The 57136-nt window shown below is 74.1% G+C and carries 49 protein-coding genes, 1 pseudogene and 2 riboswitches (2 of these 52 running past the window's edge); of the genes and pseudogenes, 28 read left to right on the top strand and 22 right to left on the bottom strand.

Annotation, left to right across the window (positions count from 1 at the left end; genetic code table 11):
• From CLV28_RS01840 to CLV28_RS01815, 6 genes are all read left to right on the top strand, one after another.
• Nucleotides 1–1265: the 3' portion of a glycoside hydrolase family 20 zincin-like fold domain-containing protein gene (locus CLV28_RS01840; protein ID WP_100421587.1), read on the top strand. The gene continues 556 nt to the left of window position 1, outside the view; the window shows 1265 of its 1821 coding nt (coding positions 557–1821); its start codon lies off the left edge, out of view; it ends in the stop codon at nucleotides 1263–1265.
• 79 nt (nucleotides 1266–1344) lie between these two features.
• Nucleotides 1345–2655, top strand: coding sequence for a cell division protein PerM (locus CLV28_RS01835; protein WP_100421586.1), 1311 nt, complete (start codon nucleotides 1345–1347; stop codon nucleotides 2653–2655).
• A gap of 66 nt (nucleotides 2656–2721) precedes the next feature.
• Entirely contained in the window at nucleotides 2722–5466 is a 2745-nt protein-coding gene (locus tag CLV28_RS16170) for a LuxR family transcriptional regulator (protein WP_170062609.1), read from the top strand.
• Between the two features lie 138 nt (nucleotides 5467–5604).
• Entirely contained in the window at nucleotides 5605–6429 is an 825-nt protein-coding gene (locus tag CLV28_RS01825) for an alpha/beta fold hydrolase (RefSeq protein WP_100422332.1), read from the top strand.
• A gap of 62 nt (nucleotides 6430–6491) precedes the next feature.
• Nucleotides 6492–7319 (top strand): alpha/beta hydrolase, encoded by an 828-nt coding sequence (locus CLV28_RS01820; RefSeq protein WP_100421584.1) that lies wholly within the window; start codon nucleotides 6492–6494, stop codon nucleotides 7317–7319.
• 111 nt (nucleotides 7320–7430) lie between these two features.
• Nucleotides 7431–8303: an alpha/beta hydrolase gene (locus CLV28_RS01815; RefSeq protein ID WP_239073141.1), complete on the top strand. Its 873-nt coding sequence runs from the start codon at nucleotides 7431–7433 to the stop codon at nucleotides 8301–8303.
• 36 nt (nucleotides 8304–8339) lie between these two features.
• Here the strand turns inward: CLV28_RS01815 and CLV28_RS15925 are convergent, their stop codons facing one another.
• A complete protein-coding gene (locus CLV28_RS15925) occupies nucleotides 8340–9167 on the bottom strand; it encodes a putative protein N(5)-glutamine methyltransferase (RefSeq protein WP_100421583.1) in 828 nt (275 codons plus the stop codon).
• Entirely contained in the window at nucleotides 9164–9688 is a 525-nt protein-coding gene (locus tag CLV28_RS15920) for a hypothetical protein (RefSeq protein ID WP_100421582.1), read from the bottom strand. Before CLV28_RS15920 ends, CLV28_RS15925 begins: the two co-directional genes overlap by 4 nt.
• 68 nt (nucleotides 9689–9756) lie before the next feature.
• Between CLV28_RS15920 and purN the strand changes: the two genes are divergently transcribed.
• The 3 genes from purN to purH all read left to right on the top strand — a co-directional run bounded on the left by purN (nucleotide 9757) and on the right by purH (nucleotide 12614).
• Entirely contained in the window at nucleotides 9757–10425 is a 669-nt protein-coding gene (gene purN, locus CLV28_RS01800) for a phosphoribosylglycinamide formyltransferase (protein WP_100421581.1), read from the top strand.
• A 21-nt stretch (nucleotides 10426–10446) separates the two neighbouring features.
• Nucleotides 10447–10851, top strand: coding sequence for a hypothetical protein (locus CLV28_RS01795; RefSeq protein ID WP_100421580.1), 405 nt, complete (start codon nucleotides 10447–10449; stop codon nucleotides 10849–10851).
• Nucleotides 10852–10855: 4 nt separating this feature from the next.
• A riboswitch (ZMP/ZTP riboswitch) is annotated at nucleotides 10856–10943 on the top strand.
• 36 nt (nucleotides 10944–10979) lie between these two features.
• Nucleotides 10980–12614, top strand: a complete 1635-nt coding sequence (purH, locus tag CLV28_RS01790) for a bifunctional phosphoribosylaminoimidazolecarboxamide formyltransferase/IMP cyclohydrolase (RefSeq protein ID WP_100421579.1) — start codon at nucleotides 10980–10982, stop codon at nucleotides 12612–12614.
• 90 nt (nucleotides 12615–12704) lie between these two features.
• On the opposite strand, the gene CLV28_RS01785 is transcribed toward purH, so the two are convergent.
• Entirely contained in the window at nucleotides 12705–14159 is a 1455-nt protein-coding gene (locus CLV28_RS01785) for an NAD(P)/FAD-dependent oxidoreductase (RefSeq protein WP_100422330.1), read from the bottom strand.
• A 44-nt stretch (nucleotides 14160–14203) separates the two neighbouring features.
• Here CLV28_RS01785 and CLV28_RS01780 point away from each other — a divergent pair, with 44 nt between their 5' ends.
• Nucleotides 14204–14638 carry a DUF3017 domain-containing protein gene (locus CLV28_RS01780; protein WP_100421578.1) on the top strand — a complete coding sequence of 145 codons (435 nt, stop codon included), beginning with the start codon at nucleotides 14204–14206 and terminating at the stop codon, nucleotides 14636–14638.
• Between the two features lie 105 nt (nucleotides 14639–14743).
• Here the strand turns inward: CLV28_RS01780 and CLV28_RS01775 are convergent, their stop codons facing one another.
• Nucleotides 14744–15889, bottom strand: a complete 1146-nt coding sequence (locus tag CLV28_RS01775) for an aquaporin (RefSeq protein ID WP_157802447.1) — start codon at nucleotides 15887–15889, stop codon at nucleotides 14744–14746.
• A 246-nt stretch (nucleotides 15890–16135) separates the two neighbouring features.
• On the opposite strand from CLV28_RS01775, the gene CLV28_RS01770 reads away from it, so the two are divergent.
• From CLV28_RS01770 to CLV28_RS01755, 4 genes are all read left to right on the top strand, one after another.
• The gene (locus CLV28_RS01770) at nucleotides 16136–17356 is read left to right on the top strand and encodes an NADP-dependent isocitrate dehydrogenase (protein WP_100421576.1); all 1221 of its coding nucleotides are present in this window, start codon (nucleotides 16136–16138) and stop codon (nucleotides 17354–17356) included.
• 106 nt (nucleotides 17357–17462) lie between these two features.
• The gene (locus tag CLV28_RS01765) at nucleotides 17463–21017 is read left to right on the top strand and encodes an ATP-binding cassette domain-containing protein (RefSeq protein WP_100421575.1); all 3555 of its coding nucleotides are present in this window, start codon (nucleotides 17463–17465) and stop codon (nucleotides 21015–21017) included.
• 55 nt (nucleotides 21018–21072) lie between these two features.
• A complete protein-coding gene (locus tag CLV28_RS01760; protein WP_100421574.1) occupies nucleotides 21073–22077 on the top strand; it encodes a malate dehydrogenase in 1005 nt (334 codons plus the stop codon).
• Between the two features lie 11 nt (nucleotides 22078–22088).
• Nucleotides 22089–22652 carry a dihydrofolate reductase family protein gene (locus CLV28_RS01755; RefSeq protein WP_100421573.1) on the top strand — a complete coding sequence of 188 codons (564 nt, stop codon included), beginning with the start codon at nucleotides 22089–22091 and terminating at the stop codon, nucleotides 22650–22652.
• A gap of 15 nt (nucleotides 22653–22667) precedes the next feature.
• On the opposite strand, the gene purU is transcribed toward CLV28_RS01755, so the two are convergent.
• A complete protein-coding gene (purU, locus tag CLV28_RS01750) occupies nucleotides 22668–23534 on the bottom strand; it encodes a formyltetrahydrofolate deformylase (protein WP_100421572.1) in 867 nt (288 codons plus the stop codon).
• Nucleotides 23535–23644: 110 nt separating this feature from the next.
• Between purU and CLV28_RS01745 the strand changes: the two genes are divergently transcribed.
• On the top strand, nucleotides 23645–24175 hold the full coding sequence (locus CLV28_RS01745) for a GNAT family N-acetyltransferase (protein WP_100421571.1): 531 nt from the start codon (nucleotides 23645–23647) through the stop codon (nucleotides 24173–24175).
• A 3-nt stretch (nucleotides 24176–24178) separates the two neighbouring features.
• Here CLV28_RS01745 and CLV28_RS01740 read toward each other — a convergent pair whose 3' ends face one another.
• Both CLV28_RS01740 and CLV28_RS01735 read right to left on the bottom strand, forming a co-directional pair.
• The gene (locus CLV28_RS01740) at nucleotides 24179–24964 is read right to left on the bottom strand and encodes an ATP-binding cassette domain-containing protein (protein WP_100421570.1); all 786 of its coding nucleotides are present in this window, start codon (nucleotides 24962–24964) and stop codon (nucleotides 24179–24181) included.
• Nucleotides 24961–26157 (bottom strand): ROK family transcriptional regulator, encoded by a 1197-nt coding sequence (locus tag CLV28_RS01735; RefSeq protein WP_239073140.1) that lies wholly within the window; start codon nucleotides 26155–26157, stop codon nucleotides 24961–24963. The genes CLV28_RS01740 and CLV28_RS01735 overlap by 4 nt, the downstream gene beginning before the upstream one ends.
• A 240-nt stretch (nucleotides 26158–26397) precedes the next feature.
• On the opposite strand from CLV28_RS01735, the gene chvE reads away from it, so the two are divergent.
• The 4 genes from chvE to CLV28_RS01715 all read left to right on the top strand — a co-directional run bounded on the left by chvE (nucleotide 26398) and on the right by CLV28_RS01715 (nucleotide 31430).
• Nucleotides 26398–27519, top strand: a complete 1122-nt coding sequence (gene chvE, locus CLV28_RS01730; RefSeq protein ID WP_239073160.1) for a multiple monosaccharide ABC transporter substrate-binding protein — start codon at nucleotides 26398–26400, stop codon at nucleotides 27517–27519.
• Nucleotides 27520–27648: 129 nt separating this feature from the next.
• Nucleotides 27649–29199: a multiple monosaccharide ABC transporter ATP-binding protein gene (mmsA, locus tag CLV28_RS01725; protein WP_100421567.1), complete on the top strand. Its 1551-nt coding sequence runs from the start codon at nucleotides 27649–27651 to the stop codon at nucleotides 29197–29199.
• Nucleotides 29196–30368 (top strand): multiple monosaccharide ABC transporter permease, encoded by a 1173-nt coding sequence (gene mmsB / locus CLV28_RS01720; RefSeq protein WP_100421566.1) that lies wholly within the window; start codon nucleotides 29196–29198, stop codon nucleotides 30366–30368. Before mmsA ends, mmsB begins: the two co-directional genes overlap by 4 nt.
• A gap of 132 nt (nucleotides 30369–30500) precedes the next feature.
• Nucleotides 30501–31430: a glycoside hydrolase family 16 protein gene (locus CLV28_RS01715; RefSeq protein WP_100421565.1), complete on the top strand. Its 930-nt coding sequence runs from the start codon at nucleotides 30501–30503 to the stop codon at nucleotides 31428–31430.
• Here CLV28_RS01715 and CLV28_RS01710 read toward each other — a convergent pair.
• Nucleotides 31417–32661, bottom strand: a complete 1245-nt coding sequence (locus CLV28_RS01710; RefSeq protein WP_203968120.1) for a glycoside hydrolase family 26 protein — start codon at nucleotides 32659–32661, stop codon at nucleotides 31417–31419. The two genes, CLV28_RS01715 and CLV28_RS01710, sit on opposite strands and share 14 nt — an antisense overlap.
• A gap of 56 nt (nucleotides 32662–32717) precedes the next feature.
• On the opposite strand from CLV28_RS01710, the gene CLV28_RS01705 reads away from it, so the two are divergent.
• Nucleotides 32718–33701, top strand: a complete 984-nt coding sequence (locus CLV28_RS01705; RefSeq protein WP_100421564.1) for a glycoside hydrolase family 26 protein — start codon at nucleotides 32718–32720, stop codon at nucleotides 33699–33701.
• Nucleotides 33702–33708: 7 nt separating this feature from the next.
• Here CLV28_RS01705 and CLV28_RS01700 read toward each other — a convergent pair whose 3' ends face one another.
• The 3 genes from CLV28_RS01700 to CLV28_RS01690 all read right to left on the bottom strand — a co-directional run bounded on the left by CLV28_RS01700 (nucleotide 33709) and on the right by CLV28_RS01690 (nucleotide 36369).
• Nucleotides 33709–34179, bottom strand: a complete 471-nt coding sequence (locus tag CLV28_RS01700) for an STAS domain-containing protein (protein WP_157802446.1) — start codon at nucleotides 34177–34179, stop codon at nucleotides 33709–33711.
• 145 nt (nucleotides 34180–34324) lie between these two features.
• Nucleotides 34325–36235 (bottom strand): glycosyltransferase, encoded by a 1911-nt coding sequence (locus tag CLV28_RS01695; protein WP_100421562.1) that lies wholly within the window; start codon nucleotides 36233–36235, stop codon nucleotides 34325–34327.
• The gene (locus CLV28_RS01690) at nucleotides 36232–36369 is read right to left on the bottom strand and encodes a hypothetical protein (RefSeq protein ID WP_157802445.1); all 138 of its coding nucleotides are present in this window, start codon (nucleotides 36367–36369) and stop codon (nucleotides 36232–36234) included. Before CLV28_RS01690 ends, CLV28_RS01695 begins: the two co-directional genes overlap by 4 nt.
• A 317-nt stretch (nucleotides 36370–36686) precedes the next feature.
• A riboswitch (ZMP/ZTP riboswitch) is annotated at nucleotides 36687–36774 on the top strand.
• 130 nt (nucleotides 36775–36904) lie between these two features.
• Here CLV28_RS01690 and glyA point away from each other — a divergent pair.
• From glyA to CLV28_RS01670, 4 genes are all read left to right on the top strand, one after another.
• Entirely contained in the window at nucleotides 36905–38200 is a 1296-nt protein-coding gene (gene glyA, locus CLV28_RS01685; RefSeq protein ID WP_100421560.1) for a serine hydroxymethyltransferase, read from the top strand.
• Between the two features lie 187 nt (nucleotides 38201–38387).
• Nucleotides 38388–39269 (top strand): bifunctional methylenetetrahydrofolate dehydrogenase/methenyltetrahydrofolate cyclohydrolase, encoded by an 882-nt coding sequence (locus CLV28_RS01680; RefSeq protein WP_100421559.1) that lies wholly within the window; start codon nucleotides 38388–38390, stop codon nucleotides 39267–39269.
• A 69-nt stretch (nucleotides 39270–39338) separates the two neighbouring features.
• Complete coding sequence (locus tag CLV28_RS01675) at nucleotides 39339–40877, top strand: MFS transporter (protein WP_100421558.1); 1539 nt, start codon at nucleotides 39339–39341, stop codon at nucleotides 40875–40877.
• Nucleotides 40878–40890: 13 nt separating this feature from the next.
• Complete coding sequence (locus CLV28_RS01670; RefSeq protein WP_100422328.1) at nucleotides 40891–41685, top strand: exodeoxyribonuclease III; 795 nt, start codon at nucleotides 40891–40893, stop codon at nucleotides 41683–41685.
• 22 nt (nucleotides 41686–41707) lie between these two features.
• Here CLV28_RS01670 and CLV28_RS01665 read toward each other — a convergent pair whose 3' ends face one another.
• From CLV28_RS01665 to CLV28_RS01635, 8 genes and pseudogenes are all read right to left on the bottom strand, one after another.
• Entirely contained in the window at nucleotides 41708–42097 is a 390-nt protein-coding gene (locus tag CLV28_RS01665) for a VOC family protein (protein ID WP_100421557.1), read from the bottom strand.
• Nucleotides 42097–43335, bottom strand: coding sequence for a galactokinase (gene galK / locus CLV28_RS01660; protein WP_239073389.1), 1239 nt, complete (start codon nucleotides 43333–43335; stop codon nucleotides 42097–42099). The genes CLV28_RS01665 and galK overlap by 1 nt, the downstream gene beginning before the upstream one ends.
• A gap of 6 nt (nucleotides 43336–43341) precedes the next feature.
• Nucleotides 43342–44385 (bottom strand): annotated as a pseudogene (gene galT, locus CLV28_RS15915) (galactose-1-phosphate uridylyltransferase); the annotation flags it as partial.
• 203 nt (nucleotides 44386–44588) lie between these two features.
• Nucleotides 44589–45392, bottom strand: a complete 804-nt coding sequence (locus CLV28_RS01655; RefSeq protein WP_203968323.1) for a DeoR/GlpR family DNA-binding transcription regulator — start codon at nucleotides 45390–45392, stop codon at nucleotides 44589–44591.
• A gap of 82 nt (nucleotides 45393–45474) precedes the next feature.
• Nucleotides 45475–45963, bottom strand: a complete 489-nt coding sequence (locus CLV28_RS01650) for a DUF1269 domain-containing protein (protein ID WP_100422326.1) — start codon at nucleotides 45961–45963, stop codon at nucleotides 45475–45477.
• Between the two features lie 185 nt (nucleotides 45964–46148).
• Nucleotides 46149–47312 (bottom strand): Mrp/NBP35 family ATP-binding protein, encoded by a 1164-nt coding sequence (locus CLV28_RS01645; RefSeq protein WP_170062607.1) that lies wholly within the window; start codon nucleotides 47310–47312, stop codon nucleotides 46149–46151.
• Between the two features lie 48 nt (nucleotides 47313–47360).
• A complete protein-coding gene (locus CLV28_RS01640) occupies nucleotides 47361–48071 on the bottom strand; it encodes a DUF1003 domain-containing protein (protein ID WP_100421554.1) in 711 nt (236 codons plus the stop codon).
• Nucleotides 48064–49341: a magnesium transporter MgtE N-terminal domain-containing protein gene (locus CLV28_RS01635; protein ID WP_342352778.1), complete on the bottom strand. Its 1278-nt coding sequence runs from the start codon at nucleotides 49339–49341 to the stop codon at nucleotides 48064–48066. Before CLV28_RS01635 ends, CLV28_RS01640 begins: the two co-directional genes overlap by 8 nt.
• A gap of 122 nt (nucleotides 49342–49463) precedes the next feature.
• Here CLV28_RS01635 and CLV28_RS01630 point away from each other — a divergent pair, with 122 nt between their 5' ends.
• A complete protein-coding gene (locus CLV28_RS01630) occupies nucleotides 49464–50447 on the top strand; it encodes a YflT domain-containing protein (protein ID WP_157802444.1) in 984 nt (327 codons plus the stop codon).
• A 64-nt stretch (nucleotides 50448–50511) separates the two neighbouring features.
• Here CLV28_RS01630 and CLV28_RS01625 read toward each other — a convergent pair whose 3' ends face one another.
• Both CLV28_RS01625 and CLV28_RS01620 read right to left on the bottom strand, forming a co-directional pair.
• On the bottom strand, nucleotides 50512–52050 hold the full coding sequence (locus tag CLV28_RS01625; protein ID WP_100421551.1) for an aminopeptidase P family protein: 1539 nt from the start codon (nucleotides 52048–52050) through the stop codon (nucleotides 50512–50514).
• Nucleotides 52047–52826, bottom strand: a complete 780-nt coding sequence (locus CLV28_RS01620; RefSeq protein WP_100421550.1) for an alpha/beta fold hydrolase — start codon at nucleotides 52824–52826, stop codon at nucleotides 52047–52049. Before CLV28_RS01620 ends, CLV28_RS01625 begins: the two co-directional genes overlap by 4 nt.
• A 47-nt stretch (nucleotides 52827–52873) precedes the next feature.
• On the opposite strand from CLV28_RS01620, the gene CLV28_RS01615 reads away from it, so the two are divergent.
• The 3 genes from CLV28_RS01615 (at nucleotide 52874) to CLV28_RS01605 (ending at nucleotide 56308) form a co-directional block, all read left to right on the top strand.
• Nucleotides 52874–53713, top strand: coding sequence for a PHP domain-containing protein (locus CLV28_RS01615; protein ID WP_170062606.1), 840 nt, complete (start codon nucleotides 52874–52876; stop codon nucleotides 53711–53713).
• A complete protein-coding gene (locus CLV28_RS01610; RefSeq protein ID WP_275405093.1) occupies nucleotides 53710–54351 on the top strand; it encodes a MarC family protein in 642 nt (213 codons plus the stop codon). The genes CLV28_RS01615 and CLV28_RS01610 overlap by 4 nt, the downstream gene beginning before the upstream one ends.
• A gap of 70 nt (nucleotides 54352–54421) precedes the next feature.
• Nucleotides 54422–56308, top strand: coding sequence for a beta-N-acetylhexosaminidase (locus tag CLV28_RS01605; protein ID WP_157802443.1), 1887 nt, complete (start codon nucleotides 54422–54424; stop codon nucleotides 56306–56308).
• A 104-nt stretch (nucleotides 56309–56412) separates the two neighbouring features.
• Here CLV28_RS01605 and CLV28_RS01600 read toward each other — a convergent pair whose 3' ends face one another.
• Nucleotides 56413–57136: the final stretch of a DEAD/DEAH box helicase gene (locus CLV28_RS01600; protein ID WP_100421547.1), read on the bottom strand. The gene runs 1169 nt beyond the window's last position; the window shows 724 of its 1893 coding nt (coding positions 1170–1893); its start codon lies off the right edge, out of view; its stop codon occupies nucleotides 56413–56415.

The following is a 57136-nucleotide window of genomic DNA, read 5'->3' as shown; positions in this document are numbered from 1 at the left end:
ACATGGAGCGTTGGCTCGTGCACCCGGCGTACCAGGACCGGGCCGAGGCGCCCGGCGGGTTCACCATGGCCGGCATCCCCATGCCGTCCGCGGTGCTCGAGCCCACGCCCGACAACGCGGACTTCGCGCACGCGCTGATCGCGGAGATCACCGGCACGGTGCGCAGCCGGACCGTCAACATCGGCGCCGACGAGACGTTCGAGCTCGGCATGGGGCGCAGCGCGGCGCGGGTCGAGGCCGAGGGGCGCGGCGCGGTCTACGCCGAGCACCTGCACCGGCTCGTCGACCCGCTCGTCGCGCAGGGCTTCACGGTCCAGTACTGGGCCGACATCCTGGGCCGTCACCCCGAGTACGCGGCCACGATGCCCGAGGGCTCCGTGCCGATCGTGTGGCTCTACGACTCGCCCGCGACGTTCGACCGGGCGCGCGCCCTGCCCGCCGAGCTCAAGGCGATCCTCGAGGCGTTCGACATGGTGCCCGAGACGATGCTCAAGGGGTTCGCCGACCGTGCCGGCGCCCTCATCGAGCACGGCATCGGGTTCTGGGTCGCGCCCGGAACGAGCACCTGGCTGTCGTTCGTCGGGCGCATCGACAACGCGGTCGAGAACATGGTCGACGCCGCCCGCACCGCACGTCGGCACGGCTCGGGCGGGTACCTGAACACCCAGTGGGGCGACCACGGCATGATCGAGCCGCCCGTGTTCGGGTTCGTGCCCATGGTGCTCGGTGGCGCGTACGCGTGGTGCGTCGACGCCAACGAACCCCTCGACGTCGCGGACGTCGCCTCGCGCGTCGTCCTCGACGACCCGAGCGGGCGCGTCGGGGCCGCGGTCGACCGTCTCGGCCGGCTCTGGGCCGAGCTCGGCGTCCCGACGCTCAACGCGTCGCCGCTGTGGAACCGCGTGTTCCCGGACCGACCCACCATGGGGATGGACGCGCTCGACCCGGCGCGCGTGCAGGCCGTGATCGACGTGATCGACGCCGAGCTCGCGAGCCTCGCCCGCGTCGAGCCGCGCAGCGACGAGGCCGCGCTGTGCGTCGAGGAGGTCGCGCACGGCGCCCGGTTCGCCCGGCTCGGCGCGCAGCTCCTGCTCGACGACACGACCCGGGCGCAGGGCGTCGCGGCCGAGCGGCTCGCGACGCTCGACGCGCTCGTCGCGGCGCAGCGCACGCTGTGGGCGCGGCGCTCGCGGCCCGGCGGGCTCGAGGACAGCCTCGCGAAGCTCGAGCCGCTGCGCCGGTCGCTGCGCGACGCGGCGTCGTAGCGTGTCGGCTGCATAGCGTGTCGGGGGCGCGCCGGGCCGGGTCTCCCGCCCGCGCGTCCCCGTCGGCGACGATGGGCGGGTGAGCGCACCCACCCGACCCACCACGACCGCACGGCGGACGCCGCCGCGCACCGTCCCGGGCGAGCCCCTGGCCCGCCCCGAGGGTCGCCTCGCCGAGCTGCGGTCGGCCGCCGCGGGCGCGTTCGCCGCGCTCCAGGCGCTCGGGCTCTCGCTCGCGATCGTCGTGCTCCCCGCGATCGTCGCCGGCCTCGCGGTCGCGGACTCGGGCGAGGACAGCTGGGGCGGTGCCGTGCACGTCGCGCTCGGCATCTGGCTGCTCGGCCATGGCGTCCCGTGGGCCGCCGGGCCGGTCGTCGTGACGCTCGCACCCCTCGGTATCACCCTCCTCGCGCTGTTCTGCTGCTACGTCGCGGCCAAGCGCACCGCGCACGCGACCCTCGGGTCGTGGGGCGCGGCGACGGGCGTCTACGCGGTCGCGGCCTTCCTCCTGGCGATGCTGGCGCGCGAGGCCCCGGGCTGGTGGGTCCTCGTCGCGCTGGTCGGCGGGGGAGCGGTCGGGGGCCTCGGGTTCGCGCTCGGGATCCTTGCCCGGCCCACGTCCCCGCGGCTCGCGGACGTCGCCCCGTGGTGGCTCGTGCGCGCGACCGACCACGGTGTCGGCGTCGGCCTGCGCGGGGCGGCGCTCGCGACGTCCTCGCTCGTCGCCCTCGCCGGGGTCCTGGTCGTGTGCTGGGCGGTCGCGGGGCGTGCGACGTCCGCGGACGTCGCGGACGCGCTCTCGCCCGGTGTCGTCGGCGGGATCGTGCTCGCGATCTCGCAGCTCGCGCTCGTGCCGAACCTCGTGGTGTGGGGCGTCGCGTGGCTTGCGGGGCCGGGGTTCGCGGTCGGTTCCGGCACGACGTTCGCGCCGACCGAGCAGGTGCTCGGACCGGTGCCCGCGCTCCCGCTGCTCGGCGCGCTGCCGGGCGACGGCTGGGTGGGCGGGCCATGGGCCGCGGCCCCGCTCGCCGTCGTCCTCTGCGGCGCACTGGCCGGCGTCCTGGTCTGGCGCCGCGCGTCGGACGTCGCGGGCGAGGTCCCTCCGTGGCGCGACCTCGCGACCGGGGTCGGCACGGCCGCGCTCGGGAGCGGTCTCGTGCTCGCCGTGCTGCTGCTCCTCGGCTCGGGCGCGGTCGGGCCCGGCACGATGGCGCAGGTCGGCGCCGCCCCGCTGCTCGTCGGTGGCGTCGTCGCGGGCGAGGTCGCGCTCGGCGCCGCGCTCGTGGTCGGGACGCTCGGAGCGCGGGCCGCGTGGCGCACCCGGGGCGAGCGCGCCGACCGCCGCTGGCACGCGGTCGACGAGGACTCGTCCCACGCATCGACCTCCTGAGCGCCGCCCCGCTCCGGCACGGAGGTGTCGCTGGACCGGTCGCGCACCGATCGAGGCTTCGCTAGCGTGACGCTCATCAGCGACACCCCGCCACCCGTGCTGGGGCGTGCCGACGAGCTGCGAGCCGTCCGCACGCTCGTCGCCGACGCGCGGAACGGTTCGAGCGGCTCCCTGCTCGTGCGGGGCGACCCGGGGATGGGCAAGACGACCCTGCTCGAGGCCGCGGTCTCGGAAGCCGTCGGCGTGCGGGTCCTGCGCGTCGCGGGCTACGAGGTGGAGTCGGCGATCGCCTACGGGGCGCTGCTCCGACTCGGCCGGCCGCTCGAGGCGTACCTCGCGTCCCTGCCCGCCGAGCAGCGGGAGGCGCTCACCGTCGCGGCGGGCTCGGTCCGCGGGCACGCCCCGGCTCTCGCGCTCGTCGGACTGTCCATGCTGACGTTGCTCGCGCTGGCAGGGGACGACGAACCGCTCGTCTGCGTCGTCGACGACGCCCACCACCTCGACGTCGAGTCGCTCGAGGTGCTCGGATTCGTCGCGCGCCGGTTCTCGGCGGAGTCCGTCGTCCTGCTCGTCGCCGCACGCCCGGACGCACGCGTCGACCGGGCGCTCGCGGGGGTGCCGACGCTCGCGCTCGAGGGCCTCGACGCCGAGTCCGCCTCCGAGCTCCTGCGCAGGACGGTGGGCTCGCCGATCGACAGCGGCGTGGTCGCGGACGTCCTCGACTACACGCAGGGAAATCCCCTCGCGCTCCGGGACCTCGGGAGCGAGCTGACGGCGCGCCAGCTCACGGCGGCGTCGGTCGCAGGGGCACCCATGCCGATCGGACGCCACCTCGAGGACCACTACTTGCGGCGTCTGCGCGAGCTTCCTCCCGACGCGCGGACCTGGCTCCTCATCGCCGCGGCCGAGTCCACGGGCGACGCCGAGGTGGTGCGCGCCGCCGCGAGCGCCGCCGGCCTCCCGGAGTCGGCCTCGGACGGCGTCGAGGAGGATCTCGTCGTCCAGGTCCGTGAGGCTGTCACGTTCCGTCACCCGCTCGTGCGGTCGGCGGTCTACAACGGCTCCCCGGACGCGCACAGGAGGCGTGCTCACGCGTTGCTCCGGGACCAGGCGGTCGCACGTGGACGCCCCGAGGTCGCGGCGTGGCACGCGGCCGCGGCATGTCCCGGCAGGGATGCGCGTGTCGCGGAAGGCCTCGTCGAGGCTGCCCGCGCGGCGGCGTCGCGGGGCGGGCTCCGGACCAGTGCCCATCTCCTCGCGCGTGCCGTCGAGCTCGAGCCCGTGCCGTCGCGGCGCGCGGAGCGGCAGATCGAGGCGGCCGAGGCGGCGATCGGTGCGGGGGCCGCGCTCCTGTCGCGACAGCTTCTCGCCGAGGTCGACGAGGCGGTCCTCGACGCGTCACTCCGAGCGCGCCGCCTGCTCGTGCGTGCGCTGTGCGGGCTCTTCCTGTCGGATCCGGCGGAGCTCGTCCACGGCGCGGAGATGCTCCTCGCAGCGGCGGCTGAGGCGCACGGCGTCGACGCCGAGCTCGAGCAGCGGGCGACGCTCCTGGCGTTCTCCTTCGCCCCGACGACCGAGGGCCGAGCGGCGCAGCCGTGCCTCGCCGACCTCGGCGTCCGGATGCGGGACGCGGCGGAGGTGGCCCACACGCCGACCGCCGTGGTGCTGCGTGCCCTCGCCGCGTTCGTCCTCGAGCCGTACGCCCGGGCGGTCCCGCTCCTGCGTACCGCGGTGGCGATGCTCGACGGGCTCCCCGACGACGAGTTCCTCACGGTCAGCTACGTGTCGTTCTACGCGCCGGTCGCGCTGTGGGACCTCGAGACCGGAGCGCGGTTCCTGAACCGCGCGGTGCGGCTCGCGCGTGCCCGGGGAGCGGTCCGCGACGTCGACGCCGCGCTCTGGACCCTCAGCTCGATCGAGCTCTCCCGCGTGAACCCGAGGCTCTCGGGCGAGTACCTGGCCCAGGCGGCCGAGCTCCGCAGAGCGGTCGGGTACGTCGACGAGCAAGTGGTCAACGCCGCGCAGCTCGCATGGGTGGGGGCTCCGACGGCGGACGTCGAACGGCTCTCCGCCGCGATGGGGGCGATCGGGTTCGGTGGCCCGGTGCGCATGGCGGAGGGGGCGCTCGCGATCGTGGACATCGCTCGCGGGGAGTACGAGCGCGCGTACGGGAGGCTCGCCCACCTCGTGGGTGACCCGTTCCTGCAGGCGAGCTTCCATCACGTCCCCGAGCTGGTCGAGGCCGCTGCGCGTGCGGGCCGGACCGCGGCGGCGCACCAGGCGGCCGAGCTCGTGCACCGGTACGCGGCCTCGACAGGGTCGCCGTGGGCGCTCGGCATGTCCGAGCGCGCGAGTGCACTTCTCGCGCGCGGAGCGGACGCCGAGGCGCACCATCTGGCGTCGATCGAGCATCTCGGGTGCCCGGGGCACGAGGGCGACCAGGCGCGGGGCCGGCTCCTGTACGGGGAGTGGCTTCGCAGGGTGCGGCGACGCGGCGACGCCCGGAGCCAGCTCGCGATCGCGATCGAGGCGCTCGACCGCGCCGGCGCCGCCGAGTTCGCGGCGCGCGCACGCCGGGAGATGACCGCGACCGGGGAGTACGACGAGGTGGGGCCTTCGCGCGCGAGCGCACTGACCCCGCAGGAGATCCAGGTCGCGCGGCTCGCCGCGGCGGGAGCTACCAACGCGGAGATCGGCGCCTCGCTCTACATCAGCCCGAACACGGTCGACTACCACCTCCGCAAGGTGTTCCGAAAGCTCGGGGTGAGCTCGCGCCGTCAGCTCGCCCCGGCGCTCGGCGTCACTCGCTGACGAGTCCGCGCCGCGCGGTCCGCGGGCCCGCCCGCCGCGACGGACTACGAGGAACGCGTGGTCCGTCGCGACGGCGCGTCCGTGATGCTGGTGCGACAGGGCCGGCCGGTCCTGGGCGCATCGCACGGGGAGGCCCGCATGCCCTACATCACGGTGGACGACGGGACGCAGATCTTCTACAAGGACTGGGACGGCGGCGGCAGCCCTGTGCTCCTCAGCCACGGCTGGCCCTTGAACGCCGATGCCTGGGAGGCGGCCGCGTTGTTCCTCGCGGAGCGCGGGCATCGCGCGGTGGCCCACGACCGCCGGGGCCACGGACGGTCGACGCAGTCCTGGGCGGGCAACGAGATGGACACGTACGCCGACGATCTCGCCTGCCTGCTCGACACGCTCGGGCTCGAGGACGTCACGCTGGTCGGGCACTCGACGGGTGGCGGGGAGATCGTCCGCTACGTCGGCCGGTACGGCACCGCCCGTGTCGGCAAGGTGATCCTGGTGTCGGCGGTTCCGCCGATGATGGTCGCGACGGACGACGATCCGGACGGGCTGCCGATCGAGACGTTCGACGCCATCCGTGCCGGCGAGGTGCACAACCGGTCCCAGCTCTACCGTGAGCTCGCGGACGGGCCGTTCTTCGGGCACAACCGTGCCGGCGGGGTACCGCAGGGGACGCGCGACGCGTTCTGGCTCCAAGGGCTCGCGTCGGGGACCCGCAACGCCTACGAGTGCATCGAGGCCTTCTCGGCGACGGACTTCCGGCAGGACCTCGCCGCGATCGACGTCCCCACGCTCGTGATCCACGGTGACGACGACCAGATCGTCCCGTTCGACATCAGCGGCCGGCGCTCGGCCGAGCTCGTGACCGGCGCCCGACTCCTCGTCTACGAGGGCGGCGCGCACGGGCTGCCCGACACGGCCCGCGAGCGGCTCCACGCGGACCTGCTCGCATTCATCGACGAATGACGACCGGGGCCGGCCGGCACGCGGCCGACCCGACCAGGTGACGACGACAGCAGGAGGAACCGATGAGCGACACGACGCCGGACACGATCGTCCTCGTCCACGGGCTGTGGGTCACGCCCCGCAGCTGGGAGGGATGGAGGGAGCACTACGAGGGGCGGGGATTCCAGGTCCTGACGCCTGCCTACCCCGGCTTCGAGATCGAGGTCGAGGCCCTGCGCGAGGATCCCGAGGTGATCGCGCGCCTCACGGTTCCCGAGACGGTGGACCATCTTGCGGCGGTCGTCGAGGCGCTGCCCAGGCCTCCCATCATCATGGGCCACTCGTTCGGGGGGACCCTGACCCAACTGCTCCTCGCCCGAGGGCTCGGCGCGTCGGGGGCCGCGATCAACTCGGCCCCGACGGAGGGGGTGCGGGTGACGCCCCTCTCCCAGGCGCGCTCGCTTTTCCCCGCGCTGAAGAACCCGGCGAACTACCACCGCGCGGTCGGCTTCACGCGCGACGAGTGGCACTACGCGTTCGCCAACACCGTCCCGCGAGCTGACTCCGACGAGGCGTACGACCGCTACGCGATCCCTGCGCCGGGGAACTGGATCTGGGCGTACGGCCTTCTCGCGAACTTCCGTCCCGGCCACCAGGAGACCTGGGTCGACTACTCGGCGGACCGCGCCCCGCTGCTCTTCATCGGCGGAGGGGCCGACCACATCATGCCGCCGTCGGTGAACCGGTCGAACGCCAAGCACTGGTCGAGGTCTCCCGCGCTCACCGAGTACGAGGAGTTCCCGGGAAGGTCCCACTGGACCTGTGCGGAGCCAGGGTGGGAGGCGGTCGCGGACCGCGCACTCGAGTGGACGCTCGCCCACGCGCGGCCCGCAGCACGACCCGTCGCCTGATCTCAGGGTCCGGGCCACCGTCGGTCCGGACCCCACCACACGTGTCCACCCGCACGTCAGCGCTCGCGGCGTGCCTGCGTGAGTACTCGCCCTCAACGATCGGAGCAGGTCATGTCCACGTTCATCCCGCCCTTCGTCCCACGGATCGTCTCGGCCCTCAGGTCGAGGCGCCGCGCTGCCGTCGCCTCCGCCGCGGCCTTCGCGGTCGGCCTCGCCATGCTGGGCGTCGCGGGGCCCGCTGCCAACGCCGGGACCACGGTCGAGGCAGGCCGAGGCCAGGCGCCCCGGCCGACCGTCGTGCTCGTGCACGGAGCCTTCGCCGACTCGAGCGGTTGGTCTCTCGTGAGCACCGCGCTCCAGGGCGCGGGGTACCCGGTGCTCGCGTTCTCCAACCCTCTGCGCGGCATCCCCTACGACAGCGACTACCTGCGCGACTACCTCAGCACCATCGACGGACCCGTCGTGCTTGTCGGTCACTCCTACGGGGGTGCGGTCATCTCGAACGCGGCGACGGGCAACCCGAACGTCAAGTCCCTCGTCTACGTCGCGGCGTACGCGCTCGACGAGGGGGAGTCCGTGGCTGCGGCGAACACCCTCGGGGGCGGGCACACCGACGTGACCGACCATCTCGTCGTCAGGCCGTTCCCCGGGGCCGCGGCGGACGACGGCGACGCGTACATCGACCCGGCGTTCTTCCCGCAGCTCTTCGCGCAGGACCTTCCGAAGCCCGTCGCGACGGCCATGGCCGGGAGCCAGCGCCCCGGCGCGATCGGCTCGCTGTTCGCGGCGTCGGGCGTCCCCGCCTGGAAGACCATCCCGAGCTGGTACATGGTGGCCTCGAACGACAGGATCATCCCGCCCGAGGCGGAGCGCGCCATGGCGGCACGGGCCGGCGCGACGACCGTCGAGGTCCGGAGCTCGCACGTGCCGATGATCAGCCAGCCACTCGCCGTGGTCGCGCTGATCAAGGCCGCAGCACGGTAGCGCCCCGGAGCGCCGCACGGCGCACGGGTCGCTCCGTCACGGAGTGCCCGTGCGCCGTGCGACGAGGACCGTCGCCCCGCGCTCGTCGTCGGTGACCACGCGGGTCGTCAGCCCGTGGTGCTCGAACGCGGCCACGGCGTCGGGCACCTGGCCGGTGCTCGCCTCGACGAGCACGTGCCCGCCCGGGGCGAGCCAGCGCGGTGCGGCCGCGGCCACGCGCCGCAGCACGTCGAGCCCGTCCGCGCCTCCGTCGAGCGTCACGGCCGGTTCGTGGTCGCGCGCCTCGGGCGGCATGAGGGCGATCGCGTCGGTCGGCACGTAGGGCACGTTGGCGAGCAGCAGGTCGACGCGTCGTGCGAGGTGGTCGGGCAGGGAGGCGTCGAGGTCTCCCTCGACGACGTGGCCGCCGAGCGGCTCGACGTTGCGCCGCGCGCACGCGACGGCCGCGGGCTCGACGTCGCTCGCCCAGAGCGTGAGGTCCGGGCGCCGGGACGACGTCGGCGCCGTCCCCAGCAGGTGCGCGAGCGCGACGCCGAGCGCTCCCGACCCGCAGCACAGGTCGACCACGACGGGGGAGCGGGGCGCGAGCCGCGCGGCCTCCTCGACGAGCAGCGCGGTGCGGGCCCGGGGCACGAACACGCCCGGGTCGACCGCGACGCGCACGCCGCAGAGCTCGGCCCAGCCCAGGATCGGCTCGAGCGGGAACCCGGCCACGCGACGTCCGACCATGTCCTCGAGGTCGGACGACGTCGCCGCGGCCGCGAGCAGGAGCGCGGCCTCGTCCTCGGCGAACACGCACCCCGCGGCGCGCAGCCGCGCCACGACGACGTCGAGCGCCGGGAGGTCGTCGCGCGGCGAGGTCACGGCCGGGCGTCGCCGAGGTCGGTCAGGAACCCTTCGAGCGAGCTCTCGTACGCGGACTGGCACGCGTCCGCGGCCTGGACGGTGATCGCCCCGGCCTGGCACTCCTGGAGCGTGGTCTGGATCTCCCACGTCAGCAGGCGCCCCGCGGACTCCATGCCGAGGAACCCGGTCAGGCCGAGGCCCACCGCGAGGGCGACGCCGAGGCCGCCGCGCAGTCGCGCGCGCCGGTGCGCGACCAGCGCACGCACGCCCATGACGGCCGCGACCACGGTCGTCACGACCGCGAGCGCGCCCCACGGCAGCGGGGCCCCCACGAGCAGGACGGTCAGGACCATCCACAGGCCGAACCGGAACACCGCGCGCAGGGAGGCGCGCACGACCTCGGGGTCGGGCTCCGCGTCGGGCTCGGGCGTGGGCGGGCCCGCGGGGCGCTCGACGACCGGTGCGCGGTGCGGCGTCGGCCGTGCGGGCGGCGTCGCCCCGGGCGGCGGCGGGCGGTACGGGTCCTGCGGGTCGGTCATGACGGCCTTCCGTGCGGCGCGTGTGGGATTCTGGTGCCGGCCCCATTCTCCCCGACCCTGGAGCGCCCGTGCACACGCCGTCCGGCCACCTCGTCCCCACGACCGGTGACGGCGCACGCGTCGTCGTCCTCGTCTCGGGCGGGGGCAGCAACCTCGCCGCGCTGCTCGCCGCGCACGACGACCCGGCCTACGGCGCACGCGTCGTCGGCGTGATCACCGACAAGCCCGGCGCCGGGGCCCTGACCCTCGCGCAGGAGGCCGGGGTGCCCAGCGCCGTCGTCGCGCCCGCCGACTTCGCGGACCGCGACGCGTGGAACCGCGGGGTCGCCGAGGCGATCGCGGTGTTCCGGCCCGACCACGTCGTGCTCGCCGGGTTCATGCGCATCCTGTCGCCCACGGTCGTGGACCGGTTCGCGGGGCGCATCATCAACACGCACCCCGCGCTGCTGCCGTCCTTCCCGGGCGCGCACGGCGTGCGCGACGCGCTCGCGCACGGGGTCAAGGTCACCGGCTGCACCGTGCACCTCGTCGACGCGGGCGTCGACACGGGCGTGATCCTCGCGCAGGCGACCGTGCCGGTCGAGGACGCCGACGACGAGGCGACGCTGCACGAGCGCATCAAGGTGGCCGAGCGTGCGCTGCTCGTCGAGACCGTCGGTCGCGTCGCCCGGGAGGGCCTGAGCGTCGACGGCCGGCACGCGCGGATCGGCCGGGCCGCGACGTCCGCCGACCGATAGCCTGGGTCCAGGGGGGATTCCATGAGGCGCATCACGTTCTGGCTCTGGATGGTCGCGACGGCGCTGCTCGTCGTGTTCTTCGTGGCGCCCGCCGTCGGGTGGTCCGTGCCGTGGGGGGAGTCGGTCGACCTCGCGCTGGCGTACTTCCTCGGCCCCGTCTGGCTGCTGTGCGCGCTGCTGCACCGCTGGGCACGCGACCGGGGTGCCCAGGTGCCGCCCGTGGCGGCCGTCCGCGAGGGGCTCCAGGGGATGGGAGAGATCCAGGACCTGGCGATCGGCCGCAGCTACGGACCGCTCGTCTACGGCTCGGACGACCTGGCCGCCACGACCCAGACCTTCGCCTACCGCGACCCGCTCGACGGCAGCGGCGTCGTGCCGCCGGCCGCGACCGGCCCTGGCCCGCACCCCCGCGACACCACGCGGTAGACTCGGCAGCGGCCGCGACTGGCGAGGGTGGGAACGACCACCGGGGAGCGGCTGATCGACCTGTGAGCGCGTCGTCCGCCTGGGCGCCTGGGATTCCGGTACCGCCCGCGACCCAGAGGAGCCCCTCGATGTCCGCCGCCCCCACCCTTCCCGGCGTCCAGATCGCCGACGACGCGCAGCGCCCCGTGCGCCGTGCCCTGCTCTCCGTCTACGACAAGACGGGCCTCGTCGAGCTCGCCACGGCGCTGCACGCCGCGGGCGTCGAGCTCGTCTCGACCGGCTCGACCGCCTCGACCGTCGCCGCCGCGGGCGTGCCCGTGACGCCCGTCGAGGAGCTCACCGGGTTCCCCGAGTGCCTCGAGGGCCGCGTCAAGACGCTGCACCCGCGCGTGCACGCCGGGATCCTCGCCGACACGCGCAAGCCCGACCACCTCGCGCAGCTCGCCGAGCTCGACATCGCGACGTTCGAGCTCGTCGTGGTGAACCTGTACCCGTTCGCCGCGACGGTCGCCTCGGGTGCCGGGCCGGACGAGGTCGTCGAGCAGATCGACATCGGCGGGCCGTCGATGGTGCGCGCCGCCGCGAAGAACCACCCGAGCGTCGCGGTGGTCGTCGACCCCGCCGCGTACGGCGAGGTCGTCGCGGCCGTCCAGGGCGGCGGCTTCACGTTCGCCGCGCGCAAGGGCCTCGCGGCGCAGGCGTTCGCGCACACCGCGGCGTACGACGTCGCGGTCGCGTCCTGGTTCGCGTCGGTCTACGCGCCGGACGGCGCCGGGTTCCCTGCGTTCGCGGGCTCGACCTGGGAGCGCTCGGACGTGCTGCGCTACGGCGAGAACCCGCACCAGCAGGCCGCGCTCTACACCGACGGCCGTGGCGGTCTCGCGTCGGCGACGCAGCTGCAGGGCAAGGCCATGAGCTACAACAACTACGTCGACGCGGACGCCGCCCGTCGTGCCGCGTTCGACCACGACGGCCCCGCGGTCGCCGTCGTCAAGCACAACAACCCGTGCGGCGTCGCCGTGGGCGACGACATCGCCGCGGCGTACCGCAAGGCGCACGCGACCGACCCGGTCTCGGCGTACGGCGGCGTCGTCGCGGCGAACCGGGTCGTGACGGCCGAGATGGCGCTCGCTCTCAAGCCCGTGTTCACCGAGGTCGTCGTGGCGCCGGGCTACGAGCCCGAGGCGCTCGAGGTCTTCGCGGCCAAGAAGAACCTGCGCGTGCTCGTGCTCCCGGAGTCGGCCCCCGCCGACGTCGAGCTGCGCCCGGTCTCGGGCGGCCTGCTCGTGCAGGACGTCGACCGCATCGACGGCGTCGTCACGGACGAGGACGGCACCGTCACGGGCGGCGACGACCCGCAGCACTGGACGCTCGTGACGGGCGAGCCGGCCGACGACGCGACGCTCGCGGACCTGTCGTTCGCGTGGCGCGCGGTCCGCGCGGCGAAGTCGAACGCGATCCTGCTCGCCGCCGACGGCGCGGCCGTGGGCATCGGCATGGGCCAGGTCAACCGCGTCGACTCGTGCCGCCTCGCGGTCGAGCGGGCCAACACGCTCGCCGACGGCCAGGAGCGGGCCCGTGGCGCGGTCGCGGCGTCCGACGCGTTCTTCCCGTTCGCGGACGGTCTGCAGATCCTGCTCGACGCGGGCGTGCGCGCCGTCGTCCAGCCCGGCGGGTCGATCCGCGACGACGAGGTCGTCGCGGCCGCGCAGGCCGCGGGCGTCTCGCTCTACCTCACGGGCACGCGGCACTTCGCGCACTGACGAGGCACGTCCCCTCGCAGGCCCGGCGTCACGACGCCGGGCCTGCGGCGTTCCCGGCCGGGACCGGGGAACGCCGTGACGCCCCGACGCTCAGACGACGTCGCGCCAGCGCACGCCCGGGTCCGTGGCGCGCGCGACGTCGACGAGCGGGCGTGCGTCGCGCGCGAACAGCCGTCGCGCCGCCCCGACGTCGCGCGGCGCGTCGACGAGCAGCACGGCCCGCAGACGACGCACGGCCGGGTCGGGGGACGCGTCGGGGGTGGGGGACGCAGCGGGGTCGGGGGACACAGCGGGTTCGGGGGACGTGGCCGGGTCGGCGGACACAGCCGGGTCGAGGTAGAGCGCGGCCCAGGGGCCCGCGCCCGGCTCGCCGCGGTAGTGGACCTCGCACGCGGGGTCGGGCAGGCCGAGCAGCGCGAGGTCGTGCCCGAGCTGGCGCGAGAACACGTAGGGCGCGTGGGTGCCGCCCTCGGGGGCGAGTCCGAGCAGGGCGCGCGCGGTCGGCTCGGGGTCGTGCAGCGCGGCCGACCAGTGCCCGCCCGGCACGGACCCGAGCACGGGGTGCTCGCGCCGTGCGCAGTCGCCCACGGCCCAGACCCGCGCCGCCGCTGCACCGGGGATCCCGTGGGCCGCGGCGGCCGCGGTCGCGAGGCGTCCGTCCGCGTCGACCGGCACCGCGCCCGCGGCGTCCAGCGGCAGGGAGCCGGCGAGCCAGGCGGTCGCCGGACGTGCTCCGACCGCGACGAGCACCGCGTCGGCGTCGACCGTCGAGCCGTCCGCGAGGTCGAGCCCGCCCGCGTGGACGGCCGTCACGGTCGTTCCCGTGCGCAGCGCGACGCCGGCCTGCGCGTACCAGCCGGCGAGGTGCGCACCGACCTCGCTGCCGAGCTGGCGCGCGAGCGGCGCGTCGAGCGCCTCGACGACCGTGACCTGCGCCCCGGCTCCCGCGGCCACCCCGGCGACCTCGGCACCGACCCAGCCGGCGCCGACCACGGCCAGGCGCGCGCCCGGGGTCAGATGCGGGCGCAGGCGGGCCGCGTCGTCCGCGGTGTGCAGCACGAAGGCCGCGTCCCAGCCCCGGGGACGCACGGGGAGGGACCCGCACGCGAGGACCACCGCGTCCGCCTCGACGAGCCCGCCGGGCGTCGTCACGCGCACCCCGGTCGCGCCGACCTCGAGCCGGGTCGCCGGCGCGGCGAGGCGGACGTCGGCGAGGGCGGCCACGTCGAGGCCCATCTCGGCGTCGAGCCACACGGGCGAGGGCCGGCTCAGGAGCTCCTTCGACAGCGGCGGGCGGTCGTAGGGCGCCACGCCCTCCGCCCCGAGCAGCGTGACCGTGCCCGTGAACCCGTGCGCGCGCAGGGCCGCGACGGTCTGCGCGCCCGCGAGACCGGCGCCGACCACGACGACCGACCGGACGTCGACGCCCGGTCCGACGCCGGTCGCGTCGGACGCGTCCCCGTCGGACTGCGCAGGGGTCGCCGCGGGGCGCGGCGCGGTGCGTGTGTCGGGGGCGGACGGCGCGTGCTGGTGCTGGTCGGGCATGGTCACACGGTAGCCGCGGCCCTGGTCGGCGGTAGGCTCGCCCCGTGAACGACCCTGCCCGCCCTCGCCCCGCGATCGACCCCACGGCGGTCCCGTGGAGCCGCGCGGGCGCCGCGGGTGCGCCCGCTGGTCCGCGCACGCCGTCGGGCGGGACCGCGCAGGATCAGACGGCGCCCGCAGGGGGTGCCGGCGCTGCCGGGACGCACCCGGCCGCCGCGCAGAGCCGGCGCCCCGCACCGGCGCTCTGGTGGGTCGTCGCGGGCGTCGTCCTCGCGACGGTGGTCGCGCTCACGGTCGACACGAAGCTCGGCATCGCGGTGCTCGCCACGACGTGCCTCGCGGCGGGCGTCGCGCGCGCCGTCGTCGCGGGCCCCGGCCCGGAGGGGATCACGAACCGGAGCCGGTCGGTCGACGTCACCCTGTTCCTCGGCGCCGCGGCCGTGCTCGTGTTCCTCGCGGCCATCGCGCCGGCGGCCTGACGCCCGCACCCCGGACGCGACGAGCCCCGCGCACGACGAGGCCCCGCGCACCAAGGGTGCGCGGGGCCTCGTGGCTCGACCGTCGGGCGGGTGCCCGTTCGGTGGTCAGGCCTTGGGCTGCTCGGGCGTCTCGTCGCCGTCCTCGGCGCTGCGCGCCTCGGCGGAGCCGTCCGCGGCCGGGGCGCGCGTCACGGTCGTGTCGTCGACGACGGAGTCGTCCGCGGCGGCGACCGGCTCAGCGGGGGCCGGAGCCGGTGCGGCAGGCTCGGCCACGGCAGGCTCAGCGACGACCGGCTCAGCGGCGACCGGCGCGGTCGGCGCGACGACGGCCTCGCTCGCGCCGAACGGCGCGTTGTTGACGGCAGCGGCCTCGTACTCGGTCGCGAGCGCGTCGGTCTCGCCGGCCGCGACCACGTCGTTCTTGAGCGGGGCGAACGACAGCGCGAACAGACCCGCGATCGCACCACCCACGAGCGGGGCGACCCAGAACAGCCAGAGCTGGCTCAGCGCCCAGTCGCCGGCGAACACGGCGGCCGCGGTCGAGCGGGCGGGGTTGAGCGAGGCGTTGGTGAACGGCGCGGTGACCATGATGAGCGACGCGAGCGCGAGGCCGATCGCGATCGGGGCGAGCTTGGTGTTGGCACGCTTGGACGTCACGCCCAGGATCACGCCGACGAACACGGCGGTCGCGAGGACCTCGATGAGCAGGGCCGAGGTGAGGTCGAAGCTGAATGCCCCGCTGGTCGCGGCGGCGAGCGGCGAGTTGTCGCCGTAGCCGTTCGCGACGCCCGCGAAGAACTTCGCCTTGGTCGTGTCCGGGTCCACCGCGCCGAGCTGCGCGAGGATCGGCAGCGCGCCCGAGGGCAGGGTCGCCCACAGCACGAACGCGGCGGCGATGCCGCCGACGAGCTGCGAGACCCAGTAGAGCGGGACGTTGATCCACTCGGTGCGGCCGGCGATCGCGGCACCCAGCGTCACGGCGGGGTTGAAGTGACCGCCCGAGATGTGACCGACGGCCGCGATCGCGGCGAGCACCGCGATGCCGCCCGCGAGGGCGACCGCGAGCGTGAGGCTCGAGTTGGTGAAGCGGCCGTACAGCGCGACGCCGCAGATGGCGAGCACGAGGAAGAAGGTGCCGAACGCCTCGACGAGCATGCGCGTGCCGACGTGCGGCGTCGCGGTCTCGGCGTCCGTGACGGCAGGGGCGGGCGCCGGGGCCGTGGCGGCCGGCGCGGCGAAGTCCTGGGACATGGTGTTCCTGTCTGAGCTGGCGGTGGTCGTGGGACGCACTGCCTGCCCACGCGTCAGCGTCGGACGTCGCGCCCACCTGTCGTCCCGCATCTTGCCACCGTTCGGGGCTCAGATGCGCGATCTGACCGGGAACGTCGCGGATCTCCAGGACCTTCACAGGTTCGGCGGAAGTATCTTGACGTCAAGAAGATCAGTTAGTCTGGTCGACGGAAACCCACACCTCATCCCGCAGGGAGTTCATCGCGCATGGGCAAGATCAAGGTAGTCGGACCGGTCGTCGAGCTCGACGGCGACGAGATGACGCGCATCATCTGGCAGTTCATCAAGGACCGCCTCATCCACCCGTACCTCGACGTGGACCTGCGCTACTACGACCTGTCGATCCAGAACCGTGACGCCACGGACGACCAGGTGACCATCGACGCGGCGAACGCGATCAAGGAGCACCACGTCGGCGTCAAGTGCGCCACGATCACGCCCGACGAGGCGCGCGTCGAGGAGTTCGGCCTGAAGAAGATGTGGGTCTCGCCCAACGGCACGATCCGCAACATCCTCGGTGGCGTCGTCTTCCGCGAGCCGATCATCATCTCCAACATCCCGCGCCTCGTGCCGGGCTGGAACAAGCCGATCATCATCGGCCGCCACGCGCACGGCGACCAGTACAAGTCGACGAACTTCAAGGTCCCCGGCGCCGGCAAGATCACGATGACCTTCGAGCCGGCCGACGGCTCCGAGGCGCAGAAGTTCGAGGTCGTGACCATGCCCGAGGAGGGCGGCGTCGCGATGGGCATGTACAACTTCAACGAGTCCATCAAGGACTTCGCGCGCGCCTCGTTCGCGTACGGCCTGCAGCGCCAGTACCCGGTGTACCTGTCGACCAAGAACACGATCCTCAAGGCCTACGACGGCCAGTTCAAGGACCTGTTCCAGGAGGTCTTCGACGCCGAGTTCGCCGAGCAGTTCGAGGCCGCGGGCCTCACCTACGAGCACCGCCTCATCGACGACATGGTCGCCTCGGCCATGAAGTGGGAGGGCGGCTACGTCTGGGCGTGCAAGAACTACGACGGCGACGTGCAGTCCGACACCGTGGCCCAGGGCTTCGGCTCGCTCGGCCTCATGACGTCGGTCCTCATGACCCCGGACGGCCAGACCGTCGAGGCCGAGGCCGCGCACGGCACCGTGACCCGTCACTACCGCCAGCACCAGCAGGGCAAGCCGACGTCGACCAACCCGATCGCGTCGATCTTCGCCTGGACGCGCGGCCTCATGCACCGCGGCAAGATCGACAACACCCCCGAGGTCGTCGAGTTCGCCGAGACGCTCGAGAACGTCGTCATCACGACGGTCGAGTCGGGCAAGATGACCAAGGACCTCGCGCTCCTGGTCGGCCCGGAGCAGGAGTGGCTCACGACCGAGGACTTCCTCGCGGCCCTCGACGAGAACCTCGCGGCGCGCCTCGCCGCCTGATCCCTCGCACGTCCGACGCCGGCCGTCCCTCCGGGGCGGTCGGCGTCGTCGTCCCCGGGGAAAATACCGGGCGCGGCCCGGCACGCGTCCTTACGATCGCAGGACCATGACCTCGCCCTCCGCACCCGCCGTGACCCGGGCGGACGCCGCCCCCGCGCGCCGTCCGTCGTCCGACCCTGCGCGGCGGCTCGGGCCGCGTCGCCTGCGCGGGCCCGTCACGGTCGTCGCGCTCGCGGCGCTCGTGGTGGGGACGGTCGGGGCAGCGCTGGGCACCGTCGTCGCGGGCGAGCTCGCCGAGGCCGCGACCCTGGCCGGCGTCCTCCTGCTCGCGCTGTGCGTCGTGGGCGCGGCGGTGGTCGACGCCGCGGGCCAGGTCGTGTGGGCGGGTGTCGTCGACCGTGCCGAGGGCCAGCTGCGCGAGGACCTGCTGAGCGCCGCGCTGCACCAGCCGCTCGCGACGCTCGGCGAGCAGGCCGTGGGCGAGGTGCTCGACCGTGTCGACGACGACACGCACGCGGTCGGCGCGCTCGTGCGCCGCCAGCTCTGGTCGGCCGGCCGCGCCGTGGTCGGCAGCCTCCCGCTGTGGGTCGTCGCGGGGCTCACCTGGTGGCCCGCGTGGGCGCTGTTCCCGCTGCTGGGGATCGCCACGTTCGTGGTCGTGCGCCCGCTGCTCGGCGAGATCGCACGCCGCAAGGTCGTCGAGGAGGTCGCCTGGACCGACGACGCCGCAGCGCTCGAGGAGGGCGTCGCCGCGCGCGACGACCTGCGCACGAGCCTCGGGCAGGCGTTCGCGCTGCGCCGCCTCGCGGAGGCGTCCGCCGCGGTGCACCGTACGATCCTGCGGGTCGTGCGCGTCGAGGCGCTGCTCTCGTGGCGCGCGGGCACGCTGCTGCACGCACTGCTCGCCGGCACGGCGATCGCGGGCGTCGTGCTCGTGGTCACCGACGAGCTCGACGTCGCGAGCCTCGTCACGCTGTTCCTCGTGACCGCGAGCTTCGTCGGGCAGATCGACATGCTGGCCCGGCACATGCCCGACATCCAGGAGGGCGTCGGCGCGATCGTGCGGATCCGGCAGATGCTCGACGCCGAGCCGGAGCCCACGGGCGGCCTGCCGATGCCCTCGGGCACCCTCGACCTCGAGCTGCGCGACCTGCGGTTCGCGTACTCCGAGGGCACGTTCGCGCTGCAGGACGTCTCGCTGGTGCTGCCCGCCGGCCGCACGGTCGCGCTCGTGGGACGCACCGGGTCAGGCAAGTCGACCCTCGCGTCGCTGCTCTCGCGCGCGGTCGAGCCCGAGCGCGGCACCGTGCTGCTCGGAGGCGTCGACGTGCTCGACCTCGACCTGCAGGAGCTGCGCTCCGCGGTGGGCGTCGTGACCCAGCGCACCGAGATCTTCGCGGGCACGCTCGCGCAGAACGTCGCGCTGTTCGCCGACGTGCCCCGCGAGCAGGTCGAGCGTGCGGTCGCCGACCTCGGGCTCACCGACTGGGTCGCGACGCTCCCCGACGGTCTCGACACCCCGCTCGGCCCCGGCGGCACGTCGTTGTCCGCGGGCGAGGAGCAGCTCGTCGCGTTCGCGCGCCTGCTCGTGCGTGACGTGCGCGTCGTGGTGCTCGACGAGGCGACCGCGCGCATGGACCCGCTGACCGAGGCGCGCGTCGTGCGGGCCTCCGAGCGACTGCTCGGCGGACGCACCGGCGTGCTCGTCGCACACCGCCTCGGCACGGTCGAGCGCGCCGACCACGTCATGGTGCTCGACCACGGGCGCGTCGTGCAGCAGGGTCCGCGCGCGCAGGTCGCCGCTGCAGGACCGTTCCGCGCGCTGCTCGAGGCGAGCCGCGAGGCGGACGGCTCGCACCTCGACGACTCAGCAGGCGACGACTCTGCAGGTGGTGACGTGGCAGGAGACGACCCGCCGGAGGTGTCCGCCGTCGGCCGGCGCCGCACGGGCACGCCGCCGCCCGCCCCGGAGCCCGGCCACGGGCCGAGCCTCGCGCGCGGGATCGCGCACGCCCTCGTCGTCCGACCCTGGTGGGGCGTGATCGGCGGGCTGCTGTACCTCGCGATGAGCGTGATCGCGGCGCAGGGCGTGCTCACGGGGTTCCTGTGGGGTCGCGCGGTCGAGACGCTCCAGGACGGCGGCACGCCCGGCGTGCTGGTCGGGGTGCTCGCGGTGCTCCTGCTGCTCGTGCCGGTGTGCGGGTACGGGGCGTTCATCCTGTACCCGCGCTGGTGGATCGAGGTGCTGCTGCGCGTGCGGGTCGCGGTGCTGCACGGGCAGACCGCGCAGTACCGGCTGCCGCGCACTCCGCCCGGGGAGGTCGTCGCGCGCGCCCTCGACGCCGACAGGTTCGTGCAGTACGCCGACCGGTGGGTCGACCTGATCAACGGTGTCGTGATCGTGGTGCTCACGGTCGCGCTCAGCGGGTCGTGGCTCGCGGGCGTGGTGCTGCTCGCGGTGCTCGTGCTCACGGCGCTCGTGGCGGTCGCCGGCCGGCCCGCGGCCGGACGCTCGGCGACCCGCGCGTCGTCCGCCCGGGCACGGTTCGGTCGGTCGCTCGTGTCGGTGCTCGACGGCGCGCGCACGGTCAAGCTCGCGGGTCGCACCGACGCCGCGCACGCGCACCTGCGGCAGGTCGACGCGGGGCGCGTCGACGCGGCCGTGCGCGAGCACCGCGTGCAGGCCGTGCTCCAGACCGTCCCGAACGTGCTCGTGCAGGTCGGGTTCGTGGCGGCCTGGGGGCTGCTCCTGGCCGGCACGTGGGACCTCGCGACGACGCTGCTCGTCTCGGGCGCGGTCAGCGGGTTCGCCTGGTTCGGCGTGGTCGCGGGTGCGGTCGTGACCGACGCGCCGGGCACGCGCGCGTGGCAGCGCGCGACGGCCGAGCTCGCGGGCGGGGCCGACCTGGTCGCGCTGCCCGCGGGGGTCGACCTCCTCACGGGGGCCGCGCCCGCGCCCGTTCCGCAGCCCGCGGAGAGGCTCGAACGGCTCGAGCTGCGCGACGTGCGCGCGGTGCACCCCGACGGGACGATCGGCGTCGAGGGCGTCGACCTCACGGTCGCGCGCGGCGAGCTCGTGCTGCTGCTGGGCCGGGTCGGGTCGGGCAAGTCGAGCCTGCTCGGGGCGCTCGCCGGGCTCGTCGACCACACGGGCACGATCGCGTGGAACGGGCGGACCGTCACGGACCCGCAGGCCACCCTGCGCCCCGGTCGCGTCGCGTACGTCGCGCAGGTGCCGCGCGTGCTCTCGGGCACGTTCGCCGACAACGTGCGCCTCGACCACCCGCGCGAGGTCGACGGGCCGCTCGCCGCCGCGCGCATGGAGCAGGACGTGCGCGAGGCGGGCGGGACCGACGCGCTCGTCGGCCACCGCGGGGTGCGTCTCTCTGGCGGTCAGGTGCAGCGGCTCGCGCTCGCCCGCGCGCTCGCGACGCGCGCCGAGGTCGTGCTCGCGGACGACGTCTCGAGCGCGCTCGACGCCGCGACCGAGGTCGAGCTCTGGGAGTCGTTGCGCGCCCAGGGCGCGACGGTCGTGGGCGCCACGTCCAAGCGGGCCGCGCTCGCCCGCGCCGACCGCGTCGTGGTGCTCGCCGACGGCATGGTCGCGGCGTCGGGCCCGTGGTCCGAGCTGGCGCCGCGCTGGGGCGCGCTCGCGGGCTGACGACGCCCGGCCGGTCCGCCGGGAACGTCGCGGCCCGCTGTGCCAGAGTGGGGCCATGACGACCCCCGGTGCTGCGAAGACCCCTGTCAACGTGACCGTGACCGGCGCGGCGGGCCAGATCGGCTACGCCCTGCTGTTCCGCATCGCGTCCGGCGCGATGCTCGGCCCCGACACCCCCGTGCGCCTGCGCCTGCTCGAGATCCCGCAGGGCGTCAAGGCCGCCGAGGGCACCGCGATGGAGCTCGCGGACTGCGCGTTCCCGCTGCTGGCCGGCATCGACATCCACGACGACCCGCGCGCCGGCTTCGACGGCGCGAACGTCGCGCTGCTCGTCGGCGCCCGCCCGCGCGGGCCGGGCATGGAGCGTGCCGACCTGCTCGAGGCCAACGGCGGGATCTTCAAGCCCCAGGGCGAGGCGATCAACGCGGTTGCGGCCGACGACGTCAAGGTGCTCGTGGTCGGCAACCCGGCCAACACGAACGCGCTCATCGCCGCGTCGAACGCGCCCGACGTGCCCAAGGACCGCTTCACCGCGATGACGCGCCTCGACCACAACCGCGCGCTGTCGCAGCTCTCGGCGCGCGCCGACGTCCCGGTCTCCGCGATCCGCCGCGTCACGATCTGGGGCAACCACTCCGCGAGCCAGTACCCCGACATCTTCCACGCCGACGTCGCGGGCCGCCCCGGCGCCGAGCTCGCCGCCGACGAGTCTTGGCTGCTCGAGGACTTCGTGCCCACGGTCGCCAAGCGCGGGGCCGCGATCATCGCGGCCCGGGGGGCGTCGTCCGCGGCCTCGGCGGCGAGCGGCGCGATCGACCACGTGCGCGACTGGGTGCTCGGGACCCCTGCGGGCGACTGGACGAGCGCCGGGATCTGGTCGGACGGCTCGTACGGCGTCCCCGAGGGGCTCGTGTCGTCGTTCCCGGTGACGTCCGCGGGCGACGGCTGGCAGATCGTCCAGGGGCTCGAGCACGGCGAGCTGTCGCGCGCCCGGATCGACGCGTCCGTGGCCGAGCTCGTCGAGGAGCGCGACGCGGTGCGCGCGCTCGGACTGATCTGAGGAGGAGCACGATGGCACGGCTCAGCGCGACCCTGTTCATGTCCCTCGACGGCGTCGTCGAGGTCGAGGCGCAGGACCCGACGCAGTGGCACTTCCCGTTCTTCGACGAGCCGATGGGCGCGGCGGTCGCGGCGACGCACGCGCCCGGCACCATGCTGTTCGGGCGCGTGACCTACGACAGCTTCGCGGGCGCGTGGCCCGCCCGTGAGGCCGCGGGGGAGGAGGACGCGGAGTTCGCGGCCGAGCTCGGCGACAAGCGCAAGATCGTCGTCTCGCGCTCGCCGCTGACCTTCACCTGGCGCAACTCGGAGCAGGCCGAGGGCGACCTGCTCGACGTCGCGGACGCGCTGCGCGCGGGCGACGACGACGCGTTCCTCACCGGGTCGCCGTCCGTCGTGCGGCAGCTGATCGTCGCCGGACGGCTCGACGAGCTGCACGTGTTCGTGCACCCCGCCCTGCTCGGGCGCGGCACGCGGCTGTTCCCCGACGACGGCGAGCTCAGGCTCCTGCGGCTCGTGTCGTCCGAGACGTTCCCGCGGGGCGTGGTGCACCTGGTCTACGCGCCCGCCACCTGACCGGGCGCCCCGGCGTCAGCGGAACACGACCGTGCGGTGCCCGTCGAGCAGCACCCGGTGCTCGGCGTGCCAGCGCACCGCGCGCGCGAGCACGCGACGCTCGACGTCCTGCCCGAGCGACACGAGCTGAGGCTCGTCGTTCGAGTGGTCGACGCGCTCGACGTCCTGCTCGATGATCGGCCCCTCGTCGAGGTCGCCCGTGACGTAGTGCGACGTCGCACCGATGAGCTTGACGCCCCGGTCGAGGGCCTGCGCGTACGGGCGCGCACCCTTGAAGCTCGGCAGGAACGAGTGGTGGATGTTGATGACCTGGCCCGACAGGTCGCGGCACAGGTCGTCCGAGAGGATCTGCATGTACCGCGCGAGCACCACGAGCTCGACGTCGAGCGCGTCCACGAGCCCCCGCAGGGTCGCCTCGGCGTCGGCCTTGGTGTCCTTGGTGACGGGCACGTGGTGGAACGGCTTGTCGTAGAACGCCGCGATCCCCGCGAGGTCGGGGTGGTTGCCGACGACGCCCACGACGTCGACCGGCAGGCCCTGGTGGCGCTCGCGGTAGAGCAGGTCGGCCAGGCAGTGCGGTGCCTTGGAGACCATGAGCAGGGTGCGCACGCGGCGTCCGACGACGTCGAGCGTCCAGGTCATCCCGAACTCGGCGACGACGGGCGCGAGCGCCGCCTCGATCGCGTCGCGCGACGCCGCGGACTCGACCTGCACGCGCATGAAGAACAGCCCCGAGGCGGGGTCGCCGAACTGCTGCGACTCGGTGATGTTGCCGCCGTGCGCGGCGAGCGTGCCGGCGACCTGGTGGACGATGCCGGGGCGGTCGGGGCACGAGAGGGTCAGCACCCAGTGCGTCGGGGCGGCCGTGGTCGAGGAGGTCACGGGGCCAGCGTACCGAGGGGACGTCGTCGGGCACGCCCGCCGGGGCGACGGCCGCACGACACCCCGCGGACGGCCGGACGGCGTGGCTGCCCGTCTGGAAGGATGGGGCCATGACGGACACCCAGCTCAGGATCGACGTGGTTCCCGACGAGACTGCGGGCGAGCTCCTCACCCTGCGTCGCGCCGCCTTCGTCACGGAGGCCCAGATCCACGACGACCCGAACATCCCGCCGCTGACGCAGACGCTGCACGAGCTGCGCGACGACATGGCCGCGGACGGCGTCGTGACCCTCGGTGCGTGGGACGGCCACCGGCTCGTCGGGTCCGTGCGCGTCGAGATCGAGGGGCAGAAGGCCACGCTCGGTCGGCTCGCCGTGGCTCCCGACCAGCAGGGCCGCGGGATCGGCACGCAGCTGATGTTCGCCGTGCTGCCCTACCTGCCCGAGGAGACCACCGAGGTGTGGGTCTTCACGGGCAAGGACTCGGCGCGCAACCTCGCGCTCTACCAGCAGCAGGGGTACGAGGAGCAGTTCGACCAGACGGCGGGCGACCTCACCTACACGTACCTGCGGCGCATCCTCGGCGAGGCCGACGTGCGCAACGCGGACGGCACGCCGCAGCGCGACGCCGACGCGGGCTGAGCCTCACGCGCTGCGGGGACCGTCCCGCAGCGCGTCGTGCCGCGGGGGAGCGCTCGCGCCGGTGATCGCGGCGATGATCTCCTCGTAGCCGACGTCGGCGCCCGAGAACGAGCCGTTGTTGCGGCCGTGCCGCAGCACCTCGATGCGGTCGGCCACGGCGCGCACGTCGGTCATGTTGTGGCTGATGAGGATCACCGCGTGGCCGAGCTCGCGCAGGCGCTCGACGTGCATGAGCACCTCGGCGGTCTGCGAGACCGAGAGCGAGGCGGTGGGTTCGTCGAGCACGACGACGCGGGGCTCGCCGAGCAGCGTGCGGGCGATCGCGACGCTCTGGCGCTGGCCCGCGGAGAGACCTGCGAGCGGGGTGCGCACCGACGGGATGCGGGACGTGAGCGAGCGCAGGATGCGCCGCGCCTCGTCCTCCATGGCCTCGTCGTCGAGCCGCAGCCCGCGCCGCAGCTCGCGGCCGAGGTAGAGGTTCTGGACGACGTCGAGGTTGTCGCACAATGCGAGGTCCTGGAACACGCTCGCGATGCCGAGCGCGTGCGCGGCGGCCGGGTTCGCGATGGTCACGGGGACGCCGTCGGACTCGATGATTCCCGCGTCGGGCTGGAGCACGCCCGCGATGATCTTCGCGAGGGTCGACTTGCCCGCGGCGTTGTCGCCTACGAGCGCGACGACCTCGTGCGCGCGCACCTCGAGCGAGACCTCGGACAACGCCTGGACGTGTCCGAAGCTCTTGTCGATACCGGCCAGCGACAGCGCCGGCGCGGCCTGGGCGCGCTTCACGGTGCGAAGCCTTGCACAGCGGAGCCGTCGGACGCCACGTCGGTCGAGCGGAGCGCGAGCGCGACGGCCCCCATGACCTCGGCGCGGGTGCCGAGCTCGCCGACGACGACCTCGAGCGGGGCGAGCGTGTTGGGCACGACGTGGCGCAGCACGGCCTCGCGCAGCGGGCCGACGAGCACCTCGCCCGTCTCGGCGAGCTCGCCGCCGACGACGACGCACTGCGGGTTGATCCCGGTCGCGAGGGTCGCCACGGCGGCGCCGATGCGCGCGCCCGCGTCGGCGACTACGCGGCGGCAGCCCGGGTCCCCCTCGATGGCCTGCGCGATCACATCGCGCAGCGTCAGGGGGCCGTGGCTCGTGCGCAGCATCTCGAGCAGCGCGGTCGCGCCGACCACGGTCTCGAGGCAGCCGCGGTTGCCGCAGCGGCAGATCGGGCCGTCCGGGGTGATCTGGACGTGGCCGATCTCGCCCGCGGTGCCCGCGTAGCCGCGGTGCAGGTGGTCGCCGAGGACGAGGCCCGCTCCCGTGCCGTACGAGGCGCGCACGAAGATCGAGTCGCGTGCGCCGCGCGCCGCCCCGAAGTCGTGCTCGGCGAGCGCCCCGAGGTTGGCGTCGTTCTCGACGAACACGGGCGTCGCGAGGCGCTTGGACAGCACCTGGCCGATGTGCGTGTCGTCCCACCCGCGCAGGACGCCGCGCACCGAGATCATCCCGGTGGCGGAGTCGACGGGGGCGGGCAGGGCGAGGCCGACGGCGAGCAGCTCGTCGGTCTGCGCGCCGACCCGCTCGAGCAGGTCGACGATGAGCAGGGCGACGCGGTCGAGGCCGGTGTCGAGGCGGTGCTCGGCCGGCAGGGGCATCTGCTGCTCGGCGACGACGGTGCGGGAGAAGTCGGCGAGGGTGACCTGCAGGTGCCGGTGGCCGACCTGCACGCCCGCGACGAGGCCGACGCGGCGCGCGATGGTGACCTTCTGGGCGCGTCGGCCGGAGCGGGAGGTGGTGTGCGTCTCGACCACGCCGGCGGCGATGAGCTCCTTGACGATGGTCGACACCGTGGCGGTCGACAGCCCTGTCGCGGCGGCGAGCTCGACCTGCGTGAGCCCACCGAAACGCTTGACGGCGTCGACGAGCCGGAGCCGGTTCGCCTCGCGCAGTGAGGTCTGCGACCCGGGCGTGGACCGGTCGGTGTTCACACGCGAAGGGTACACGCCGGGCCTCCTTCCCTCGCTGACCCACGGTCTCATGAGTTTGAGCCTCGAACACAATATGGTTACGACGCGCGATCTGGCCTTGACCATCAAACGCATCATGCGTAGTTTTCTCGACGTGCCCCACGGTGGTGGCCTGACCTGCATCGATGCAGGCCTCCGTCGCCGCGGGACGTCGGACGTCGTCGCACGTCCGCCCCTGATTCGATGACGAGAGGTATGACGATGACGTCACTGCGCAGAACGATCGCCGCCTTCGCCGGCGCCACCCTGCTGTTCGGATCCCTGGCTGCGTGCAGCTCGGAGCGTTCGGACGACGCGAGCGATGGTGGGAGCGCTGCCGCCGGCGACACCACGATCGGCATCGCGATGCCGACCAAGAGCCTCGAGCGCTGGAACAACGACGGCACGCACCTGCAGGAGCTGCTCCAGGACGAGGGCTACAAGACCTCGCTGCAGTACGCCGACAACAAGGTCGACCAGCAGATCACTCAGATCCAGAACATGATCAACGACGGCGCCGACGTGCTCGTCATCGCCTCGATCGACGGCACCGCCCTCGGCCCGGTCCTGCAGACCGCCGCCGACGCCGACATCCCCGTCATCGCGTACGACCGCCTCATCAACGACACCGAGAACGTCGACTACTACGCGACGTTCGACAACGAGCTCGTCGGCACGCTCCAGGGCCAGTTCATCGAGGAGCAGCTCGGCCTCAAGGACGGCGAGGGCCCGTTCAACCTCGAGCCGTTCGCCGGGTCGCCCGACGACAACAACGCCAAGTTCTTCTTCAAGGGCGCCTGGGACGTGCTGAGCCCCTACGTCGAGAGCGGTCAGCTCGTCGTTCCCTCGGGCAAGGCCCCCGCGACGGTCGACGACTGGACGACGATCGGCATCCAGGGCTGGGAGTCCGCCAAGGCCCAGTCCGAGATGGAGAACCGCCTCAACTCGTTCTACGCCGACAAGAAGGTCGACGTCGTGCTCTCGCCCAACGACTCGCTCGCCCTCGGCATCGAGCAGGCGCTCGACGGCGCCGGCTACACCGAGGCCGACTGGCCGCTCATCACGGGCCAGGACGCCGACCAGGCGAACACCAAGAACATGCTCGCCGGCAAGCAGTCGATGACGGTCTGGAAGGACACCCGCACGCTGGGTGACCAGGTCGCGAAGATGGTCACCGACATCGTCAACGGCGACACGCCCGAGACCAACGACGACGAGACGTACGACAACGGGGTCAAGGTCGTCCCGTCGTACCTCCTGCCCCCGCAGGTCGTCACGGCCGACACGGTCCAGGAGATGCTCGTCGACTCGGGCTTCTACAGCGCGGCCGACCTCGGTCTCTGACGCAGCAGCATCCCACGGCTCGCGCCCGGGACCCCAGGTCCCGGGCGCGACGCCCTGCGCGGCCACCCGCCGCGCGCGAACGACCGGACGTCGCCCTGCGGCGTCCGCCAGAGTCGAAGGAGCCGGTCGATGGCTGACGGCAGCAACATCCTGGAGATGCGCGGCATCACCAAGGAGTTCCCCGGGGTCAAGGCCCTGGAGGACGTGACCCTCGAGGTCAGGCGGGGCGAGGTCCACGCCATCTGCGGCGAGAACGGCGCAGGCAAGTCGACGCTCATGAAGGTCCTCTCGGGCGTCTACCCGCACGGCACGTACGACGGCGACATCCTGCTCGACGGCGGCACGGTCGAGTTCCGCGGGATCAAGGACAGCGAGGCGCGCGGCGTCGTCATCATCCACCAGGAGCTCGCGCTAGTCCCGCACCTGTCGATCGCCGAGAACATCTTCCTCGGCAACGAGCGCTCGACGGGCGGGGTCGTCGACTGGAACCGCACGTCGAGCGAGGCCGCCGCGCTGCTGCGCAAGGTCGGGCTCTCGGACAGCCCCGAGACCCGCGCCATGGACCTCGGCGTCGGGCGTCAGCAGCTCGTCGAGATCGCCAAGGCGCTCTCGAAGAAGGTCGACGTGCTGATCCTCGACGAGCCCACCGCGGCGCTCAACGACGAGGACTCGGCACACCTGCTCGACCTGATCCGGCAGTTCCGCGCCGAGGGCATGACCTGCATCATCATCAGCCACAAGCTCAACGAGATCGAGGCCATCGCGGACCGCGTGACCGTGATCCGCGACGGCCGCACGATCGAGACCCTCGACCTGCACGGCGCGGAGAAGGTCGACGAGGACCGCATCATCCGGGGCATGGTCGGCCGGTCGCTCGACAGCCGGTTCCCCGACCACACGCCCACCATCGGCGAGGAGGTGCTGCGCGTCGAGGACTGGACCGTGCACCACCCGATCGACACCGAGCGCGTCGTCGTGGACCACGTCGACCTGCACGTGCGCGCGGGCGAGATCATCGGCATGGCCGGCCTCATGGGCGCGGGCCGCACCGAGTTCGCGATGAGCGTGTTCGGGCAGTCGTACGGCTCGCGGATCTCCGGCCGGGTCTTCAAGAACGGCACCGAGATCCGCACGCGCACGGTCTCGGAGGCGATCGGGCACGGCCTCGCCTACGCGACCGAGGACCGCAAGCGGTACGGGCTGAACCTGATCCAGACCATCCGCGAGAACATCTCCGCCTCCGCGCTCGGCAAGGTCGCCCGGTGGGGCGTCGTCGACGACAACGTCGAGATCGGCGTCGCCGAGAAGTACCGCAAGGACTTCCGGATCAAGGCGCCCACGATCGAGTCGGTCGTCGGCAAGCTCTCGGGCGGCAACCAGCAGAAGGTCGTGCTCAGCAAGTGGGTCTACTCGGACCCGGACGTGCTGATCCTCGACGAGCCGACCCGAGGGATCGACGTCGGCGCCAAGTACGAGATCTACGGAATCATCAACGCGCTCGCCGACGCCGGGAAGGCCGTCGTCGTCATCTCGTCGGAGCTGCCCGAGCTGATCGGGCTCTGCGACCGGATCTACGCGATGAACCAGGGCCGGATCGCCGGCGAGGTCGACCGCGAGCACGCGACACAGGAAGAGCTCATGCGACACATGACGATGGACAAGGAAGTGAGCGCCCGATGAACGCCGTCCGGGAGTACGTCGGCCGCAACATGCGGCAGTACGGGATCGTCGCGGCGCTGCTCGTGATCGTGCTGCTGTTCCAGGTGCTGACGGGGGGCAAGCTGCTCTTCCCCAACAACATCGCGAGCCTGATCCAGCAGAACGCGTACGTCATGATCCTCGCGATCGGCATGGTCATGGTCATCGTGGCCGGCCACATCGACCTGTCCGTGGGGTCGGTGGTCGCGTTCGTCGGCGGCCTGTGCGCGATCATGATGACGCAGTGGGGCCTGCCGTGGTTCGTCGCGGTCGTGCTCTCGCTCGTGGTCGGCGCGCTCGTGGGCTGCTGGCAGGGGTTCTGGATCGCGTACGTCGGGATCCCGGCGTTCATCGTGACCCTCGCGGGCATGCTGATCTTCCGCGGCCTCGCGATCGTGCTCGTCGGCACGACCGTCGCGGGCCTGCCCGGCGGGTTCAACAAGATCTCGAACGGCTCGGTGCCGAACTGGCTCGGGTTCGTGGGCGACGTCGACGTCGTGACCGTGTGCATCGGTGCGATCGCGGCCATCGCGTTCGTCTGGTCGCAGTGGCGTTCGCGCCGCTCGCTCGCCAAGCACGAGCTCACGGTCGAGCCCATGGCGGCGTTCGTCGCCAAGAACGTGGTCGCTGTCGCCCTCATCGGGATCGTCACCTACTGGCTCTCGCTCAGCGCGGGCGGCACGCCCATCGTGCTCCTGATCGTCGGCGTGCTCGTGATCGGCTACTCGTTCGTGCTCAACCGCACGGTGTTCGGGCGCCACGTGTACGCGGTGGGCGGCAACCGCCACGCCGCGGTGCTCTCGGGCGTGAACTCGCGCCGCGTCGACTTCGGGATCTTCGTCAACATGGGCGTCCTCGCCGCGGTCGCGGCGATCGTCACGACGTCGCGCGCCGGTGCCGGCGTGGCCGCGGCCGGCATGAACTACGAGCTCGACGCGATCGCCGCGTGCTTCATCGGCGGCACCGCGGTCACGGGCGGCGTCGGCCGGATCTCGGGCGCCATGATCGGTGCGCTCATCATGGGCGTGCTCAACATGGGACTGTCGATCATGGCCGTGGACGCCGCGTGGCAGCAGGCGATCAAGGGCCTCGTGCTCCTGCTCGCGGTCGCGTTCGACATCCTCAGCAAGCGGCGCTCGCGCCTGGCCTGAGGGTCGCACGACGGTTCGCCGCGAGGGGTCCGGGCACGACGCCCGGGCCCCTCGCCGTGCGTGACACGACGGTCACGCGATGGCAACCTCCCGGGCCTTGACCCGCGCGGGCGCGCGCCCGAACCATGGAGCATGACCCGTCGAGCGCGCGCCCGGACGGCCCCCGTCGTCACGACGTCACTCGTCGCTCTCGTGACCGTCCCGCTCGTCGTCGCGCTCGCGACCGCCGCCCTGGTCGCGCCGGGCGCCGTCCCGGCCGCGGACGCCGTCCGCCCGGCCTGGTCCCCGGCCGGACCACCCGCGTGGTCCGACGAGTTCGACGGGCCCGCGGGCAGCGCGCCCGACCCGTCGCGCTGGCGGGCCGAGACGGGCGGCAGCGGCTGGGGCAACGACGAGCTGCAGTACTACACGGACTCGCGCGCCAACGCCGCCCTCGACGGCGACGGCCATCTCGTGATCACGGCCCGCGCCGAGACCCCGCCGGGCGCGACGTGCTGGTACGGCACGTGCGCGTACACGTCCGCACGGCTCATCACGGCGGGCCTCGTCGAGACGACGTACGGGCACGTCGAGGCGCGCCTGCGGATCCCCGGCGGCCAGGGCACGTGGCCCGCGTTCTGGATGCTCGGCACCGACGTCTTCACCACGGCCCCGTGGCCCGCGAGCGGCGAGATCGACGTCATGGAGAACGTCGGCCACGAGCCGGGCCTGGTGTGGGGGAGCCTGCACCTGCCCGGGCGCTCGGGCGCCGACGCGGTGCACGCCTCGACCGGTCTGCCCGGGGGCGAGGCGTTCGCCGACGACTTCCACGTGTACGCGGTCGACTGGGCTCCCGGGTCGATCGCCTGGTCGGTCGACGGCGTCGTCTACCAGCGGCGCACGCCCGCCGACACGGGCGGCACGTGGCCGTTCGAGCACCCGTTCTTCCTGATCCTCAACCTCGCGGTCGGCGGTGGCTGGCCCGGCAGCCCGGACGCGACGACACCCTGGCCGCGGCGCATGGTCGTCGACCACGTCCGGGTGTACGCCGGGCCGCCGGGCGGGACGCTCACGGCGCCCTGACCGCCTCGCCGCAGACCGGCACGTCGGGCGCGTCGAGCGTCCACGACGGGAGGTCGGCAACGAACGCGTCCCGCACCGCGGGCGACCCCGCGGCCCGCCAGTCCACGGTGTCGTTGATCTCGATCTCGTACTTGTCCCACTCGAACCAGTTGATCATCTTCAGCTGCGGGAACCGCTCGTGCGTGTCGTCCGAGAACACCTGCCGCCACCACGCGCGCTTGACGTCGAGCTCCGACTCGCCCGCGCGCGAGGGCGTGTAGATCGCGGACGTCTCCGGGATCGCGACGGGCTTGTCGTGCTCGACCCCGTACACCTCGTAGAAGTCCGGGATCGCGTCGTCGTCGCCCGCCGTGCCGTCGTACGTGCCCGTGAGCATGGCCGCGAACTTGCCGTCCTCCGTGATCTCGTTGTTGCCCCACGGGCGCTGGTTGCCCCAGTGGTAGAGCGAGATGCCGACCCAGTCCACCGCGTCGTCGCCCGGGTAGTACGGCAGGTACGTGTCGTCGGCCATCGTGAGCTCGCCGTCGTCGTCCGTGTCGAGCGCCGCGTAGTCGTCGGTGCCCTTGCGCGCCGCGAACTGCCCGCCCGTGAACGGGTACCCGCCGCCGTAGTTGGGCGCCCACATCATCGACGTGCCCGGCGCCTGCGCGTGCACCGCGGCCGCGACACGGCGGAACACCTCGACGTAGTGCGCGGGCTGCTGCCCCCACGCGTACCAGGACCCGTTCATCTCGTGCGCGAACCGCAGCACGACGGGCACGCCCTGCTCGTTGAGCGCCCGCAGGTCCTTCGCCAGCCGGTCCACCACCTCGTCGCTCATCGCGTCGAGGCCCGCGTGCGGCTCGAGCGTGAGCAGCAGGACGCCGCCGTTCGCCTTGACCTGCGTGACCGCGCTCGTGGTGTGCGCCCACGTCTTGTCGTCGTACGGGATGTCCGAGAACTGCACCGCGACCGCCGGGGCGTGCCCCATGTTCGTGCGGTGCTCCGCGAGGGTCTCGGACGCCCAGTCGAGGTTGACCCCCAGCAGCACGCCCTCGTCGGGCACCACGACCGAGGCGTCCTCGACCACGCACGCCGGCACGACCGCCGGGGCGGGGTCGACGACTGAGAACCCCCAGCCGACCGCGCCGACCGCGGCCCCCATGATCCCGAGCGGCACGAGCAGGTTCGCACGCCGTGCGCGGCGCACCGGGTGGCCCCAGCCGCCCTCGTGGTCGGTCGAGCGGTTCATCGTCCGTCCTCCTGATCGTGACGTGCCGAACACATGACGGCGGTAGCCTGCGAGCCATGTCGTGGACACCGCCGCCGACGAGGCCGGTCGCCGCGGCCCTCGTCCTGGCCCTCTCGCTGCTGACCGGCTGCGCCGCGCAGGGCGCACCCGACCCCGCGCCGTCCGCCACGGGTGAGCCCGAAGGCTCCCGCGGCCGGCTCGCGTGGGGCGCCTACGTCGCCGACGACGGCGAGGAGTCCTCCGACCTCGACGTCGTGACCGAGATGACGGGACGCCCGCTCGACTACGTGCACCTGTTCGCCGCGACCGGGGACGACGTGCCCCTGGCCGCGCTCGACGACGCCCGCGCGCGCGGTGCGACGCCCCTGGTCACGCTCGAGCCCTGGGAACCGGGCCAGGGCGTCGACCAGCCCGGGTACGCCCTCGCGCGGGTCGCGGACGGCGACCACGACGCTGACCTCGAACGCTGGGCCGCGGCGCTCGCGGACCAGGACGGGCCCGTGCTGCTGCGGTTCGCGCACGAGATGAACGGCGACTGGTACCCGTGGGCGGTCGGCGTCAACGGCAACACCGCGGACGACTACCTCGCCGCCTGGGCGCACCTGCGCGACGTCCTCGACGCCGCGGGGGCGTCCCGGGTGCAGCTCGTGTGGGCACCGAACGTCCCGCTCGACGGGGCGTCGGACGACGTCGCCGCGGCCTTCCCCGGACCCGACGCGGTCGACGTGCTGGGCCTGGACGGCTACAACTGGGGCGACGGCGACGGCCACGCCTGGGAGGACCCGGACGAGCTCTTCGGTCCGGGGCTCGCGATGCTCGACGCGCTCGACGGCGACCGGCCCGTGCTCGTGACCGAGGTCGCGAGCGTCGAGGGCCCGGGCCCCGAGGACAAGGCGCGCTGGGTCGGTGACCTCGTCGACCTGCTCGCGACCACGCCCGGCGTGGTCGGGCTCGTGTGGTTCCAGACCGTCAAGGAGCGCGACTGGCGCCTCAACTCGACCCAGGCCTCCCAGGAGGCGCTGCGCACCGCGCTCGGCTGAGCCGGACTCACGCGCGGGCGACACCGAGCGCCTCCTCGCGACCCGCGTAGGTGCGCACCACGGCGTCGAGCCGCACGGTGCGGTGCGCGTGCTCGATCGCCGCCGAGCGGCCGTGCAGGCGCAGGTCGCCGCCGCGCGAGCGCGCGAGGCGCACGAGGTCGAGCATCCCGGCGACGCCCGAGGGCGCGATGCGGTCGACCGCGCTCACGTCGACCAGCACGACGGCCGGGCCGTCCTGCAGAGCGTCGAGCACGGGCAGGCGCAGCCGAAGCACGGCCGTGGCGTCGAGGTGCCCGTCGACCGCGAGGTCGTGCAGGCGGGTGCCCTGCGGCACGGCGGTGCGCGCGCCCGGGTCGAGGTGCAGCGCGTGCACGCGGCGGCGCGGCCAGACCGTGCGGGTCCGGCTCTCGTTCCTGGCCTGGGTGCGGGTCTGGGTCGGGGCTTGGGTCTGGGGCTGGGTCTGGGCCTTCGCGGTCACGGTGCGCTCCTGGGCTTGTGGGCTGTGGGGGTGCTGACTGTGGGGTCGTGCTGTCCGGGCCGGTGGCCCGGGTTCTGTGGTCACGGGTTCTGTGGTCACGGGTTGTGTGGTCACTGGGGCCGTGGTCGCCGGTCTGCGGCGCAGGTCAGGGCAGCGGCCGCGAGGCCGCGGGACCGTCGTCCGCGGTCGCGAGCACGAGGGCGGCGTCGAGCTCGGACGACGCGGGGGCGGTCGGGTCAGGGCCGGTGAAGCCGCGGTAGCGGGCGGCGCCGACCACGACCCAGAGCATCGCCAGGTCGACCGCGATCCACACGAGCGTCACCGCGGTCGCGGTCACGGACGCGTCGCCCGCCGCCGCGCGGACCACGCCGATCACGGCCGCGAGGCCGAGCAGGACCATGAGCACGACCTGCGTGCGCACGTGCCGCCAGCCGTCGGCGCCGTCGGTCCCGGTCTTGGACGTCACGGCGAACGAGACGTGCCGGCCGAGGAACACGGCCGCGGCGCCCGAGAGCGTCGCGGCGATCCACGTGGGGAACAGCGCGAACGACATCTGCTGCCCGCGCCACAGGCCGCGCGACCCGGCCCCCGCGACGAGGAACATCGCCTGGCAGCACACGAAGAACGGCACGAACCGCAGCGCGAACGCGACCGGGTCCGCGACGAGCGGGAACACCCCGGTCAGCAGGAACACGACCGGCGCGGCGAGGTAGACGAGCGCCGAGAACCCGGCGAGGTAGCTCGTCATCGTGCCCAGGTACATGAGGCGCTGCGCGAGCGTGAGCCCCTTGACGGCGAGCGGGTTGTCGCTGAAGAAGACCTGCATCGAGCCGGTCGCCCAGCGGTGGCGCTGCGACAGCATGGTGCCCACGTCGTCGGGCGCGAGGCCGAGCACGAGCACCTCGTGGTGGTAGGCGCTCGACCAGCCCATCGCGTGCAGGTGCATGGCCGTGGCCATGTCCTCGGTGATGGTCGAGGTCTCCATGGGCTGGATCGCGAGCGCCTGGTCGGTGCGCACGACCTCGACGTGCTCGACCACGTCGTCGAGCTCGGCCGTGACGTCCTCGGGCAGGTCGATGTCGGGGTGCGCGAGCGTCGCGGCGTGGATCTCCTGGCGCAGCGCGTACGTGACCTCGCCGAGGACGTCGCCGTGCCGCACCCGACCCTCGGCGCGGCGGATCGCGGCGAGGGCTTCCTCCGCGACGGGCAGCGCCGAGGGGGCGCGCACCGCGAGCCTGCCCTCGAGGTCCTGCACGCGTGAGCGCGCCCCGCGCAGGGCGGTGCGCAGCCGGCCGGTGGCCTCCTGCGAGAACCGCGTGAGGCCGAGCGCCATGAGGGCCTCGCGCCGCAGCACGGCGTTCGACCCGCAGAAGAACGCGGCGCCCCAGCCGTCCTTGCCCTGCTGGATCGGGCCGTAGAACAGCTCGGCGCGGCTGCCGAGCGGGTCGTCGTCGGGCACGTTCCAGAACTGCTGCGGCGTCTGGACGAACGCGATCGTCTCGTCCTCGAAGTAGCCGAGCACCCGGTCGAGGAACCTCGGTTCGGGCACCTGGTCGGCGTCGAGGATCGCGATGAAGTCGCCCGTGGTGCGGAACAGCGCGTTGTTGACGTTGCCCGCCTTGGCGAACCGCGCGCGGCCGTCCCACTCGGGACCGCGCGTGACGTACCCGACCCCGAGCGCGGCCGCCATGCGGGCGAACTCGGGCCGGTCGCCGTCGTCCAGCACGTACGTCTCGTGCGGGTACGTCATGTCGCGGGCCGCGAGCGCGGTGCGCGCGACGAGCTCGAGCGGCTCGTTGTAGGTCGCGATGTAGACGTCGACCGCGAGGCCCTCGCGCGCGGGCGGCGGGCTCGGCCGACGGCGCGCGTTCCACATGGTCAGGCCGAACAGCACCGACTCGCCGAGCGAGTAGGTCTCGGCGACCACGAGCGGGACCGCGATCCACCAGGCGTGCCACGCGACCGTCCCGGTCCAGCGCCAGCCCACGTACGCGAGGCCGAACGCGACCAGGAGCGTGGCGAGCACGCGCACGGTCACGAGCCTGCTCTCGCTCATCGGACGAGCCCTGCGGTACGGGTTCCTGCGGTCGGGCTGCCCGCGATGCGGGTGCCTGCGGTGCGGGTGCCTGCGGTCGGGAGGATCGTCGCGTGGTGCACCCGGGCGAGGGTGCGACGTCGTGCTGCAGCCATGCCGGCCTCCGAGAGGTAGGGGGGCGGCGGCTGCGGTGGCGTCGCGACGGTGATGTGGGCCACGTCGTCGTGATGCGGCGAATCTAGGTCGCCGGGGCGCCCGCGACAAGCGTTTCCAGGCCCGTGGCGCGCATTCACCCGCCGTGCGGCCAAGTCTCCACACGCCTGAAATCCTGCGGAAACCCAGGGGTCGCGGATCGCCCCGGGAGTTCACGCGCCCGACACGCGCGCCGGGCGCGCGACCACGACCGGACGGCGTTCCACCGATCGGGGAGGCTCCTGACGGGGGTGCCCGGGCGCAGGGGCGTGCTATAGGCTGACACCGTCGCGACTGGCGCTGAGGTGGATCACCACCGGGGAGCGACGAGCTGTGCAGACTTCGGGTCGTTCGCCTGGGCCCCGGTCACCCACCCTGCGAGGGTGCGTGCCCGTGCGTGAACCCGGCGGCCAGCACCCCCTCAGGACTGTTCGACCACGCTGCCCGCCACGGGTCTGCGACGGCCACCGACCAGCATCACAGCCTTCGAGGAGAAGCATGAGCGACCAGCCCGACTCCGCCGACGTCCTGAACCAGAACCTCTCCGAGCTCGACCCCGAGATCGCCGCGGTGCTCGACGGGGAGCTCGCGCGTCAGCGCGACACCCTCGAGATGATCGCGTCGGAGAACTTCGTGCCGCGCGCCGTCCTGCAGGCGCAGGGCTCGGTGCTCACGAACAAGTACGCCGAGGGCTACCCGGGGCGCCGCTACTACGGCGGCTGCGAGCAGGTCGACGTCGCGGAGAACCTCGCGATCGCGCGCGCCAAGTCGCTGTTCGGCGCCGAGCACGCGAACGTCCAGCCGCACTCGGGCGCGACCGCGAACGCGGCCGTGCTGCACGCCCTGATCAACAAGGGCGACAAGATCCTCGGTCTCGAGCTCGCGCACGGCGGCCACCTGACCCACGGCATGAAGATCAACTTCTCGGGCCGCCTGTACGACGTCGCGGCGTACGGGGTCGACCCCGAGACGCACCTCATCGACATGGACCAGGTGCGCGAGAAGGCCCTCGCCGAGCGCCCCGACGTGATCATCGGCGGCTGGTCCGCGTACCCGCGCCACCTCGACTTCGCGGCGTTCCGGTCGATCGCCGACGAGGTCGGCGCCAAGCTCTGGGTCGACATGGCGCACTTCGCGGGCCTCGTGGCCGCGGGCCTGCACCCGTCGCCCGTGCCGTTCGCGGACGTCGTGTCCTCGACCGTGCACAAGACGATCGGCGGCCCCCGCTCGGGCTTCATCCTGAGCAAGGAGGAGTACGCCAAGAAGATCGACTCGGCCGTGTTCCCGGGCCAGCAGGGCGGGCCGCTCATGCACGTCGTCGCGGCGAAGGCCGTGTCGTTCAAGGTCGCGGCGTCCGACGACTTCAAGGCGCGCCAGCAGCGCACGATCGACGGCGCCCGCATCATCGCGGACCGCCTCACAGCGGCCGACGTCGCCGAGGCCGGCGTCTCGGTGCTCACGGGCGGCACGGACGTGCACCTCGTGCTCGTCGACCTGCGCCACTCGGACCTCGACGGCCAGCAGGCCGAGGACCTCCTGCACGCCGTCGGCATCACGGTGAACCGCAACGCGGTGCCGTTCGACCCGCGCCCCCCGCGCGTCACCTCAGGCCTGCGCATCGGCACGCCCGCGCTCGCGACCCGCGGGTTCGGCGATGCCGAGTTCACCGAGGTCGCCGAGATCATCGCCGAGACGCTCAAGGCCGGCCAGGCCGCGGACGTCGAGGCCCTGCGCGCCCGCGTCACGCGCCTCGCGGCCGAGTTCCCGCTCTACCCGGGTCTCGAGCAGTACTGACCTGACCCTCGCGCCGCCGAACCGGCGATCGTGTTCGATCCAGAGGCCTGGAACGACCACGATCGCCGGTTCGGCGGTGCCGGATCGCCGGTTCGGCGCACCCGCAGACGCAGACCCCCGCAGACGCAGACCCCCGCAGACGCAGACCCCCGCACACCGAGACCCGCCGCAGACCTTGGGAGCCCCCATGACCGCACAGATCCTCGACGGCAAGGCCACGGCCGCCGCCATCAAGTCCGAGCTCGCGGTGCGCGTCGCCGCCCTCGCCGCCCGGGGCGTCGTCCCGGGCCTCGGCACGGTCCTCGTGGGGCAGGACCCGGGGTCGGTCTCGTACGTCGCGGGCAAGCACCGCGACTGCGCCGAGGTCGGGATCGCGTCGATCCGCGAGGACCTCCCGGCCGACGCGACGCAGGCCGACGTCGAGGCCGCGATCGACCGGCTCAACGCCGACCCGGCGTGCACCGGCTACATCGTCCAGCTCCCGCTGCCGAAGGGCGTCGACACCAACGCGGTGCTCGAGCGCATCGACCCCGCCAAGGACGCGGACGGCCTGCACCCGACGAACCTCGGGCGTCTCGTGCTGCGCGTCTCGGAGGAGATCACGTCGCCGCTGCCGTGCACGCCCGCGGGCATCATCGAGCTCGTGCAGCGCCACGGGATCGACCTGGCCGGCAAGGACGTCGTGGTGCTCGGCCGCGGCACGACGGTCGGCCGCTCGATTGGCCTGCTCCTGACCCGCAAGGACGTCAACGCGACGGTCACGCTCACGCATACGGGTACCGCGGACGTCGCAGCCCACCTGCGCACGGCCGACGTGGTCGTCGCCGCGGCCGGGGTTGCCGGGTTCGTGCGGCCCGAGCACGTCAAGCCCGGCGCGATCGTGCTCGACGTAGGCGTCTCGCGCGTCGTGGACCCCGAGACGGGCAAGGCGCGCCTGCGGGGCGACGTCGACCCGGCCGTGGCGGAGGTCGCGGCCTGGATCTCGCCCAACCCGGGCGGCGTCGGCCCGATGACCCGTGCGATGCTCCTCGCGAACGTCGTCGACACCGCGGAGCGCCTGCACCCCTGACCGGCCGAGACCGGATCGTGACTCGGGCAACCTTCCGCCGGGGTCGTCCGCGGGCCTAGAGTCCCGGGCATGCCGACCGTCGGCGCCGCGCGGCGCACCCTCAGCGACCACTCCCGCGTCGCGGTCACCACGGCGTACGCCGTGCAGGGGCTGGGCTTCGCGGTCATGCTCACGCACATCCCGGCGTACAAGCGCGCGCTCGAGATCGACGACGACGTCGTGACCCTCGCGATCCTCGCGGTGTGCGTCGCCGCAGCTGCCGGCAGCGCGCTGTCCGGCCTCGTCGCGGCCCGGGTCGGTTCGGCGCGCGTCGTGGTGGGCGGTCTGCTCGTCGCCGCGTTCGGCATGCTCGGGGTGGGCGCCGCGGGCGGTCTCGGGACGTTCTTCACCGCGTTCGTGCTGTACGGGCTCGCGCTGGGCGCGGTCGACGCGTCCCTGAACATGCAGGGCGTCGCGCTCGAGCGGCGACGTGGCACGAGCCTGCTCGGGTCGTTCTTCGCGGCCAACGCGGCGGGCGGCGTGCTCGGCGCGCTCGCCGTCTCGGGCTCCGAGGCGCTCGACCTCGGGCTCGGGACGTCGAACCTGGTCGTCGCGTGCGTCATGGTGGTCGTGGTCCTGTGGGCCTCGCGCGGCCTGGTCGGCCCCGTCGAGGCCGGCGAGGTGTCGGACGTCGTAGCCACGGCCGCGTCGTCGGGCGGCCTCGCGCCCGGTGAGCCTGGGCCCGGTGGCCATGTGCCCGGTAGCCATGTGCCCGGTGGCCATGTGCCCGGTAGCCATGTGCCCGGTGGCCATGTGCCCGGTAGCCATGTGCCCGGTGACCATGTGCCCGGTGCCCCCGTGGTTGACGCACCCGTGACTGACGCACCCGTGACCGACGGCCTCGCACCCGGCGCACCCGGGCCCGGCGACGCCGGTGTCCCTGGGCCCGGGGAGGGCACCGACGGGTCCGCGTCGCCCGCCGTCCGCGGACCGGGCGTCGCCGCGGGGGTCGTGCTCGTGCTGGGCTTCGCGATGGTCGCGTACCCCATCGGCGACTCGGCGGTCTCGAGCTGGGGGTCGGTGTTCCTCGACGACGTCCTGCACGCGGGCGACGTGGTGCTGCCCCTGGGCTACGCGGCGTACCAGGCCGCGGTGATCGTGTCGCGCCTCGCGGCCGACGCGCTCGTGGCGCGCTGGGGCCGGGTGCGTCTCGTGCGCGCGGGCGGGCTGCTCGGCGCGGCCGGGTTCGCGCTCGTCGGACTCGCGCCGCACTGGACGCTCGCGCTGCTCGGCTTCGCCGCGGTCGGCCTCGGCATCGGCGTCGTGGCGCCCATGGCGTTCGCCGCGGTCGGTGACCGCGCGCGCGAGGTCGCCGTGCCGGGCGACCTCGAGCGGGTGACGGACGAGGCGCTCTCACGCCTCAACGTGTTCACGTACGTCGGCGCGGTGCTCGGCGGGGTGCTCACGGGGCTCTTCGCCACGGGCGACCACCTGCGGCTCGGCATCGGGGTGCTCGCGGTGCTCGCGTCGCTCTCGGCGCTGCTCGCGCACCGGTTCCGCGAGGCCGGAACGCCCGCGGCGTCACGTCGTCGGCCGGCACGCGATGCGGGGGCTGTCGCCGGCTCGTGATGGGATGTCCCTCGTGCTCACCATCGCGACCGTCAACGTCAACGGCATCCGTGCCGCCTTCAAGCGCGACATGGCCGGCTGGCTCGCCGCGCGCACGCCCGACGTCCTGCTGCTGCAGGAGGTCCGCGCGCCCGACGAGATCCTGCACGGGCTCTTCGAGGGCTGGCACGTGGTGCACCAGGCGAGCGAGATCAAGGGGCGCGCCGGGGTCGCGATCGCCACGCGCCTGCCCGTGACGGCCGTGCGCGTCGGTCTCGGCGAGGGCGAGCAGCCCGTCGACACCGGCCGGTGGGTCGAGGCCGACCTCGACCTGCCCGACGGCGGGTCGGTGACCGTGGTCTCGACCTACATCCACTCGGGCACGGCCGGGACGCCGTCGATGGACGACAAGTACGCCTACCTCGACCGCGTCACGGCGCGTATGCGCGAGCTCGCCCAGGAGGGGGCCCGCGTGGTCGTCGCGGGCGACGTCAACATCGCGCACCGCGAGGTCGACATCAAGAACTGGAAGGGCAACCTCAAGGCTGCAGGGTTCCTGCCGCAGGAGCGCGCCTACGTGGACACGTGGCTCGACGAGCTCGGCTACGTCGACCTCGGGCGCCAGCACGGCGGCGAGGGTCCCGGCCCGTACACGTGGTGGTCGTGGCGTGGGCAGGCGTTCGTCAACGACTCGGGCTGGCGCATCGACTACCAGCTCGCGACCCCGGCGCTCGCCGAGCGCGCGGTCAAGGTCGAGGTCGACCGGGCGGCGTCCTACGAGGAGCGGTTCAGCGACCACGCGCCGGTCGTCGCGACGTACGACCTGTAGTCGAGCGGCGCCCACCGGCGGGTCACGCGTCGGCGACGACCTCGACCTTGAACCCGTCGTCGTCCTCGAGCCAGCCGGCGTAGTGGGCCTCGCCGCCGGCGTGCGGGTACCGCTCGGCGTACAGCGGACGCCACCCGTGCGCGGGGGCGGTCGCCATGATCGCGTCGACCTCGGAGGCAGTGCCCCCGTGGAACGCCAGGTGGTTGACGCCGGGACGTCGGCGGTCGTGCTCGGGCGCGCTCAGGGTCGGGCTCGCGGTGACCACGACTTCCGCGCCGCCCGCGCGCCACGCCGCGCCGCCCGACCAAGAGCGCGAGCGCTCGAAGCCGAGCCGGTCGAGCAGCCAGTCCCAGCGCCCGAGCGCGGTCGCCGGGTCGGCGACCCAGAGCTCGACGTGGTGCAGCCCGGCCATCAGGCGGTGCGGCCCGCGGGGCCGGACGGCGTCGCGAGCAGCAGGTCCGGAGCGGTCAGCCCCGCCGCGGCGAACGCGGCGACGACGGCCGCGCCCACGCGCGAGGCGTCCGCGGCGCGCACGAGGGCGATCGCGGAGCCGCCGAACCCGCCGCCCGTCATGCGTGCCCCGAGCGCACCGGCGTCGCGCGCGGCCTCGACCGCGAGGTCGAGCTCGCGGCACGAGACCTCGTAGTCGTCGCGCAGCGACGCGTGCGAGGCGTCGAGCAGCGGGCCGATCTCGTGCGCCAGGCCGGCGTCGACGAGCGCGACGACCTCGCGGACCCGGCCGATCTCGGTGACCACGTGGCGCACGCGGCGCCGTGCGACGTCGTCGGTGAGCTTGTCGAGCGCGACGTCGAGGGCGCCGGGGTCGTCGTCCGCGAGCGCGCGCAGGTGCGGCAGTCCGAGCGCGGCGGCGGCCTCCTCGCACGTGCGCCGACGGTCGGCGTACTGCCCGTCGACGAGCTGGTGCTCGGCGCGCGTGTCGATCACGAGCAGCGCGAGCCCGGCCGCGGCGAGGTCGAACGGCACGCCGGTCGCGGCGTCGGCGGGGGAGAGGCCGGGTCGGCAGTCGAGCAGCAGGGCGTGGCCGGCGGTGCAGCGCAGGGACGCGGACTGGTCCATGCCACCCGTGGGGGCGCCCGCGATCTCGTTCTCGGCGCGCACGCATGCCGCCGCGAGCGTGGCCCGGCCGGCGTCGTCGTCCGCGAGACCCAGGCCGGCGACGTCGTCGAGCGCGACCGCGAACGCGCACTCGATCGCGGCCGACGACGACAGGCCGGCGCCGTACGGCACGCACGAGTCGACCACGGCGTCGAAGCCGCGCACCGGGTGCCCGGCCTCGCGCAGCGCCCACGCGACGCCCGCGACGTACGCGGGCCAGCCGTCGACGGTGCCGGGGGCGACGTCGGCGAGGTCGAGCTCGCGCACCCCGGGCTCCTGGGCCGAGGCGAGGCGCACGCGGTCGTCGTCGCGCGGGCGCAGCGCGACGAACGTGCGGTGCTCGAGCGCGACGGGCAGGCACAGCCCCGCGTTGTAGTCGGTGTGCTCCCCGACGACGTTGACGCGCCCGGGGGCCGACCACACGCCGACCTCCTCGGGGGTCGGGCCGAACGTGCGCGCGAACAGCGAGCGCACGCGCGCGGCGCCCTCGGCGGGCGTCCAGGCGGGGCGCGGTGCGGGCGCGCCGACGTGCAGGGGGCCGAGCTCGGCGAACCGGGCCGCGATGCGCTCGGGCGTCGTGTCGCTGATCCACGCGCCCATGCCGGACTCGGACCCGGCGAGGTACTTGAGCTTGCCGGGGGCGCGCAGCACCGAGAAGAGCTCGAGGTGCAGGCGGGCCAGGGGTGCGCCGTCGGGGCTCGTGGCGTGTCCCGCGCGGGTCACGGGCGCCTGGTGCCACGCGGCGATGTACGGCAGGGGGATGGGTGTGCCGTCCTCGGCGACGAAGAACCGGTCGGCGCGGCGCAGCAGCTCGAGGTACACGACCGCGAGGTCGTCGCGCTCGGCGTCGGTGAGCTCGGGCAGCGAGCCGACGTCGCGGTGCGGTGCGAGGTGCACCTCGACGGGCCAGCGGGCGGCGTAGGGCACGTACGCGGTCCAGTGCTCGCTCGTGAGCACGAGGCGCTCGCCCGCGGCCTGCTCGGAGTGCAGGACGTCGCGCAGCAGGTTGCCGCCCGTGCGCTCGGCGTACGCCCGGGCCTGCTCGAGCAGGCGTTGCGTGCGTGGCGTCAGGTACGGGTAGCCGTAGATCTGCCCGTGCGGGTGCGGCAGGGTCACCCCGATCTCGCGGCCACGGTTCTCGAAGCAGAAGACCTGGGAGATGCCGGGCGTCGCCCCGAGGGCGGCCGTGCGGTCGGCCCACGCCTCGATGATGGTGCGCACGCGCTCGGGCGGGAGGTCGCCGAACGACGTCGTGTGGTCGGACGAGAAGCACACGACCTCGCACCGGCCGGCGGCCGGGGCTGCGGCGTGCAGCGCGGCGTACGGGTCGTCGTCGAGCGCGTCGCCGGGTCGTGTGACGCGCTCGGCGTCGCCCGGCGCGGTGTCGGGGGCGCGCAGGAGCGAGGGGAAGCGGTTCTCGAAGACCGCGACGTCGTAGGCGGTGTCGGGGATCTCCCCGTCGGAGTACGCGCCCCCGGGCGTCGCGGGGCACAGCGGGCACGCGTCGGCGGCGGGCAGGAACGTGCGGTTCATGCGGTGCGAGGCCATGGGTACCCAGTCGCCCGTGAGCGGGTCGCGCCGCATCTCGGGCCCGACGAACGGCGCCGTCCCGCCGTCCGCGGTCGGCACGGGTGCGAAGCGCTCGCCCAGGGGCCGCGGGTCGTCGAGGCGGCGCGTGCGCGTGCCGTCGACGTACTCGGGGGAGTCGTCGTAGTAGACGAGCTCGCGCCCGTCGGCCAGGTGGGTCGTGGTGACCCGCACGCGGGGGCGTGCGGCCCCGGCCGCGCTCATGCCCGGGCCTCGGCGACCGGGTCGACCGTGGCGACGACGAGCTCGTCGACGACGTCGCGGGCCGCGGCCTGGTCGTCCGGCGGCAGACCGTCGTCCGTGACGAGGACGTCGACGTCCTCGAGCGCGGCGAACCGGGTGAGGCCGGTCTCCTGCCACTTGGTGTGGTCGGCGAGCACGACGGTGCGCGACGCGGCCGCGACGAGCATCGCGTTGGTCGCGCCCTCGTCGAGGTTGGGCGTCGTGAGGCCCGCGGCGAGGCCGACGCCGTGCGCGCCGAGGAACGCGACGTCGACGCGCAGAGAGGCGAGCGCGCGGTCCGCGACGGGGCCGACGAGCGCGTCGGACGGCGTGCGCACGCCGCCGGTGAGGATCGTCTCGAGGCGCGGGTCGCCGGTCGCGTGCAGCACCTCGGCCGCGCTCACGGAGTTGGTCACCACGGTCAGCGGTCGCAGCGCGGGGTCCTCCGCGATGACCGAGGCCAGGGCCGTCGTCGTGGTGCCCGCCGAGAGCGCGATCGCCGCGCCCGCCTCGACGTACGCGAGCGCGGCGCGGGCGATCGCGACCTTCTCGGGCACGGACTCGGCGGACTTCGCGGCGAACCCGGGCTCGTGCGCCGCGGTGCGGGGCAGGACGGCGCCGCCGTGGACCTTGCGCAGCACCCCGCGCTCGGCGAGCTCGGTGATGTCGCGCCGCACCGTCATGTCCGAGACGTCGAGGCTCTCGGCGAGCTCGGCGATGCGGACGGCGCCGTGCAGGCGCAGGGCGGTCAGGATGCGGTCGTGACGCTGCGTGGCGAGCATGTGCACATCATGGCACATGTTGAACAGAAGGTGACACGTTCAAACATCCGGGCGGACGCAGCCTCGGTGACCGTGACCCCGGTCAGGCGCTGCCGAAGGTCTCCAAGAGGACGTCGCGCTCGGCCTCGGTGAGGTTCGTGCTGAGCAGCCGTGCGTCACGCCCCCGCCACCGCTCACCGACCCGCTCGAAGTCCGCACCCTCGGTGACCATGAACAGGGCGGACGTCCCCGGGGTGATCTGCTCCTTGATCCGGGCGAAGTCCTCCTCGCGCAGGCTCGTCCCCTCGGAGGCCTTCGACAAGGCCCCGAGGCCCGCCCCGATCGCCGCGCCGGCGACGGGGATCGCGAAGAGCGCGCCGCCGAGGACGCCCCACAGCGTCCCCCACGCCGCTCCGTGCTTCGTCCCGTCGTGCTTGTGGTGCAGGGTGGGGGTCTCGTCGCCCTCGGGCCAGGTGAGGACCGCGTGGTCGACGACGGTGACGAGCTGGTCGCTCTCTGCGGCCTTGAGGGCCGACTCGGCGCCTGTCGCGCCGTCCGCGTCCTCGAACTTCCACACGGTGAACGTCGTCATGATGCGCTCCTCCTCGGGGTCGTGCAGGCGTGTGCCGCCCACCGGCTCCGGGAGACGAACGCCACCCAGCGCCGGACGGCCCTTCGATCGTCCCCTCCGCCGGGGCGCGTGTCGCGCCGAGCGTGCGGGCTGCCCGTGGGCCGAGCTCGACCACGTGGACCGCCGGGACCGCTGACTCCGACGTCTCAGACGGGCGAGATGCCCAACGACCGCCCCGCCAGGCCGCGTGCCCGCGACCCGAGCCGGGCTGCGGCGTCCGACAGCGCGACCGCGGCCGGGGACGTCGGGTCGCGCAACACGACCGGGGTCCCCGCGTCGCCCGCCTCGCGCAGCGCGACGTCGAGCGGCACCTGCGCGAGCAGCGGCACGTCGGTGCCGACCGCCGCGGTGAGGTTCTGCGCGACGCGCTCGCCGCCGCCCGCGCCGAACAGCTCGAGGCGCGTGCCGTCGGGCTGCTCGAGCCACGACATGTTCTCGAGCACGCCCACCACGCCCTGGTTCGTCTGCGTGGCGATCGAACCGGCGCGCTCGGCGACCTCGGCGGCCGCGACCTGCGGCGTCGTCACGACGAGGATCTCGCTGCCCGGCAGGAGCTGCGCGACCGAGATCGCGATGTCGCCCGTGCCCGGCGGCAGGTCGAGCAGCAGGACGTCGAGGTCACCCCAGAACACGTCCGCGAGGAACTGCTGGAGCGCGCGGTGCAGCATCGGCCCGCGCCACACCACGGGCTGCCCCGGGGGCACGAACATGCCGATCGAGACGACCTTGACCTCGTGCGCGATCGGGGGCAGCAGCATCGAGTCGACGCGCGTGGGCTGCCGGTCGACCCCGAGCATGCGGGGGATCGAGAAGCCGTAGATGTCGGCGTCGACCACGCCGACCTTGAGGCCCTGCGCGGCCATCGCGACCGCGAGGTTCGCGGTCACCGTCGACTTGCCGACGCCGCCCTTGCCCGACGCGACCGCGTAGACCTTGGTCAGCGAGTCCGGCTGGGCGAACGGGATCACGGGCTCGCCGACCCCGCCGCGGAGCATGGTGCGCAGCTCCTCGCGCTGCTCGGCGCTCATGACCCCGAGCTCGACCTCGGCCTCCTCGACCCCCTCGACCGAGAGCGCCGCCGCCGTCACGTCCCGTACCAGCGTCTGCTTCATGGGGCAGCCCGCGACCGTGAGGTCGACGCTCACCACCGCCAGGGCACCGCCCTCCGGGCGGCCCTCGAGCCCGACCGCCGCGACCATGCCGAGCTCGGTGATCGGCCGCCGGATCTCCGGGTCGATGACCCCGCCGAGCGCCTCGCGCACGCGCTCGGTCAGGGCTTCCAGGTCGGCCAGGGAGATGTCGGGAGCCATACCGACCATCCTAGGTGCCGGACGCCGCCGGGCGGGCTCGACCCCCGGTCACGCGGTCGGGTCGGGGGCGCCGTCGGCGACCGCGGGCAGGTCGCGCCCGCCGTTCCCGCGCTGCACGGCCTCGCGCTGCTCGAGCTCACGGGCCGACGCGCGCTGGGCAGACTCCTGCCGTGCAGAGTCCTGCCGTGCAGAGTCCCGCTGTGCAGAGTCCCGCTGTGCCGACTCGCGCTGCTCGAGCTCACGCCGTGCCGAGTCCCGCTGGGCTGACTCGCGCTGCTCCAGCTCGCGCTGCTCCTCGAGCTCCTCCATGAGGTTGCGCAGCTCGCCGCGCACGAAGTCGCGGGTCGCGACCTCGTTGAGCGCGATGCGCAGGGCCGCCATCTCGCGTGCCAGGTACTCGGTGTCGGCGAGGTTCCGCTCGGCCCGCTGACGGTCCTGCTCGGCCTGCACGCGGTCGCGGTCGGTCTGCCGGTTCTGCGCGAGCAGGATCAGGGGCGCGGCGTACGACGCCTGGAGCGAGAGCATGAGCGTCAGGGCCGTGAACCCGTTCGAGGCGGAGTCGAACCGCAGGTCGGACGGCCCCCAGGAGTTCCACGCGATCCACACGATGCAGAACAGTGTGAGGTAGAAGATGAACCGCGGCGTCCCGAGGAACCGGGCCACGGACTCCGAGATCGTCCCTGCGGCGTCCTCGCCGAACGAGATCCGGGGGATCAGGCTGCGACGGGGCTCCTTCGGCTGGTCGATGCGGTCAGCCACGGCGACCCCCCTGGCGGGCGTCGTCGTCGTCGGTCTCGCGCCAGTCGTCGGGCAGCATGTGGTCGAGCACGTCGTCGACGCTCACCGCCCCCACAAGCCGGCGCTCGCTGTCGAGCACCGGGATCGAGAGCATGTCGTAGGTCGCGAGCTCGCGCGTGACCCGCTCGAGCGAGGCGGACTCGGGCACACCCTCGACGTCGGTGTCGATCACGGACCCGACGGGCTCGTGCGGGGGCTCGCGGAGCAGGCGCTGGAAGTGCACGACGCCCAGGAACTTGCCGGTCGGCGTCTCCAGCGGCGGGCGCGTCACGAACACCATGGTCGCGAGCGCCGCGGGGAGGTCCTTGCGACGGATGTGCGCGAGGGCCGCCGCGATCGGGGTCTCGGGGGACAGGATCACGGGCTCGGTGGTCATCAGACCGCCCGCGGTGTCCTCGTCGTAGGCGAGCAGACGTCGCACGTCGCGGGCGTCCTCGGGCTCCATGCGCTCGAGCAGCTCGGCCGCGCGCGCGTCCGGCAGCTCGTGCAGCAGGTCGGCCGCGTCGTCGGGCTGCATGGCCTCGAGCACGTCGGCGGCGCGGTCGTTGTCGAGCCCCGACAGGATCGAGACCTGGTCGTCCTCGGGCAGCTCCTCCAGCACGTCCGCGAGGCGCTCGTTGTCGAGCGCGACCGCGACCTCGAGGCGGCGCGTGTCGCCGAGGTCGTGCAGCACGTCCGCGAGGTCTGCGGCCTTGAGGTCGTCGTAGGCGGCGAGCAGCATCGCGGCGCCCTGGTCGCCCGACGTCGAGGCGAGGCCCGTCACGGCGTCGACGTCGACCATCTGCGTCTCGCCACGTCGGCGGATGCCGATCGGACCCTTGTGCGTGCGACCGCGCCGCACGAACAGCTTGTCGACGAGCCAGTCGCCGGAGCGCTGCTGCGCGATCGAGAGGTCGACGACCGTGGCCGTGCCCGACCCGTCGACGAGCGTGACCTCGCGCTCGAGGAGCTCGCTCACCGCCAACGTCTCGAGCGCACGCTGCTCGAACCGGCGCACGTTGAGCAGCCCGGTGATGATGACCTGCCCCGCGTCCATCGAGGTCACCCGCGTCAGGGGCAGGAACACGCGGCGCTTGCCGGGCACCTCGACCACGAGCCCGACCGCGCGCGGCGCACCCTTGGGGCGCACCAGCACGACGACGTCCCGCACCCGCCCGACCTGGTCGCCGAGCGGGTCGAACACGGGCATGCCGGCGAGCCGTGCGACGAATGCTCTGGTGGGGGCGCTCACGCCCGTCAGCCTAGTTGCTCGCGGCTCGCTCGCCGGGTGGGCGCCCCGGGCGCGCACGTGCCGCGCGTCACCCGGGCGGTGCGCCTCTCGCTTCTCGCAGCGTGCTGCGGGAGAATGCGGCCATGAGCATGTCGCGCCCCAACACCGTCCTCAAGGTGCCGACCCTCCCCGAGGGTCAGGTCATCGCCACCTACACGTCGTACCTCGAGGCGCAGAAGGCGGTCGACTACATGGCCGACAGCCGGTTCGCGGTCGAGTACGTGACGATCGTCGGCTCCGACCTCAAGATGGTCGAGCGAGTCATCGGGCGCCTGAGCTACGGGCGCGTGGCGCTCGCGGGCCTCGCCTCGGGGGCGTGGTTCGGCCTCTTCGTGGGACTGCTCCTCACGCTCTTCGGCGGCACCTCGGGCAGCGCGATCGGCGGCGTCATCATCACCGCGATCGTGCTCGGCGCCGGGTTCGGCATGCTGTTCGGGGTGCTGAGCTTCGCGATGTCGGGTCGCAAGCGCGACTTCACGTCGTCGAGCCAGATCGTCGCGAGCGAGTACTCGATCCTGTGCGCGCCCGAGAAGGCGGGCGAGGCCCGGCAGGTCCTCGAGCGCTTCGTCGCGGGCGTGCCCCCGACCGGTGAGCCCACCGGGGACGCCGGCACGCACAAGCCCGTGCCGCCGGCACCGTCGGGGCAGCCCCCGGTCCAGCCGCCGTACGGCCAGCAGCCGCCGGTCCAGCCGCCGTACGGCCAGCAGCCGCAGCAGCCCACGCCGGGTCAGCCGCCGGTGTGGCCGACGCCGGGCCAGCCCGCGCAGGGGACCCAGGCGCCGACGGGCGAGCAGCCCGCCCCGACCCCGCCGGTGCGCACGCCCGACCCGAGGTTCGTGACGCCGTCCGGCGCCCCGCGCTACGGCGCGATGCTCTCCGACTTCCAGAACCCGCCCGCGGCGCCGCCCGCCGAGCCGGCGCCGGCCGAGCCGTCCGCGGCCGAGCCGACGCCCACGGAGTCGGCGCCCACGAAGCCGACGCCGGCCGAGCCGACGTCCGCCGAGCCCACGGCTGAGTCGGCCGACCGCGGCACCGATCGCGAGGACGACGCCCCGCGCCAGGGCTGAGGCCGCTCGCGCACGACGACGCCCTCCGCACCGACCGGTGCGGAGGGCGTCGTCGTTCGTCGGGTCAGTCGCGCACGGACGCCATCCACGCGACGAGCTCGTCGGGGTGGCGGGGGAGCGCGCCCGAGAGGTTGACGTTGCCGTCCTCGGTCACGAGGACGTCGTCCTCGATGCGCACCCCGATGCCGCGGTACTCCTCGGGCACGTTCATGTCGTCCGACTTGAAGTACAGGCCGGGCTCGATCGTGAACACCATGCCCGGCTCGAGCACCGCGTCCATGTACATCTCGCGTCGCGCCTGCGCGCAGTCGTGCACGTCCATGCCGAGGTGGTGGCTCGTGCCGTGCACCATCCAGCGGCGGTGCTGCTGCCCCTCGGGCGTGAGCGACTCGGCCGCGGGCACGGGCAGCAGGCCCCACTCCTCGAGCCGGGCCGCGAGCACCTCCATCGCGGCGGCGTGCAGGTCGCGGAACCGCGACCCGGGCCGCGCGACCGCGAACGCGGCGTCGGCGGCGTCGAGCACGGCCTGGTAGACGCGGCGCTGCACCTCGGTGAACTCGCCGTCCACGGGCAGGGTGCGGGTCACGTCCGCGGTGTAGAGCGAGTCGACCTCGACGCCCGCGTCGACGAGCACGAGCTCGCCCTCGCGGACCTCGCCGTCGTTCGTCGTGTAGTGCAGCGTGGTCGCGTGGTCGCCCGCGGCGGCGATCGTCTCGTAGCCCACGGCGTTGCCCTCGAGGCGCGCGTGCGCGTCGAACGTGGTCTCGATGACGCGCTCGCCGCGGCGGTGGCCCACGGCACGGCGCAGGTTGCGCACGATCTCGGCGAACCCGTCGATCGTGGTGTCGACCGCGAGACGCATCTGCTCGATCTCGTGGTCGTCCTTGACGAGGCGCACCTCCGAGACCGCCTCGGTCAGGGCGTCGTCCTGCGCGTGCTCCGCGAGCGCGTCGGCGTCGAGCCCGGCCTCGGCGCGGATCGCCTCGACGAGCGCCTCGATGCCCTCGTCGGCGTTCTCGACGACGAGCAGGTGCACCCCGCCCTCGCCGACGTCCTTGGCGAGCGCGTCGCGCAGCTCGTCGACGTGGCGGGCCTCGATGCCGGTCGCGGTCGCGACGTCGTCGAGCGTGGGGCGCGCGCCGACCCAGAACTCGCCGTAGCGGGCGTCGGCGTAGAACTCCTCGGTGTCGCGCGCGGCGAGCGGGCGCACGTACAGCACGGCGTGGTGGTCGGAGCCGCCGTCGCCCGTGCCGGGCTCGACGGGGTGCAGCACGAGCACCGCGTCGGGCTCCTGGTCGGTGCCGAACCCGGTCAGGTGCGCGAACGCGCTGTGCGGGCGGAACCGGTAGTCGCAGTCGTTCGAGCGCACCTTGAGCGTGCCGGCGGGCACGACGAGGCGGGCGCCCGGGAACCGTGACGCGACGAGCTCGCGGCGGGCCGGGGTGAAGTCCGCGACGGGCAGCCGTTGCACGCCGAGGTCACGGCGGGGGGCCCAGCCGCTCGTCACGAACGCCTTGAAGGCGTCGGAGGCGGGCCGGGCCGAACGGTTGTCGTTGCGCGACTCGATGGTCTGGGGTGTGGACTCGATGTCGTCGGTGCTCATGGGTCCAGTCTCGCACCCGTGGCCGAGGACGCCTCGGCGAGCACCTGCGCGATCACGTCGTCGAGCTCCGCGTCGAACGCGGCGGGCGCGTCGGTGCTCACGTCGTGCCCGGCGCCCGGGATCACGGTCAGACGGGCCCGCGGGTTCGCCGCCAGGTGCCGGCGCTCGTCGACGCGCATCGGGTCGCGCACCCCGTTGACGAGTCGCACGGGCACGCGCACCGCGGCGAGCGTCGCGAGCGACGAACGTCCCGCGAGCCCGCTGAGCGCGGCCGTGACGACCTCCCAGCCCGGCTGCCGGGCCAGGTCGGGGTCGGACGCCGGGGCCGGCGTCCGCCCGCGTCGTGGCCGCAGCACGGCGCGGGCAGCCCGCCGTGCCGGGGCCGTGCCCTCCCAGCCGGTCACGACCGCGCTCGCCGCGTCCCGGTAGAGGGCGACGGGGCGCCCGCGCGGCTCGGCCGTGCACGCCGCGGCGACCACCGCGACCACCCGGGCGGGACGTTCGGCCGCGTACCGCAGCACGGTGTACCCGCCCAGGGAGAGCCCGACCAGGACCACGGGTCCGGGGACGGCGGCGACGGCGTCCGCGACGACCTGCTGCGCGGCGTCCGCGGTGTAGGGCTCGTCGAACCGGGCGCCGTGGCCCGGCAGGTCGACCGCGACCGCCCGCACGCCCGCGGCACCCAGGTGCGCGAGCTGTGCGGCCCAGATCGCGCGGGACGTGCGCAGCCCGTGCACGAGGACGACGGACGGGAGCCCGTCCGGGGGCGCGGCCATCCTCCATCATGCGTCGCGCGGCCGGGGGCGGTCACTATCCTGGCGAGGTGAACATCGACCTCCACACGCACTCGAGCGCGTCCGACGGCACCGACGCGCCCGGGACGGTGGTGGCCGACGCCGCGGCGGCCGGGCTCGACGTGGTCGCGCTGACCGACCACGACACGACCGCCGGGTGGGACGAGGCCGCGCGCGCCGCGCAGCGGGTCGGCGTCGCGCTCGTGCGGGGCACCGAGGTCTCGGCCCGTGCCGGCGGCGTGAGCGTGCACGTGCTGAGCTACCTGCAGGACCCGACGCACCCCGTGCTGCTCGGCGAGCTCGCGCAGGCGCGCGAGTCGCGGCGCTCGCGGGCCCGCCGCATGGTCGAGCTCGTCGCGCAGGACTACCCGATCACGTGGGACGACCTGCTCGCGCAGACGGTCGAGGGCACGACGATCGGGCGCCCGCACATCGCGGACGCGCTCGTCGCCGCGGGGCACGTGAGCGACCGCTCGGCGGCGTTCGCGACGATCCTGCGCGCGGGCAGCCCGTACTACGTCGCGCACTACGCGCCGGACGCCGTCGCGGCGGTCCGCGCGGTCGTCGCGGCGGGCGGGGTGCCGGTCTTCGCGCACCCGGGGGCGACGGTGCGCGGCCGGGTCGTCGACGACGCGACCATCGAGGCGATGGTCGAGGCGGGTCTCGCGGGGCTCGAGGCGGACCATCGCGACCACACGCCCGAGCAGCGCGACCGGCTGCGGGACACGGCCCGTGCGCTGGGGCTGTTCGTGACCGGGTCGAGCGACTACCACGGCGCGGGCAAGCCCAACCGGCTCGGCGAGAACACGACCGACCGCGCCGTGCTCGAGGAGATCGAGGCGCGCGGGTTCACGGACGTCGTGCGGTGAGCGGGCTCGCCGAGGTCGTCGACGTCCGGCTGTTCACCGAGGTCTTCGTGACGCTGTTCGTCATCATGGACCCGCCCGGGCAGGTGCCGATCTTCCTCGGCCTCACGGGAGCGATGACGTCGCGCCAGCGGGCCGCGGCCGCACGAACAGCGATCTTTGTCGCGTTCGGCGTGATCGTGGGGTTCGCGGTGTTCGGCCAGCAGGTGCTCAACTACCTGCACGTGTCGCTGCCCGCACTGCAGGCTGCGGGCGGTCTGCTCCTGCTGCTCGTGGCGATGCAGCTCCTCACGGGCACGTTCGAGGTGCCCGAGCCGGCGTCGGGCAAGGGCGGCAACGTCGCGCTCGTGCCGCTCGGCACGCCGCTGCTCGCGGGCCCCGGCGCGATCGTCGCGACCATGGTGTTCGTGCAGCAGGCGCACGACGACGGCAGCCCGCTGCGCGACTGGGTGTCGATCGCCGCGGGCCTCGTCGCGGTGTGCGTGTGCCTCTACCTCGCGATGCGGTTCGCGAACGTGATCCACCGCGTGCTGGGCGAGTCCGGCACGACGCTCGTGAGCCGCATCGCCGGTCTGCTGCTCTCCGCGATCGCGGTCCAGTCGCTCGCCAACGCCATCACGGCGTTCGTCCAGGCCGCCTGAAAGGTCTCGATACGGTCACGATCGGACGATCGGGGTCGACGACGCCGCGCCCGGTCTAGCGTCCGTGGACGTGAGAACCGATCCCGCCCCCGACCGTCCCGCACCACGCCGCCGCCGCGCCCTCGCCGCGGCCGCGGTCGTCGTCGGCCTCGCCGCCGCCACCGCGGTCACGCTCGCCGTGACGTCGGACGGCGCGGCCGACGGCTCCGGCACGACCCTCGGCCTGGTCCCGATGCCCGTCTCGCTCGAGCAGGACGGTGGTGACCCGTTCGTCCTCGAGCCGACCACGCGAGTGGTCACCGTCGTGGACGCGGACGTCGCGGGCGACGTCCGCGCGGCCGTGACCGGGGTGGGGGAGACCCTCGGCGAGCAGCTCGCGCCCGCGACCGGGTTCGACCTGGCCCGGGCCGACGGGCCGAGCGCAGCGGTGGACGGTGATGCGGGTGACGGTGACACGGTCGAGGTGAGCGCCGACGACCTCGACGTCGTGCCGGGCAGCATCACGCTCCGGCTCGTGGGTGACGCCGCCGGGTGGGACCCGAACGGGCCCCTGACCGACCCCGCGGCCGAGCGGTACGCGCTCGCCGCGACGTCCGACGGGGTGACGATCGAGGCCGCGACGCCCGCGGGGCTGTTCCGCGGGACCCAGACGCTGCTCCAGCTGCTGCCCGCGCCCGTCGCGGCCACCTCCGAGCAGCCCGCGCCGGCCGGTGGCTGGACGGTGCCCGCCGTCCGCGTCGAGGACCAGCCGCGCTACGCCTACCGCGCCGTCGGGCTCGACGTCGCGCGGCGCTTCTACCCGGTCGAGGACGTGCTGCGGCTGATCGACCAGGCCGCGTCGTACAAGTTCGACGTGCTGCGCCTGCACCTCGCCGACGACCAGGGCTGGCGCATCGCGATCGACGGCATGCCCGAGCTCACCGAGATCGGCGCGCGCACGCAGTCCGGGTTCGCGCCCGGCACGAACGACACGGGCGAGGACTGGTACTACACCGCCGAGGACTACGCGCGGATCGTCGACCACGCGGCCCGCCGGTTCGTGACCGTGGTGCCCGAGATCGACGGCCCCGGCCACACGCTCGCGGCGCAGTCCGCGATCGGCGCGCTGCGCTGCGACGGCACGCCCGCCGAGCCCTACTCCGGGTTCGACGTCGGCAACCCCATGATCTGCTCGTCCGACGAGAACATGCCCGCGGTGCGCGACTACCTGCACGGCGTCGTCACGGCGCTCGCCGACATGACGCCCGGGCCGTACCTGCACCTGGGCGGCGACGAGGTGCCCGACCCGCCCGACGGCTGGTACGAGAACTACACCGAGGCCGCCAACGCGGAGGTCGTCGCCGCCGGCAAGACCGTGATCGGGTGGCACGAGTGGGCGCAGTCCGAGACCCTGCCGCCCGGGACGCTCGTCGAGTACTGGGGCGTGGGCGGGCGCAACCGCGCCGGGATCGGCACGCAGGTCGAGACCGACGAGGTCGGGTACATGCGCGACGCGGTGGACAAGGGCGCCGACGTGGTCATGATGCCGCCCGACCGCACGTACCTCGACATGCGGTACGACGACTGGAGCACGTACGGCCTCCAGTGGGCAGGGTTCGTCGACCTCGAGCAGGCCTACGACTGGGATCCCGCGACCGAGCTCACGTCGCCCCTGGACGACTCGCTCGTCGCCGTCCCGGCCGACCGCGTCGTGGGCGTCGAGGCCGCGCTGTGGTCGGACCGCACGTACCAGAACGGCGTGCTCGCGCTGCCGGACTCGACCGACGACTTCGTGCCCGTGCAGCAGTACATGGACTACCTGCTGTACCCGCGCCTGCCGGCGGTCGCCGAAGTCGCGTGGACGCCCCAGGCGCAGCGCGACTACGCGACGTTCGTGCCGAGGCTCGTGCAGCACGCCGCGCGGTGGGACGCGCAGCAGATCGGGTGGAACCGCGTGACCGACGTCGACTGGCCGTAGCCGGACGACGGCGGGGACGTCGCTGCCGGAGGGGCAGCGGGAGGGTCAGGAGCGAGCGTGCGCACCGGGGTCTGGGGACCACCCCGCACGCTCGCTCCTGCGCGTCACTCCGCGGCGGGAGCGCCCTGGCCGGTCGAGCCCTGGCTGGTCGAGCCCTGGCTGGTCGAGCCCTGTCCGGTCGAGCCCTGGTCGCCCGTCGACTGTGCGCCCGCGGGACGGCCGCCGCGCGTGCGCCGACGGCTGCGGCTGCGGCGGCGCGGTGCGCCCTCGCCCGCAGTGCTCGTGCCTGCAGTGCCCGCGCCTGCAGTGCCCGCGCCTGCAGTGCTCGCGCCCGCGGCGCCCTCGCGCGCGGCGTCGGACGTCGTGCCCTCAGGACGGCCGCCGTCGGTGCGCCCGCCGTCGGTGCGTCCGGCGCCCGCTGCGCGCCCGGTGCCCTCGGACCGTGCGGCGTCCGACCGCTGACCGTCGCGCCCGGAGCCCGCGCGGCCGCCGCGCGAGGCGGAGCGCCCGCCGCCCGAGCGCTCACGGCCGCCGTCACGTCCGCCGTCGCGGCCACCATCGCGGCCACCGTCGCGACCGCCCGAGCGAGGCGCGGCGCCGCCGCCGCGCTTGCCGGTCTCGCCGAGGTCCTCGAGAGTCTCGGCCTCGAGGCCCGCGAGGTGCTGGGCGCTGCGGGGCAGGCGGCCCTTGGTGCCCTCGGGGATGTTGAGGTCGGTGTACAGGTGCGGCGACGTCGAGTACGTCTCGACGGGCTCGGGGAACCCGAGCTCGAGGGCCTTGTCGATCAGGCCCCAGCGGGGCGTGTCGTCCCAGTCGACGAACGTGATC

It is taken from the genome of Sediminihabitans luteus (assembly GCF_002797595.1).
GTDB lineage: Bacteria > Actinomycetota > Actinomycetes > Actinomycetales > Cellulomonadaceae > Paraoerskovia > Paraoerskovia lutea.
Note: the sequence above shows the minus strand (reverse complement) of the source record. Positions and strands in the feature narration are given on the sequence as shown.

Coding starts and splice junctions, on each gene's coding strand:
- CLV28_RS01825 (WP_100422332.1), top strand. CDS start 5,605: ATGCCCTACATCACGGTGGACGACGGGACGCAGATCTTCTACAAGGAC.
- CLV28_RS01820 (WP_100421584.1), top strand. CDS start 6,492: ATGAGCGACACGACGCCGGACACGATCGTCCTCGTCCACGGGCTGTGG.
- CLV28_RS01815 (WP_239073141.1), top strand. CDS start 7,431: ATGTCCACGTTCATCCCGCCCTTCGTCCCACGGATCGTCTCGGCCCTC.
- CLV28_RS15920 (WP_100421582.1), bottom strand. CDS start 9,688: ATGACCGACCCGCAGGACCCGTACCGCCCGCCGCCGCCCGGGGCGACG.
- CLV28_RS01795 (WP_100421580.1), top strand. CDS start 10,447: ATGAGGCGCATCACGTTCTGGCTCTGGATGGTCGCGACGGCGCTGCTC.
- purH (WP_100421579.1), top strand. CDS start 10,980: ATGTCCGCCGCCCCCACCCTTCCCGGCGTCCAGATCGCCGACGACGCG.
- CLV28_RS01785 (WP_100422330.1), bottom strand. CDS start 14,159: ATGCCCGACCAGCACCAGCACGCGCCGTCCGCCCCCGACACACGCACC.
- CLV28_RS01775 (WP_157802447.1), bottom strand. CDS start 15,889: ATGTCCCAGGACTTCGCCGCGCCGGCCGCCACGGCCCCGGCGCCCGCC.
- CLV28_RS01770 (WP_100421576.1), top strand. CDS start 16,136: ATGGGCAAGATCAAGGTAGTCGGACCGGTCGTCGAGCTCGACGGCGAC.
- CLV28_RS01765 (WP_100421575.1), top strand. CDS start 17,463: ATGACCTCGCCCTCCGCACCCGCCGTGACCCGGGCGGACGCCGCCCCC.
- CLV28_RS01760 (WP_100421574.1), top strand. CDS start 21,073: ATGACGACCCCCGGTGCTGCGAAGACCCCTGTCAACGTGACCGTGACC.
- CLV28_RS01755 (WP_100421573.1), top strand. CDS start 22,089: ATGGCACGGCTCAGCGCGACCCTGTTCATGTCCCTCGACGGCGTCGTC.
- CLV28_RS01745 (WP_100421571.1), top strand. CDS start 23,645: ATGACGGACACCCAGCTCAGGATCGACGTGGTTCCCGACGAGACTGCG.
- chvE (WP_239073160.1), top strand. CDS start 26,398: ATGACGTCACTGCGCAGAACGATCGCCGCCTTCGCCGGCGCCACCCTG.
- mmsA (WP_100421567.1), top strand. CDS start 27,649: ATGGCTGACGGCAGCAACATCCTGGAGATGCGCGGCATCACCAAGGAG.
- mmsB (WP_100421566.1), top strand. CDS start 29,196: ATGAACGCCGTCCGGGAGTACGTCGGCCGCAACATGCGGCAGTACGGG.
- CLV28_RS01715 (WP_100421565.1), top strand. CDS start 30,501: ATGACCCGTCGAGCGCGCGCCCGGACGGCCCCCGTCGTCACGACGTCA.
- CLV28_RS01710 (WP_203968120.1), bottom strand. CDS start 32,661: ATGAACCGCTCGACCGACCACGAGGGCGGCTGGGGCCACCCGGTGCGC.
- CLV28_RS01705 (WP_100421564.1), top strand. CDS start 32,718: ATGTCGTGGACACCGCCGCCGACGAGGCCGGTCGCCGCGGCCCTCGTC.
- CLV28_RS01695 (WP_100421562.1), bottom strand. CDS start 36,235: ATGAGCGAGAGCAGGCTCGTGACCGTGCGCGTGCTCGCCACGCTCCTG.
- CLV28_RS01690 (WP_157802445.1), bottom strand. CDS start 36,369: ATGGCTGCAGCACGACGTCGCACCCTCGCCCGGGTGCACCACGCGACG.
- glyA (WP_100421560.1), top strand. CDS start 36,905: ATGAGCGACCAGCCCGACTCCGCCGACGTCCTGAACCAGAACCTCTCC.
- CLV28_RS01680 (WP_100421559.1), top strand. CDS start 38,388: ATGACCGCACAGATCCTCGACGGCAAGGCCACGGCCGCCGCCATCAAG.
- CLV28_RS01675 (WP_100421558.1), top strand. CDS start 39,339: ATGCCGACCGTCGGCGCCGCGCGGCGCACCCTCAGCGACCACTCCCGC.
- CLV28_RS01665 (WP_100421557.1), bottom strand. CDS start 42,097: ATGGCCGGGCTGCACCACGTCGAGCTCTGGGTCGCCGACCCGGCGACC.
- CLV28_RS01655 (WP_203968323.1), bottom strand. CDS start 45,392: ATGCTCGCCACGCAGCGTCACGACCGCATCCTGACCGCCCTGCGCCTG.
- CLV28_RS01650 (WP_100422326.1), bottom strand. CDS start 45,963: ATGACGACGTTCACCGTGTGGAAGTTCGAGGACGCGGACGGCGCGACA.
- CLV28_RS01645 (WP_170062607.1), bottom strand. CDS start 47,312: ATGGCTCCCGACATCTCCCTGGCCGACCTGGAAGCCCTGACCGAGCGC.
- CLV28_RS01630 (WP_157802444.1), top strand. CDS start 49,464: ATGAGCATGTCGCGCCCCAACACCGTCCTCAAGGTGCCGACCCTCCCC.
- CLV28_RS01625 (WP_100421551.1), bottom strand. CDS start 52,050: ATGAGCACCGACGACATCGAGTCCACACCCCAGACCATCGAGTCGCGC.
- CLV28_RS01620 (WP_100421550.1), bottom strand. CDS start 52,826: ATGGCCGCGCCCCCGGACGGGCTCCCGTCCGTCGTCCTCGTGCACGGG.